This window comes from Bacillus sp. TH17, from assembly GCF_016651125.1.
Lineage (GTDB): Bacteria > Bacillota > Bacilli > Bacillales > Bacillaceae_G > Bacillus_A > Bacillus_A mycoides.
Genome location: NZ_JAEKEN010000001.1, coordinates 57,672 through 115,342 on the forward strand (window position 1 = coordinate 57,672; position 57,671 = coordinate 115,342).

Below are 57,671 nucleotides of genomic sequence, written 5' to 3' on the forward strand. Positions count from 1 at the left end.
ATACCATCAAAGTATTCAACCTCATAAAATTTCAATTGATTTAGTAGATCGTTCGTTTATTACAAATGTGTTCCATGACATCGGTCTGAAAGAAACGCCCCAAGTGATGGATTATGAAAATATGTTATGGAGTAATGATGAAATTAAGAGAATCATTGATTTTCATTTAGCTAAATATCAATCTGGAGAGGTTGATTTAGCTTTAACTAGTATTCACGCTGTCTACGATGAACTTCAAAAAATAGGGATTCCTTCAGAGCGTATGATAGATCCAACGCAATCAATTATACATGGGTTAAAAGATGCAAAAATAAAAGCTGAGTTAGCAAAAAGCCATTCAGCTACTGTTGGTGCTTGTATTATATCCTTTATAGAGTTACAAGAAAGCTCGCTTGAAAAATTAAATGTAATTTCAAAAGAATTACGTGGTTCATTTAAACAAGTTGATGAAATGACTTTTATTTTGTATACAACTCGTGGTGATATTGAATTGAGTATAAAAACAAATACGATAGATCGTTTATTTATGAATATAGAAGGCGCAGTATCTATTGGATTTGGTTACGGAAAAACAGTAAATGAAGCGGAACAAAATGCAAAAATCGCTCGAGGTTTCGCAAAGAATAATCCGATAGAAAGCTGCTTTTATATACTAACAAGTGATAAAGAATTATTTGGTCCGTTCCCGAAAGAACAGAGAGTACAAAGTTTAAAAAACGATAATCCTGAATTAATGAAAATAGCGAAGGAAACGAAGCTTAGTCCTGCAAACTTGTCAAAAATTATTCAGTTTAGTCAATCGCATCCATCATTGAAATTTACAGCGGCGGATCTTTCTGAGTACTTACAAGTGACTCGGCGATCGACGGAAAGGCTGTTAAAGAAATTAGTTGATTACAGATATGCCAATATTTGCGGCGAGGAAATGCCCTATCAACAAGGGCGCCCTCGTGCAATATATGAGCTAAATTTACCGTTGTATTCGTTTCAAAAGTTTTAAGCTTCTAGTTGTGCTTTTTGTTTTTTCAGTAGGTCTGCTTTTTCAATATCAGATAGCTTCGTAATTGTGAAGCCAGTTATACCATAAATGATTGAGATAATAGGTACGATGAAATTCAATATAGCATAAGGAGCATATTCGAATGCACCGACTCCAAGTGTTGCGAGTATAAATACACCACATGTATTCCAAGGTACGAAAACAGAAGTTAATGTTCCACCATCTTCTAATGCTCTGGATAAATTTTTAGAATGTAGTCCTTTTTCTGTGTACGCATTTGCATACATTCTTGAAGGAACAACAATCGAAATATATTGTTCAGAGCAAGTAAGATTCGTTGCAAAGCAAGATGCGATGGTAGAAGCGATAAGTCCTTTTGATGATGTCGCTAATTTTAAAATTTGATTTACAATTGAGCGAAGAATGCCAGTATGTTCTAGTACTCCGCCGAAAGTCATAGCGACAATTGTCATAGAAACTGTATTCATCATAGAGCTTAAGCCACCACGGTTAAATAGTTCATCTACTAGCTTGTTTCCAGTGTCTATGACAAATCCACTTTGGAGTGCACCGACAGCTGATGAGACAGAGCCGCCTTGAATAAAGACTTGTGATAAGAATCCTAAAATAACACCTACGAGAATAGCTGGTATAGCAGGGACTTTTTTAGCGACCAATACCATAACGACTACGGGTATAATTAATAGGAAAGGCGAAATAACAAAGTTTTGTTGCAATACTTGTAACGTTTGATCGATGCTTTTTGCATCGATATTGTTATCGCCGAAGCTTCTTCCTAAGAAAGCATAGACGATAAGAGTAATAATTAAACCTGGAATTGTAGTAAATAACATATGACGAATATGTGTGAATAAATCTGTATTTGTTAATCCCGCTGCTAAGTTTGTCGTGTCTGAAAGCGGTGACATTTTATCGCCAAAATAAGAACCGGAAATTATAGCGCCAGCAACCATTGGAGCTGGGATTCCCATACTTAGGCCAATTCCCATTCCAGCAACACCGATTGTTCCCATTGTAGACCAAGAGCTACCGATTGCTAATGCAACGATAGAACAAATAATTGTAATTGAAACTAAAAATAGTGATGGAGTTAAAAGTTTTAAGCCGTAATAAATCATAGTAGCGACGATTCCGCCGCCAATCCAAGCACCGATCGTTAAACCTACAAGAATAATGATAACGATAGCGGGTAATGCAAGGCGAATTCCTTTATACATCGATTCTTCAATGTCATTCCATTTGTAACCGTATCGCCAAGCGACGATCGAAGCAACGGTTGTACCAATAATAAGTGGGACGTGAGGGCTTTGTTCTAATACAACAATTGTAACCATCATAACTGCAACTGTAATGATAATAGGGATTATTGCTATGCCAAAAGGTATTTCTCTTTTCATAAACTGCCTCCTCATTATGTATGTTTGTATTTTTAGAATTGTCGAAAAATAGACATTATTAAGTTATAATAACTAAAAATAGATGTAAGCGTCAATATAAAAACAGAAAATATCGAATCTTCTATTTGTATGGATATCTTTATAAGATGAGTTGAAATCGGGTATTAGCGGTATTGAAAAATAAACAATTGACTTTTTTCTTAAAATTCAATATGTTCATAAAAACATCTGTTTTTCATAAGTATAATTAATCTGAATGGTTTGTAATTAGGGGAAGGAGAATGAAGCTTTGAAAACATTAGAACTACAAGAGCGTTTAACTGAAATTTTTCAGCATTTACATGAAAACCCTGAAGTAAGCTGGAAGGAATATGAAACGACAGCTTATATTACTAACTTTCTAAAAGAAGAAGGAATTTCATATAAAATATTTGATGATTGCCCTGGCGTGATTGCTGAAGTCGGAAGAGCGAATCCAGTTATAGCGATTCGTGCTGATATGGATGCACTATGGCAAGAAGTAGACGGAGAATTTAAAGCGAATCACTCATGCGGCCACGATGCTCATATGACAATTGTGATGGGCCTTATTTTACAATTGAAAAATATGAGATGGGATAGCGGTACTGTTAGATTTATTTTTCAGCCGGCAGAGGAAAAAGGAAATGGTTCCTTAAAGATGGTAGAGAAGGGCGCCGTGGATGATGCTGATTTCTTATTTGGTGTTCATTTAAGGCCGATTGAAGAACTGCCTTTGAAACAAGCAGCCCCATCTATTCGTCACGGAGCTGCAGCATTTTTAGAAGGGATGATTCATGGAGATGATGCACACGGTGCACGCCCACATCAAGGTATAAATGCAATTGATGTCATTTCGATGATCAATATTGGATTGAAAAATATATGGTTACCGCCGCAGACGTCTTATTCTGTTAAGATGACAAGATGCCAAGCTGGTGGTGATAATCTAAATATTATTCCAGGTAACGGGCACTTTAGTTTAGATGTAAGAGCAGAAAATAACATATTACTAGATGAATTGAAGCGGAAAATAGAGCAAGTAATTCAGTCAGCTGAATCAATGGGATCTAAACTTTCTTATGAGTGGATTGATCTCGCACCAGGAGCTGAAGTGTCAGAAGAAGCTGAGCGTTTCATGCGGAAAGGCATTCTTGAAGTGTACGGGGAAGAGGGATGTACTGGACCACTGTATACGACAGGAAGCGATGATTTCCATTACTATACAGTGAAAAGACCCCATTTAAAAGCTGTCATGCTTGGACTAGGGGCGAACTTACAACCTGGATTACACCATCCGTATATGAAGTTTGATCATAGTTGTATAATGGATGGAGTAGAAATATTGAAACAAACTGTATTGAAAGTATTAGAAGACAGGGGCTAGAAAGCTCCTGTTTTTTTGGTAGGAATTTGTTGTTAAGTCGATATATTTGATTTCGCGATAATATAATTTCACGTACCAATTAATTTGATAAAAATGAGCATTCAGTACGTGGTGTATAATAATAGTAATATTTCTTAATAGGAGCAAACGAATGAACGAACAATATTACGATGCTGTATTAAATATAAAAACTGTCGGCGAGCAAAAAGGATTTAATAAGTCTATGCATTATCACCGTTATGAACCGACGCCATATAGCGGATTAGATGAGTTATTGAATCAATATGAAATAACAAGTAGCGATCGAATTGTAGACTTCGGGTGCGGAAAAGGGAGATTGAATTTTTACATGCACCATAAGTGTGGTGCTTCGGCCGTTGGGATTGAAATGAATGAAGAGTTTTATAAAGAAGCAATGGATAATCGTGATCGTTATGCGCGAAAAGTGAGAAACAGTAAAGATAAAATTCGGTTTGAATGTTGTTTAGCGCAGGAATATGAGATTGATCCACGTGATAACCGGTTTTATTTCTTCAATCCATTTTCTGTTCAAGTGTTTATGAATGTAGTAAATAACATTTTGCTTTCAGTAGAAGCGGTGGAGAGAGAAATTGATATTATTTTATACTACCCTTCTGAAGATTATATTTTCTTCTTGGAGAATCAGACTGCATTTGAATTGAAGAAGGAAATAAGATTACCGGGTGCTTATGAGAAGAATGGGAATGAGAGATTTTTAGTTTATACATTAGGATTATAAAAAAAGCAGGTGCCTTGGCACCTGCTTTTTTAAAACTCACGTTTATATAATTAGTTACGGATTAAGTAATCAAATGCACCTAAAGCTGCATTCGCACCTGAACCCATAGAGATGATGATTTGTTTGTACGGATTATTTGTACAGTCACCTGCACCAAACACTCCTGGTACGTTTGTAGCCCCGTGCTTGTCTGTTACGATTTCACCGCGAACGCGTTCAACTGTTTCGCCTAACCAGTCTGTGTTTGGCACAAGACCGATTTGAACGAATACACCTTGTAATTCAACATGGTGTACTTCTTCAGTTTCACGATCGATGTAAGAAATACCGTTTACTTTGTCAGTACCAGTAATTTCTTTCGTTTGAACGTTTTTCAGAACAGTTACGTTAGGTAAGCTGTTAAGACGTTCTTGTAATACAGCATCAGCTTTTAATTCTGGCATGAATTCAAGAACAGTTACGTGCTTAACAATACCTGCTAAGTCAATAGCTGCTTCAATACCAGAGTTACCACCGCCGATAACCGCTACATCTTTTCCGATGAATAATGGACCGTCACAGTGTGGGCAGTATGCTACACCTTTGTTTTTGAACTCAGCTTCACCCGGTACGCCAACATTACGCCAGCGAGCACCTGTTGAAACGATTACGCTCTTACTTTTCAGAATAGCGCCGTTTTCAAGTTCCACTTCAATAAGTTCTTTTTTCTCTAAACGTTTCGCACGTTGTAGATTCATTACATCGATGTCGTATTCTTTTACGTGCTCTTCAAGGCTTGCTACTAGCTTAGGACCTTCAGTGCGTTTTACGCTGATGAAGTTCTCAATACCCATAGTATCCATTACTTGACCACCGAAGCGCTCAGCAACGATACCAGTGCGGATGCCTTTACGTGCTGCATAAATTGCTGCACTTGCACCAGCTGGGCCGCCACCAACAACAAGAACATCGTATGGATCTTTATCAGAAAGCTCTGATGCATCTGGACCGTTACCCATTTTAGCTAAAATTTCTTCAAGTGTCATACGACCGCTTCCGAAAGATTCACCGTTTAGGTAAACAGTTGGTACTGCCATGATGTCTTTACTTTCTACTTCCTCTTTAAATGCAGCGCCATCAATCATAGTATGTGTAATACCAGAGTTTAGAACGCTCATTACGTTAAGAGCTTGTACAACATCAGGACAGTTATGACAACTTAGGCTGATATAAGATTCAAAATGATATTCGCCTTGAATGTTTTTGATTTGATCGATTAATTTTTGTTCAACTTTTGGAGCACGTCCACTAACTTGTAGTAAAGCTAACACTAATGAAGTAAATTCGTGTCCTAATGGAATACCAGCGAATACGACACCAGTGTCTTCACCAGGGCGATTTACGCTAAAGCTTGGTGTTCTCTCTAGTTCAACTTTTTCTACTGTAATCTTAGATGACATAGTAGCTAATTCATCTACTAGAGATAACATATCTTTAGATACGTTATCGTCTCCTGCGCTCACTTTAAGTAAAATATCGTTCTCCATTAACTGAAGGTATTGGGATAGTTGTGTTTTTATATCTGCATCTAGTATCATTTTGATCGAACTCCTTAGATTTTGCCTACAAGGTCAAGGCTTGGTTTAAGTGTTGCAGAACCCTCTTGCCATTTAGCTGGACAAACTTCACCTGGGTTGTTACGTACGTATTGAGCTGCTTTAATTTTGTTAACAAGAATGCTTGCGTCACGGCCGATACCGTCAGCATTGATTTCCATAGATTGGATAACGCCGTCTGGATCGATGATGAATGTACCACGAGCAGCAAGACCTTCTTCTTCCATTAAAACGTTGAAGTTTGTAGTGATTGTGCGAGTTGGGTCACCAATCATAATGTATTCGATTTTGCCGATAGTTTCTGAGCTATCATGCCATGCTTTGTGAGTGAAGTGAGTGTCTGTAGATACAGAGTATACTTCAACGCCTAAGTCTTTTAGAGTTGCGTATTGGTTTTGTAAGTCTTCAAGTTCAGTTGGACAAACGAATGTGAAGTCTGCTGGATAGAAACAAACTACGCTCCATCTTCCTTTTAAACTTTCGTCAGTAACTTGGATAAATTCTCCATTATGGTAAGCATTAGCTTTAAACGGTTTTACTTCTGTGCCGATTAATAACATATTAAAATTCCTCCTAAAGGTTGGTTTTGAGCATCGGAAATTAGTTTGCTCATAAAATATATTTTTTAATTAACTATAATAATTCTAATTCGATATTAATTATCATATAGAAGTGGTTATTTTGTCAAGAGAATAAACCAACTTTATACCAATTTAATTAATATTTATTCTCAATTAAGGCTGCTAGGGAATTAAAAGGTAATTTTCAAGTCATAAATTTTCAATGAGTGTTTGAAAGAGTAGTGTGTATGTTAGAGACATGGTGTAAGTATAAATTCTTAGGAAGGAAATATTTCTTAGAAGTTGTGGATTTGAAAAGGAACTGCTTACTTCTATTTTACAAAGAATTGTGCAATAAATAAAACAAAATGTATCGGAATCTTTGTGAACAATTATTGTCATCTTAAATATATATAATAAGAAGTATATTGCAATGAGAAATAGAAACATTGACGCTCATTTCTAACAAGATATAATAAAAGCGAGATATGTATTGCAATAGAGAAGATATAGTATAGATTGAAAAAGTTTCAGTCTATTATTTTTTACGGCTTTTAGAAAACGTTTACATTTAGTGTGGAGGGGAAACCATGTCTAAGTTCACGAAGTATTTTTTAATGGAAGCTAAAGATGTGATTGCATATGTGCAAGAGAAATTACCTAAGTTCGAGCATGCAAAGGGGCTAAAGTGTAAAGAAATAGGTGATGGTAATTTAAATTATGTGTTCCGCGTTTGGGATGAACAGAAGAACATGTCTGTCATTGTAAAGCAAGCTGGGGATACAGCGCGTATTTCAGATGAGTTTAAGTTGTCGACGAATCGAATCCGTATAGAATCAGATGTTTTGCGATTAGAAGGAGAGTTAGCATCTGGACTCGTGCCAAATGTATATTTGTTTGATAGTGTGATGAATTGTTGCGTGATGGAAGATTTATCAGATCACACAATATTGCGTACAGCACTCATAAATCATCAAATGTTTCCGAGGCTTGCTGATGATTTAACTACTTTTATGGTAAATACCCTTCTATTAACATCAGATGTTGTAATGAATCATAAAGAGAAGAAGGAACTCGTGAAGAATTATATAAATCCTGAGTTATGTGAGATTACAGAGGACCTCGTATATTCAGAGCCATTCACAAACCATAATAAACGCAACGAATTGTTTCAATTAAATGAAGGATGGATTAGGGAGCATATTTATAGTGATAAAGAGCTTCGTATGGAAGTAGCAAAACTTAAGTTTTCGTTTATGACGAATGCACAAGCGCTACTTCACGGTGATTTACATACTGGTTCTGTTTTTGTAAAAAGTGATTCTACAAAGGTTATTGATCCTGAATTTGCTTTTTATGGACCTATGGGATATGACGTTGGGAATATAATGGCGAATTTAATGTTTGCATGGGTGAATGCAGATGCAGTGATGCAATCTGGTATTGAGAAAGATACATATATGAACTGGATAGAATCTACCATGATAGATGTAATTGATTTATTTAAGAAGAAGTTTTTAGATGCTTGGGATATTCATGTGACAGAGATTATGGCGAAGGAAGAAGGCTTTAACCGAGTTTATTTACAATCTGTATTAGAGGATACAGCTGCAGTGACGGGTCTTGAGTTAATTCGTCGTATTGTTGGTCTAGCGAAGGTAAAGGATATGACTTGTATTGAGAATGAAGAGGCGCGTGCTAGAGCGGAGCGAATTTGTCTTCAGACAGCGAAGAAGTTTATTTTACAAGCGAATCAATATAAAACAGGTAGCAGCTTTGTAGAAACGTTAAAAAAACAGTCAATGCATAGTGCGAAATAAGGGGAAAAGATGATGGCAGAGCAATTAATACCAATTCAGTGGAAAGATGATGCTTTAGTGTTATTGGATCAAACGGTATTACCGAACGAAGTAGTCTATGAATCTTTTAAAACGGCTGAGGGTGTGTGGGATGCGATTCAAGTAATGAAAGTACGAGGAGCGCCGGCAATAGGTGTTTCAGCAGCCTACGGTGTGTATTTAGGAGTAAAGGAAGTTGCGGAAAGTTCGGCGGAAGAATTCATAGCGGAAGTAAAAAAGGTATGTGCATACTTAGCGACATCAAGACCGACGGCAGTAAATTTATTTTGGGCGCTTGAAAGAATGGAAAGTGTCGCGAAAGAGAATGCTCACTTATCAATTGCGCAGTTGAAAGATAGATTATTAGAAGAAGCAAAAGAAATTCATAGAGAAGATGAAGAAATTAACCGTCAAATTGGAGAACATGCATTAACATTATTCCATGATGGCATGGGGGTATTAACGCATTGTAATGCAGGTGCGTTAGCAACGACTAAGTATGGAACTGCGACAGCTCCAATGTACTTAGCGAAAGAAAAAGGATGGGACTTAAAAATCTATTCCGATGAAACACGCCCTAGATTACAAGGTTCAACGTTAACGGCATTAGAACTGCAGCGAGCGGGAATTGATGTAACGGTCATTACAGATAATATGGCGGCAATGGTCATGTCACAAGGGAAAATCGATGCAGTAATCGTTGGATGTGATCGTGTAGCAGCAAACGGGGATGTAGCAAATAAAATTGGAACATTAGGTGTTTCGATTTTGGCTAAATATTATAACATTCCGTTTTATGTAGCAGCACCAACGCCGACAATTGATTTGAAAACACTGACAGGAAAAGAAATTCCAATTGAAGAAAGGGATGCTTCTGAAGTGATCAATCGTTTCGGACAATACTCTGCTCCTCAAGAAAGTAAAGTATACAATCCGGCATTTGATGTCACGCCATATGAAAATATAACAGCGATTATTACGGAAAAAGGAATTGTGAGAGCACCGTTTATGGAGAATTTAAAAAAGCTATTTCAATAAGTAGATAGTTTTTAGAAAAATAGTCATCATAAGTTTCTTACTAGGGGGATGTATATGTTACTGCAAAAAGAAAGAGAAGAAGTTGTAGCGTACGGAAAGAAAATGATTTCTAGTGGTTTAACAAAGGGGACTGGCGGTAATATTAGTATTTTTAACCGTGAACAAGGTCTTGTTGCAATTAGCCCAAGTGGCCTAGATTATTATGAAACGACGCCTGAAGATGTAGTTATATTGAATTTAGATGGTGAAGTGATAGAAGGAGAGAAAAAACCATCAAGCGAATTAGATATGCACCTTATCTATTATAGAAATCGTGAAGATATAAATGCGCTTGTACATACACATTCTCCTTATGCGAAGACAATCGCATCATTAGGATGGGAACTTCCTGCAGTATCGTATTTAATTGCTTTTGCAGGCCCGAATGTACGCTGTGCACCGTATGAAACATTTGGTACGGAGCAATTAGCAGAGGCTGCTTTCGAGGGCATGATTGATCGCCGTGCAGTTTTACTTGCGAACCATGGTTTAATGGCCGGAGCGAATAATATAAAAATGGCGTTTACTATTGCAGAAGAAATAGAGTTTTGTGCTCAAATTTATTATCAAACGAAAAGTGTCGGAGAACCGAAATTACTGCCAGAAGACGAGATGGAGAATTTGGCGAAGAAGTTTGAAGGGTATGGGCAGCAGTAGAATGAAATGAAAACACCCTCAAGAAAAAATCTTGAGGGTGTTTCTCTATGCCTTCTTCAATAACAAATACATAAAGTAAGGAGCACCAATTAAAGCAACGACAATACCTGCGGGGATGCCGCTAGGTTCGACGATATTTCGTCCAATTGTATCCGCTAGTAGTAATAACCATCCGCCGATTAAAACGGCGATAGGGATGAATATTTGATGTCTTGGACCTACTAAAGATTTGGCAATGTGAGGAGCCATAAGTCCGATAAAGCTAATGCCTCCTGTTACGGAAACAGCAGCGGCAGCAAGTGCAACGGCTGCGATTAATAAGTATCTTCGTTCTTTTTCAATTTCAATTCCAACACCGATTGCTACTGGCTCGTTTAATGCTAGTATATTTAATCTATTTGCCTTATAGAAAACAAATGGAATTAATACGATTAGCCAAGGAAGCATTGCTAAAACAAATGTCCAGTCATCTCCCCAAATGTTTCCGGCAATCCATTTAGCGATAAAGTCTACTTTCATACGATCTGCAGATGAAATAAGTACAATCATTACGCCAGATAGTGCAAAGGAAAAACCGATGCCGGTTAATGTTAATCTTATTGGCTGAAGGCCTGTGGATTTGCTATATGAAAATACGTAAATTAGAACAGCTGTTAGAAACGCACCGATAAATCCAACGACTGGTAGTAGGTAAAGGAATGAACCTACGTCTATCGGGAAGTATAGAAAGAAAAAAGCAACTGCAACACCAGCACCAGCGTTAATGCCGAGAATACCAGGTTCAGCTAAATCGTTTCGGGTAATACCTTGTAATACAGCACCTGATAAAGCGAGTGCCATACCAGCTAATAATGTAATGACGATTCTAGGTAGCCTTAAAGAATATAAAACGAATTCTTCTTTAAATGAACCTTGTCCCATAAGTGTTGGGATTAATCTGTCATAGGAGAGAGCGGCAGAACCGAGTCCCATTCCAATTACAATTGTTGTGATGGTAAGTATGAGTAATGCAAGTATGATAAGGCGTTGTTTTTTTAGAATAGATTGCATCATGAGAAAGTTCTTCCTCCTTTACGTACAATAAATAGGAAGAATGGTAATCCTACAATTGCGACGATTGCAGCAACTGGTGTTTCATACGGAGCGTTAATTGTACGTCCGATTGTATCTGCGAGCAGCATAAAGGAAGCACCAGCGATCGCTGACATCGGTATAACAAAACGGTAATCTGGTCCAACGATTGGACGAACCATATGGGGTACCATAAGGCCGATAAATGCCATGTTTCCGACAAGCGCTACAGAAGCACCTGCAAGCAAGATAATAATGATAAATAAAATTGTTTTAATGACGATAATTTTTTGGCCGAGTCCAACAGCAACTTCTTCACTGAAACTAAGAACTGTTAATTTCTTTGCAAGTAAGATAGCGATAAATATACTTATTGAAATAACCGGAATAATAATTTTTAATTGGCTCCAACTCGTTCCAATTACGCCCCCAGCCGTCCACATTGATACATCTTGTGAAATTTTAAAGTAAATGCCAACACCTTCTGAGATTGCAAGTAGAAATGCTGAAACAGCAGCACCAGCTAATACAATTCGAAGAGGGGAAAGTCCGCCCTTTTTCACCATGCCAATTCCAAATACCATAATAGCGCCAATTGCAGCACCGATAAAGCAAGCTAGTGTTAAGTAAAGGTAGCTTATAGAAGGATTGAAGGCAAGTGTTAGTGCAAGTGCAGCATTTGCGCCACCAGTTAGGCCAAGTAATCCAGGATCGGCAAGTGGGTTTCGCGTTAATCCTTGCATAATTGCACCAGAAACAGCGAGTCCAGCTCCTACAAAAATAGCAGCAACTTCACGTGGTAAACGTATTTCACGAAGGATGGATAGCTTATCTCCTTTAGCAGAGGAAGTAAGTGCTAACCATACGTCTTTTATAGAAGTATCTGCAGCGCCTAACACCATTGCAAACATAAAAATAAGAAAGAATGCAATGATACTCAAAATTAATTTGTATGTAAAAGCGTTGGAACGTAGGTTGTCTTGCTCTTTTTTCATTCGTTTCACATCTTTTCTTTTCATAGAATAAAGGAAGAGGAATTCTTAAATTAAGAATTCCTCATGTTTGTATTATTGACCAAGAAAGCTCTTCTTGAAGAAGTCTAGTTGGAAATCTAATGTAAGTGGATCATTGAAATAGAATTCCATCATGTTTGCTTCATATACACGATTATTTTTTACTGCTGGAATGTTTTTATATGATTCTGTCTCTTGGAATGAGTTATCAGTATCTTTGTTTTTACTTACGATTAAGTAATCACCAGCAAACTCAGGTAATACCTCAGTAGATAATGCGTAGTATCCTTCTTTTAAAGCTTTTTCTTTTACTTTTTCAGGCATTTTTAATTTCATTTCTTGGTAAAGAATTTCTGTTCCACGGCCCCAGTTTTCGCCGTATACGTAAAGCTGTTTGTTGAAGTTTTCAACAACAGAAACGGTTGCATCTTCACCAATCTTCGCTTTAATGTCTTTTCCAGCTGTTTGTGCACGTTTCTTGAAATCATCAACCCAAGTTTTTGCTTCTTTTTCTTTATTTAATAATTTACCGATTTCTAAGTGTTGTGTTAAGTAATCAACTTTTCCGTAAGTGTATGTTACAGTAGGAGCGATTTTCTTTAACTTATCAACATTTTTAATATTTGATAAACCAATGATTAAATCTGGATTTAATTCAGCAATCTTTTCAACATTCTCATCTGATACTTCAGCGACATTTTTCAGTTTGCTATCGAAACGTGGGTTTTGTTTAGACCATGAATCTACCCCAACAAGATTTACACCTAATGACATTACGTTACCAGCGAATGATGATAGGACAACAACACGTTGTGGATTTGCTGGAACTTCTACTTTACCATTTTCAGATTGGTATGTAATTGTTTCTGATTTCTTACCTTTTGCGTCGTTCTTCTTGTCTGTTGAACCGTTGCTACAAGCACTCATAACAAGGACGAACAGAACTGTTAGTGAAATAAATAATTTTTTCATCGTCTTTCTCCTTTAGATAGATGATATGTGATATACAATAAATTGTTTAGCTTTGATCTTTTGAAAAGTTAGTGGTAATACAAAAGTCTTATTAACAATCTTGAACTTGAGATTTTACCATATAGTATTCACCATAGTAATAGAAGAAGATGTAATCTCACAGTTGCTAATAATTAACAAATTGATAATGATTATCACTATTGATTCTTTAAATACTATAATTTTATATAGGTGTATTGTCAATAGTGATTTTGATTGTAAAATTTATAAAAACAAGTTATATTTTATTGAGAATGATAATCAATTATTAGTAGCTGAGGAGTGACACGAATGAATCAAGAAGAATTGTTTGATGTAACTGTGATAGGCGGAGGACCTGCAGGGCTTTATTCAGCTTTTTATAGCGGACTAAGAGAGATGAAAACGAAAATAATAGAATTTCAACCACAGTTAGGTGGTAAAATACATGTTTATCCAGAAAAAATGATTTGGGATATCGGCGGATTATTACCGGTTACTGGTGAGAAATTAATTGAGCAACTTGTACAACAAGGATTAACATTTCAGCCTGAAGTTGTATTGAATACAAAAATAGAATCAATTATTCGTAATCAGAATGGCATTTTTACGTTGAAAACAAGCTCTGGGGAAGAACATTTTTCAAAAACAGTGATCGTCGCAACTGGGAGTGGTATATTGAATCCACAAAAGTTATCAATTGAAGGTGCTGAGAGATTCGAAGTCTCAAATTTAAATTATACAGTTAAATCGTTAAAACGTTTCAAAGATAAAACGGTAATTATTTCAGGCGGAGGGAACTCCGCAATTGATTGGGCGAACGAATTAGAACCAATCGCGAAAAAAGTTTATTTAACATATAGAAAAGAAGAATTATCTGGTCATGAAGCACAAGTAAAACAACTTATGAACAGTTCAGCAGAATGTTTCTTTAATACATCGATTACAAAATTAATTGCTGGTGATAACCATGAAGCGATTGAATATGTAGAATTAACAAATCATGAAACTGGAGAAGTTTCTCATTTATCTATCGATGAAGTTATTATTAATCATGGATATGAACGCGATATAACATTATTAGAAAATAGTGAGCTAGATGTTGCTATTGTTGATAATTATTATATTGCAGGGAATGCAAATAGTGAGTCCTCGGTAGACGGATTATATGCCGCTGGAGATATTTTAAAGCATGACGGAAAATTACATTTAATTGCAGGGGCATTCCAAGATGCTGGAAATGCTGTGAATAAAGCGAAACAATTTATTCAACCTGATGCAAGTGAGTACGGAATGGTTTCTTCCCATAATGAAGTATTTAAGAAGAGAAATCGAGAATTGATTAAGCAGATGATGAAATAATAAAGGAACAAGTATACCCCCATTTATATCTCTATTTCTATGGACGAGAGATACAAATGGGGTTTTTCCTGTTTACTATATTTTCAATCATTTTCATGACACCGTTTTCATTAGTTCATGTCATATGAATGTATTTCTATAAAAAGGGAACACAAAGACTTGAACATTTTATTTGTAAATCTTTCTAGGAAACAATGAATCTATAGTTGGTTTGTGCGGACCATTATTAAATTATGCTGTCCCTTTTTCCTGTTCATTAGGAAATGGAATATTTTGTATGGAAACAATATATTGTTTTCCATGTTGTCGAGCTAATGATTCTAATATTTGACGAACGCGTTTTGTAAGATTGCCTTGTTTTTTTATAGCTTCACAATATGCATCATAGAAAACGTATTTAGCCCAAAGGAAATCATCTTGTTGGAATAAGAAATGATTTTTGTACCATTCACCAATTGTATGATAGCAATTGTTTTCATGTACTGCTGCACTTTGTGAAAGAATACGATCGGATAAAGACTTAGATAGATGAGAAATTGTGTTTTCTGTTTCAATTCGTAATGTTTTTTCTAACATTGTAATGATGTGACGAGTAGCCATATGTTAACTCTCCTTTGTGTAAATGGGTAATACCATTCTATATTTAAAAAAATACTTACTATACTATTATACAATATATGGAATGCATCTACCTGCTTTTTAATTTGTATTTACAAAATCTTTTTTATTTGTTTACAAAAATAAAGTAAGATACATTATGTATATGAAAAAATAATAAAGGAATGAACACATTGTATATAACGATAGAAGAGGCTGCGGAGTATTTGAAATTACCAAAATCGTATGTTGAAGACTTAATTCAGCAAAAGAAAGTTCGTGCATTGTTTGATGGAGAGCAATATTTAATAAATAAGGAACAGTTTAATACACATTTAGAACAAATGGAGAAATATAAGCAGTTAGTGGAAGAAATATTAAATGAACCAATTCCAGAAGATATGGATGTTAAAGACGAAGATTAAATTTATAAAAAGCCCCCGTATTAAGATATGCAGAAATGTATCTTAATACGGGGGCTTTTTATATTAAGGGATGAAAAAGTCATCCGAAATCCTAGAGTTACTTTAAGGGAAAGAAGATTTTATGGGGATTAGTATTATTAGTTAAAAGCATATTTTTTCATAGCGGGGACAAACATAGCGAACATAACCTGTACAGATACATATACTATCAGTGCAAAAGCTTATAAATTAATGGAAGGGGTTTTCTCGTGAGTTTATTTCATTGTGATTTTTTGAAAGACTTAATTGGATCTTACGTGAGAGTAAACAGAGGTGGTCCAGAATCTCAAAAAGGAATAATAGTCGCAGTATGTTCGGATTACTTTGTATTAAAGAGTGAAAAAGGAGAGCTTTCTTACTATCAGCTTCGCCATCTAAAAAGTGTTACAAAAAATACGAAAGATTGTGAAGCAGATGATTATGGATGGTTGGAATATGAAGATGACTTTGAAAAGCTACTTCAAAGCTTCAAATATCGCTGGGTGAAAATTAATCGGGGTGGCCCAGAAAAAATTGAAGGTATTTTACAAGATGTTTCTTGTGATTATGTGACATTAATTGTAAAAGAAGAAGTTATATTAATCTCAATAACTCATATTAAGAGTGTTAGTTATAGCCCAGTAGTGTGCGGAGAGAGCGAAGAAAGTAACAGTGAAAGCAACAGTGAAAGCAATAGTGAAAGCAATAATTCAGGTCGAACTCGTGCACAAAGACAATCAAGTAGAGGAAGATAATAAGGAAGGAGGATACGAACTTGGAGAGCGTATTATGCTGTGATCAAATTAAAGGTTTAGTCGGTGAGAATGTAAAAGTAAATCTGCGCGGACCAGAAAGTCGAGTAGGTGTACTGTTATCGTTAGGAAAAGATTACCTTACACTACAATTACCCCATGGAGAAGTAGTGTATTATCAGCTGAAACATGTGAAGAGTCTAGTCAAGAAAGTGAAAGAAACAAAATGTGACGATTACTATGGTTCATGTTTCTATTCTGATGAAGATACTTTTTTTGATGTATTAAAAGACCTGAAGTATAAGTGGATAAAGATTAATCGCGGTGGACCAGAGTGTGTAGAAGGTTTATTAAGTGAAGTGCATGAAGAATGTATTATACTAGTAAACTGTGATGAAGTTATTTATATAATTAATTATCATATTAAGAGTGTGAGTCAAGTAGTGAAATGTAAAAAGAATGAAGATGAATAATGTTTAATAAATAAGAGGGGCATTATGATTGGAAGTAAAGAACGATTTCATAGTTCGCTACAATTATGAACGATATATGAAAAGGATCTCTTACTATTAAAAGACAGAACATTGCCCTGATTATTTTTTTAGAAATGGAAGGCAGGAAAAGTAGTATTTTATAGAAAGGAGGATATAGATGAATGAGTTAAACAAAAATATTGGAGAAAATATATACGTTAAATTAATCGGTGAAAAAAGATTTAAAGGTGTATTAATTGATGTAGGAAATGATATTGTAGTTCTTTACAATGGACAAGACTATGTATATATATCTTTATACCATATCCAGTATTATAAATTTTTAAGAGAGCATGATGAAGAAATATTAAAGCCTGGTGTGGACTCTGTAATTAAGAGGGAATCACCTTCAATTTCTTTGAGAAAAGTATTAATCACATCTAAAGGGATTTTTACAGAAATTTATGTGGCAGGAAATGTTCCGATACACGGTTATGTTACAAGTGTGATGAACGATTATATTGTTTTTTATAGCCCTGTTTACAAAACTGTATATATATCTTTAAAGCATTTGAAGTGGTTAATTCCTTATAAAGAGAACCAAGTGCCTTATTCCCTCAATAAAAATGAACTCCCCGTAAATCCATTAAATATTACTCTAGCTAGAACTTTTGAAGAACAGCTTATTAAAATGTCAGGGAAAATTATGGTGTTTGATTTAGGCGAGGAATCTAATAAAATCGGAAAGATGACGAAAATTGATGAAGGGCATATTGAAATATTAAAAGCACGTGACGCAAAAATGTACGTGAATATTCAACATGTGAAATCTGTCCATTGTCCGTAGGCTAGTTGAAAGGGCTGGCTTTTTCTTTTATATATAGGGAAGAAAAGGTCGAGCCTATTTGTTTAATTCGATTTGGATATGAGGGGGAAATGAATTGAATATCATATAGGTATGTTAGTGTGATCTTTGAAGGGGCAATCTTGTACTAAAGGTGTACGAGCTACCTTTTTGTGTATTCAACTCACTTTTGAGGAAGTGCTGCTCAACTACTTTATTAAAGGGGTTTTGTTTGTGGAGCAGTTTCCAGATTCGTTTTCGATTACATTACTTGGCAGTGCTGGTGGAGCAGCAAAAGCAGTGTTAGCAATTTTGAATCAAGCGGTAGTAAATGAAAAAGATCCAATTTATGAAGTGATAAAGAATGTGAACTTCCATTTGGTGGATATAAAACAAAAAGATAAAAGTTATTATGATGAGTTGTTTCCAAATTTGAAAGAGCAATTTTTTTTATATGAAATAAACCTTCAAGATGTAGTCAAATTTAAACATCATTTAAAGGAAAAAAGAACGAAGGTTGTTATTGATGTTTCAGGTGCAGATACAATTAGGGTACTGAGTTGTTGCAATGACCTTGGCATTTGTTATATTAATTCGGCTTTGGAAAATGAGGCAGTAGATCAAGACGATAGTTTACTTGGTTTTCAGCTTACGGAAAGGTATACGAGGTTTGAGAAGGAGAAAGAAACATTTACAAATACAAGAGCGATTATAGGCTCAGGTATGAATCCTGGTGTTGTTCAATGGATGGTTGTTGAGCTTATGAAAGAACGTCCAAATGAAAAGCCGCGAGCATGCTATATTGTAGAACATGATACTTCATTTTTGAATGATAAAGAGCTTATAAAACCTCATACACTTTATGCATCGTGGGCAGTTGAGCGTTTTCTGGATGAAGCGATATGGAGTTATCCTATGTATATGAGTCATCATCGTCCACTTTACTTTTATGAGGATGTATATGCTTCAGAGTATAAAGTAAAGTTAGGTGAAAAAGAATTTTATGGTTGCTTAATGCCACATGAAGAAGTTTTAATTTTAGGGAAATCTTTTAATATGGAAGTGGGTTTTCTTTATCGGATCAATGAGTATACAACAAACTTAATTAGACAGAACTTAGATAAAGTGGAAGATTTATGGAATTGGAATCGTAAAGTATTTAATCCAGCAGAAGATGATATTATAGGAGAAGATTTAGTCGGTGTGTTGCTCGTTTATGAGCATAATGAGACATACATGTATAATGTAATGAATAGTAGCCAAGTTTTTCAAAAATATAAAACAAATGCGACGTACTTCCAAGTAGGGTGTGGAATTTATGCTGGCTTATGTAGTTTACTGTTAGATACTTTTGGACAAGGCGCTTATTATGTAGAAGAATTATTATTAAATACTGAAAGTAAGTATGGGGAATATTTAAATTTATATATGAAGGATTTTGTAGTAGGACATAATAATTTCACAGATGGATTGCTAAATGATAGGGTAAGATGGATATAAATTGTAACTGAAAAGGAAGGAGCTGTATCTCCTTCCTTTTAGTATTAGAAGGTTACATGTTGCCCTGAAAGCAATTTCATAATTATAATTTAAAGAGATAACACTTGAAATGTTTTTTTGTATTGATCAAGAGGAGTTTTTATATGAACAAATACAAGAGCTTGATTTATGAAGAAAGAGAAGCTTTAAAAGTATTTATATTATTATTCTATATTATATTCTTTTTATATGACGTTATCTATTATTTTGTTTATCCCGCTATGAATATTAATGAAGCAAGGGTAGGGTGGCCAGAAGGTGGTATGGGAATAGGTGTATATATATTAGTAATATCTTTATTTCCTATTTCAATATATCTTCAAAAACAAGGTTATGTATATTTTGTGAAATACTTATTTTTAATTGGGTACATGCTTATTGATCTTATTAATAACTTAATGATTTATTTACACAGTGATCGTGTTTTTGAAAATGGAAATATAGTTGAAATATTTTTAATTTTATTTGCACCGATTTTCGTGAACAGAAAATATTTTTATTTCGTTTCCTGTAGTGTAATTGGAAAATATGTATTTTTTACTTTGATATTACAAGATGTAAAAGTTGTGATTCCGCTTGTATTATGTATATTCTTTTTCATCATTTCGCATTCTTTATTAAAGAGATTTCAATCTTATGTAAGGACAGTTGTTGAGATGATGAACAGTATGAAAGAGACAGAAAATTTAGCGGTTATTGGGACTATGTCTACAACAATCGCTCATGAAATTCGAAATCCATTAACAGCTTTAAAAGGATTTACACAAATTCAAAAAGAAAGAAATCCTGAAGATACGATGAGCTATGAGATTATGCTGCAAGAAATTGAGAGAATTAATGGGTTTGTTAGTGAATTGATGTTATTAGGAAAACCGAAACCAACAAATTATGAATGGTGTAATATAGGGGAAATCCTTTTATATGTTGTACAGTTAATGGAAAGCTATGCGACTCAATATAAAGTGAAATTTAATTTGCAAGTAGATGGAAATTTACCCGTTATAAATGGTGATGATAAGCAATTAAAACAAGTGTTGTTAAACATCATCAAAAATGGAATTGAATCGATGCCAGGAGGCGGAAATATTCAGATTCTGGCATATGAAAAAGCTGGAGAGAACTTGTGTATTTCTGTTGAAGATCAAGGTCTTGGGATAGAAAATGAGAAAATAGAAAAGATCGGAAAAGCTTTTTATACAACAAAAGAGAATGGTACAGGTCTTGGATTAATGATTACATATAAAATTATTGAAGAACATCAAGGGAGTATCGCGATTGAAAGTAGTATGGGGATAGGAACGAAAGTGAAAATTTATTTACCAACAGTGTAGTGCATTAGACGAAATTACTTTTCAGAAAAGTGTTCTTGTTGTGTAAATATAAACATTTTATAAAATGTTTCAAGAAGGGTTTTTTTTATAAAAAACTTCGTTTATAATGGAGGAAAATATCGACATAGAGCTTTTAGCTCATGTAACGGTTCAGTAGTGTTATGAAAAGAAAAGAAGGGGTGCACGCGCATCCTTTTTTCTATGCGGATATGATGAAAGGGGTGGTATGATGGAATTAACATTAAATTCGACTGTATGTTTACACACGATTCAATTTCGAAAAGAGCAAAAGAACTATATTGTAAAAGATACGATTACAGGAGAGACATATGAAATGCCGCCACTTTGGATTGATGCACTAGCAATGATGCGTGACGGTTTTTTATTGGGAGAAATTGAGGAGAAATTAAAAGAAGAATATCCAGCAGAAGAAGTAAATATGGTAGCATTTACGAGGCAACTGTTAGAGCTAGAACTTGTCGAAATGGTAGATGGAGAAGAGATAGCTTGTACAAAGAAGAAAGATAAAGATTATTTAGCGTGGATACGACCAAAGGTGGAGCAATTCTTTTTTAACTTAAATAAAAAATATAAAAGCAAAGGTCAAAAGTGATCTTTGCTTTTTTTGTAGACCATGTTTAAAAAATAACAGCGAATGCCCTTGCGAAAGCACCGTCACTATTTTTAATTTTTAAAGGTGCTGCTGAGAAAAAGAATCGTTTCGCTTTAATGGCATCTAAGTTTGTTAAGTTTTCAATTAAGTAAATATTATTTCCTAACAGTATGTGATGAATCGGTGATGTTTCTGTCGTTACCTCATCAGGAGAAATAAAATCTAAACCGACAGATTTTACTTTTAATTGAACTAGTTCTTCAGCTAATTCTTCGGAAAGATAAAACGCTTCTTTCTCATAAGCTTCGGTATTCCATTTATTAGATAGATTGGAATGGAAAATGACAATATCGCCTTCTTTTATGTCGACAGTATGTAATACTTCCTTAGGTAATTTTCGCTCTTGAACATGAGTCACATCGATAAGAACAGCTTCGCCTACAAATTGATTTAGGGGTAATTGATCAATAGTGGTTGCGCCTGAAATGAAATGAGCAGGCGCATCACAATGCGTACCAACATGAACGACAGAATGAAAATTCGTAACTTGATAACCTGTTTCTTCAACGCTTGTAATGGCTTCTAGTTGGATTTTTGGTGTTCCAGGAAATTGAGACATATTATTTTCAAACGTTTGTGATAGATCAATTACTTTCATTTTACATACCTCCAATATATTTTTTTCAAATAATAAAAAGCCCATCCTTCATAATCAAGAAAGATGAGCTTTACATACTAGTTGAGTTTTATCTTCCAAAATGCAATGCATTTTGCAGGAATTAGCACCTATTCAGTTTGCATAAACTGAGGTTGCTGGGCTTCAAAGGACCGGTCCCTCTGCCTCTCTTGATAAAGGTTTATTCGGTTTTAAATTCGGAATGTTTGTGATATTTAAATTGTAATTCATTTCCTTTTTTCGTGCAATACAAATTAGGTGTTCACCCAAATAAAGTTGCTCGCATATTGTAGCTTATGTAAGTAGACTGTTGCGAAGGAGTGAGTGCAGTGACAGGGAATGTATTGAATTATTATGCTGGTGGCAATACAGCTAGAGGATTTCATAATTTATACGAAGAGAATTTAAAAGGGCTAGATAGGTTGTTTATTTTAAAGGGTGGTCCAGGAACGGGAAAATCTTCTTTAATTAAGGCAATAGGTCGTGAATGGGTTGAAAAAGGATATGATATTGAACTTTTGCATTGTTCTTCTGATAATAAGTCAGTTGATGGAGTGATTATTCCGAAATTAAAAGTAGGAATTGTTGATGGAACATCACCGCATGTTATTGAGCCGAAAATGCCAGGAGTTATTGAAGAGTATATAAATTTAGGAGTTGCTTGGGACTCAGATAAATTAAGAAAGCAGAAGTTAGAAATTGAACGGTTTGTATTAGAAGCGGGCAAGGCTTTCAAATCTGCTTACGGATGTTTTAAAGAGGCGTTAGTTATACATGATGAGTGGGAGAAAATATATATTAATAACATTGATTTTAATAAAGCAAATGAACTAACAGATCAGCTAATTCAGAAATTATTTGCAGATAAAAAGGGAAAACAATCGATTGTGAAACATCGTTTTTTAGGAGCTGCTACACCGAAAGGAGCAGTTGATTTTGTTCCTAATTTAACAGAAGGATTACCACATCGTTATTTTATAAAAGGACGCCCGGGTTCTGGAAAATCAACAATGCTTAAAAAGTTATCGAAGGCAGCAGAAGAAAAAGGTTTTGACGTTGAAGTATATCATTGCGGATTTGACCCGAATAGTCTTGATATGGTTATCGTAAGAGAATTAGGATTTGCAATTTTTGATAGTACCGCACCACATGAATATTTTCCAAGTCGCGAAGGTGATGAGATTATAGATATGTATGCTCTTATTGTTAAACCAGGGACGGATGAGAAGTATGCTACAGAAATTCGTGACGTTTCCATTCAATATAAAGCAAAAATGAATGAGGCGATGTCTTTCTTAGCAAAAGCAAAATCAGTTCGTGATAAATTAGAACGAATTTATATTGCTGCTATGGATTTTTCAAAAGTGGATGCATATAAAGAGGAAATTCAAAAAGAGTTTGAACGAATTACTGCTACTGTAATTGAAAAGAAAAAATAGGTGCTTTATTGAGCTGTCAGAAATTGTCTGACAGCTGTTTTGGTATATAGTAAAATTAGTCGTATATTTGTCGAATTTCCAAGGAAATAATCAAAAAATGGGGATGGTATGAAATGAGAGGGAAAATTGAATTAGAGTTAGAAAGAATTGAAAAAGAGAATGATGTGAAAATTTTATTTGCAGTGGAATCAGGGAGTCGTGCTTGGGGATTTCCATCGAAAGATAGCGATTATGATGTTAGGTTTGTTTATATACACCCTGTAGAATGGTATTTATCAATCCATGATAAGCGTGATGTAATCGAATATCCAATTAGTGATGATTTAGACATAAGTGGTTGGGATATTAAAAAGGCATTGCAACTATTCGCGAAGTCAAATCCAGCTTTACTTGAGTGGATTCGATCACCAATTTTTTATTCGAAAAACTCTAACTTTCCAGAGCAGCTTCAGCAAATGAGTGAAAAGAATTTTGATCCAAAAGCAACGATATATCATTACTTACATATGGCTTCAAAAAATTATCGTGAATTTTTGCAAGGCGAGAATGTAAAGTTGAAAAAGTACTTTTATGTATTACGTCCTATTTTAGCTTGTCAGTGGCTAGAAGAGAAAGGGACATTACCTCCAGTAGAATTTGACCGATTACTTATAGAACTATCTATAGAACGTAGTGTATTGAATGAGATTGAGAAGTTGTTAGTAAAGAAAAAAGCAGGTACGGAATTAGATGTTGGATTGAAAGTTCAGGCGTTAAATCAATTTTTAGAAGAACAAATTGATTATTATCAGCAATACGTGAAAGGGATTGAAAAGGGATTAGGGATTGATATTGAGAGTTTGAATACATTATTTCGAGATATGTTGTTTGAAGTATATGAAAAAGAGCACAAGTGAGTTTGTGCTCTTTTTGTGTTTTAGGAATAAAGAAAACGGTGCTAGTTACGATTATTCTTACAAAAGGGAGTAAATGAAAACTCACGCTGAATTTGTAATTATTCGTTATCAACTCGCTTTAATGGTTGATCTGCTGGACCTTCCATAACATCCCCATCAATTGAAAAACGGGAACCGTGACAAGGGCAATCCCAAGTACAATCACCGCTATTCCATTCAACTTCACAGCCGAGGTGTGTGCAAGTTGTATCGACGATATGTAATTTTCCTTCTTTATCTTTATAAGCACCTGCTCGTTTACCGTTGACATGTACAACAGAACCCTCGCCAACTTCAAGATTTTCTGGCTTACGTAATGCAGTTTCAATTTTTCCTTCAATTAAGTGTTTAGCAACATCAATGTTTTGAGAGAGGAAAGTTTTTATATCCGGATTTGCATGAAAGCGTGATGGTGCAAACAGTTCTTTATATGGGCTGTGGACTTTTAGAATGGAGTCCTTCAGTAAATGAGCTGCTGCAGTTCCAGTCGTCATTCCCCATTTACGATATCCAGTTGCCACAAATATATTTGGATTCCTTTCGTTAATATGTCCGATATAAGGGAGTTTATCTAGCGTGATTAAATCTTGCGCTGACCATCTATAAGGAATTTCATCTACTCCAAAAGTAGATTCAGCAAAGGAATATAGTGCATCATAATGAAGCATCGTATTAATTCCTTGGCCTGTTTTATGGCTCTCTCCGCCAATCAATATCAACTTTTCTCCATTGCTTGTCGTATAACGTATGGAGCGTTTTGGATCATCGATACTTAAATACATGCCCCCTGGATAATCCGTTTTTGCTTTTATTGCGAGGGCATAGGAGCGTTCTGCGTACATTCGCGTAAAGAAAAAACTATTAGCATCATAAAAAGGAAAATGTGAGCAAGAGACAATATATTTACAAGTGATGCGATGGTCACCCTTTGTAATAACTTGTGGATAATCTCCTTTTTCCACATCAATAGCTGTTGTTTGCTCATAAACTTTTCCACCCATTTCCACAAACTTTTCTAAAAGTGTTTTTAAATAAAGGAGGGGATGGAATTGCGCTTGATTTTTCATCACAAGTGCAGATTGTACGGGAATAGGAATCGACAGGGATTGAACATAGTCACAAGGAATATTTAATTTTTGATAGGCTTCATATTCTTTCGTTAAATTTCGCAGGCCATTATTGGTAGTTGTATATAAATACGAATCTTCATTTGTGAAATTACAGTCGATTTTATATGTTTGTACAGTCTCGTTTATGAATTGTAGAGCTTTACTATTTGATTCGTAGTAAAGCCTGGCTTTTTCAACACCAAAATTGTTTATTAATTCATCATAAATAAGATCATGTTGAGCTGTTACTTTTGCGGTTGTATGCCCAGTTGTTCCATTTAAAACAGAACCAGAATCAATTAAAACGACTTTCATTCCTTCTTTAGCGAGTAAATAGGCGGTGGTAATGCCTGTAATACCAGCTCCGATAACAGCAACTTCTGTCTTTATATCTTCGGATAAATGAGAAAAAGTAGGAAATTGAGTAGATTCAATCCAATAGGATGATGGTAACTGCGGAAATGTGTCATCTGTCATTTTGAAAACCTCCAAATTATAACAATTTTCCTTTTAATATTTCCATATTATATGGAATTCATGTATGTTGTTTTCGTAGCGTTCTATTCTTACTAAATGAAAGAAAAAATATTTTAATATAATTATTTTATTGGGGCAGTATGAAGAAGTAGGATTTATATAAAGCTAAATTCAAGTGATTCCATTTGTTGATTACATAGAGAGTTCTTGAATAAGATAGAGTCTATATTGTTTAAGTGGATATGTATATATACCTGATAAAGCCTTATGAAATCTATGCTTTTTCTTTAGTGAAATAAAGTATAATTATAAAAATATAACCAACTTTTATTACTAGGTCATAAAAGTTGTTGACAATATAGAAATTCTATTGTTATGATTCATCATGTGGAAAGGTTGATAGAGAGTAAAAAGAGAAATGTTTTTCATTGATAATAAAAGCGAAAATTAAGTGACGATAGAGTGAGTATATTTTCCTTATGATAAATGCTTTTTGGATCACGTAGTAAAATCAATCTGGAAGCAAGAATTGATATATGCAAGTTGCGCGGGGCGCGGCATAAGAAAGGGGCAAAAGGATGAAGGAGCTTCATACGTTTGGGTGGTATGCAGCACGTGTAGCACCACATTTGCCGAAAAAAGCATTTAAACCAGTTCCTAATCGATTATTTGGTGGACTGGCTTATTTACTTGTGGCATTGGCTGGTTTAATAACGATCGGTGTATTTGAATTGAATGTGTGGGCAAATCTAGGAATTGCAATTGTTCTTGGATTATGTTTTGCTTCACTTGGATTTTTAGGACATGAAATTTTACATGGAACAGTTGTAAGAAAGGCATGGCTTCGTGATTTTTTAGGTGCGATAGCATTTATGCCATTATCAACTGGCCCAAAACTTTGGAGAAAGTGGCATAATGCAACGCATCATGTTCACACACAGCATGAAGAGAATGATCCAGATGCATGGCCGACATTTGAGAAACTGAAAAAGAGTAAGTTTTTGAGTTGGGTATATCGCATGCCTCTTCATGTACGTTCATTCTTTAGTTTCCTGTCACTAACAATTCAATTTACGTTACATTCGACTCGAATGTTCTTTCATTTTATAAAAGAATTTAAGTCATCCAATCAAAAATCTGTATGGCTTCAACTTCTTTTGCCCTGGACAGTTTGGATTAGTTTATTGTTTATTATGGGACCTACAAAGTGGTTCTTTGCATACGTGATTCCGTTGTTAATTGCTAACTTTATTGTAATGGCGTATATCGCAACAAATCACCGCTTAAATCCTATTGTTCCAGTAAATGATCCTTTAGCAAACTGTTTATCAGTAACAGTACCGCGCTGGGTAGACGTTTTACATTTCAATTTCTCATACCATACAGAACATCATCTGTTTCCTGCTATGAGTTCTAAATACTATCCATTAGTAAAAGATAAAATTAAAGAAATGTGGCCGGAACGCTATCACGAAATGCCGATGACAAAAGCTTTGGCAGCACTTTGGAATACACCACGTGTGTATTATCACGGAAGTGAATTAGTTGATCCGCATAGGGAGCATTTCTATGGTTCTTTAGGAAATGGATTGGATCCTCATAATATTTCATATCGTGAGGAACATATAGAGGAAAAAGAGACTATAAAAAAAGTAAATCAATAATAGACATATTTTACGATGAAAAAGCAAGCTCTCTTAGAGCTTGCTTTTTGTTATAAAGAGACTTCTTTCTTGTTCTTTGTCTTGACCTGGACAGAGTTATTTTCTTTTCGTTGTAGTCGTTTTTCTAGAAGACTAACAAGATAAGTAAATAGAAGAACTAGTGCGAGATAGTATACACCAACAATGATATATGTATCTAATTGCTGGAAGTTACCTGCGGCAATTGATAAACCGGATCCCCATAATTCGGACATTCCTACATAAGCGACAAGTGAAGAATCCTTTAATCCAATAATAAATTGGTTCCCTAGAGGGGGAAGAGACAGACGAAATGCTTGTGGTAATATAATCCGGCGCATCGCTAAAGGGTAAGGCATCCCTAAAGAGCGAGCAGCTTCCAATTGTCCCCGGTCGACGGATTGAATTGATCCGCGGAAAATTTCAGTAATATATGCACCGTTATGAATTGCTAAAGCAATTGCTCCAGCCCAAAAAGGGGTGAAAACAACAACAGATGTAATCCCAAAATAGAGAATAGCAATTTGAACAATTAAAGGTGTACCACGAATAATGGCGATGTATACATGAGCAATACTATTTAAAATTTTATTGTTAGAGATTCGAAAGAACGCGAATAATAATCCAATTAATGAACCGAATACTAGGGAGGTTAATGTTAATTGTAATGTGACAATAGTAGCCTTTAAGAGTGTCGGATAGGTAGAGATAAAGATTTCAAACATGTGTGTCACCTCATATTGGATGGATTTTAGTAGAGAATGAAATGCCCCACATGCAGTGAAACTTTAATCAGTGGGGCATGATTTATGAAATCTCTAAATGGCTAACTTACTTTGTTTTTGCCTCGTCTCCAAGAATATTACGCCCAAACCATTTTTTACTGATCTTTTCATACGTACCATCTTTAATGATTTCATCTAAAGCTTTATTTACTTTCTCAACCATTTCTTTATCATCTTTACGAATAGCAATTCCCATTTCATCAAGATTTAATGGTTTTCCAGCATCTTTTATATTTGATTTACCTTCTTTGATCATACGTAAACCGACCATTTGATCAGTGATTACTGCATCAATACGTCCAGGCTCTAAGTCCATAAGTGCAGTAATATCACTATCATATTCTGTAATTTGATCTGTATGTTTTGCAACAAGGTCTTTAAAGGTACTAGCTTTTACAACCCCAATTTTCTTACCTTTCAAATCTTCTGGAGAAGAGATAGATGTATTCTTTTTAGCCACAAAAATTTGGGCACCAGAGCGATAATAAGGATTGGAGAAACTAACAGCTTTTAAGCGTTCTTCTGTAATTGCCATACTGCCCAATATAGCATCATATTTTTTCGATTGTAGACCTTGAATTAGCGTTTCCCATGGATTTGTAATAGGAGTGGGTTTCATATTCATTTTTTTCGCAAGTGCCTCACCAATTTCCACATCAAAACCGGCAAGCTTTCCGTCATTTTCTTTATAGTTAAAAGGTTTATATAATCCACTCATCGCATAACGAAATTCTTTTTCACCATTAGATGAAGTAGTAGCACTTTCCTTACTACAGGCTCCTAGTATGAAGGATGTACATAATGTAATACTCGCAACAATGGTTAATAGTTTTCTTTTCATAAAACCCCTCCTATATATTGATCATACGGATGGTTTTAAGTATGTTACTGAGATATTTTATTTGGACAAGTAGTTGTGCACCGTATGGATGTATTTCTTTTCATTTGAAACAGAAGTTACATTATAAAACGTTGCGTAAAAATTGTTTTGCTCGTTCATGTGATGGAGCTGAAAAGAATTGTGCTGGCGAAGCGTCCTCTACAATCTTTCCGTCATCCATAAATATGACGCGATCAGCTACATCTCTTGCGAAATTCATTTCATGAGTAACAATAATCATGGTCATTCCTTCTTCAGCAAGTTCTTTCATAACTTGCAATACTTCTCCAACAAGTTCAGGGTCTAAGGCTGAGGTAGGTTCATCAAATAGCATAATTTTAGGGTTCATAGCAAGAGCTCGTGCAATCGCAACGCGTTGTTTTTGACCACCTGAAAGTAGGTGAGGAGTTACATCCGCCTTATCTTGTAGGCCGACTTTTTGTAGGAGTTGATTCCCAACATCCTTCGCGTCTGCTGTCTCCAATTTTTTTACGTGAATAGGTGCTTCTATGATGTTTTCTAGTGAGGTCATATGAGGAAAGAGGTTAAAGTGTTGAAAAACCATACCGACATTTTCACGGACTTTGTTTAAATTTGAATGCTTTGGATCAATTCGTTCACCTTGTAAGTGAATTTCACCTTCATCGTACATTTCTAAAAAGTTAAGACAGCGAAGTAATGTACTTTTGCCGGAACCACTGGCACCGATTAAAACAACAACTTCTTTTTCTTTTACTTCTAAATCAATTCCTTTTAAAACATCAAGTGAGCCAAATGATTTTACTAGATTTCGAACTTGAATCATACAAAACCCCCAGTCAAAAATATATTTTACAAATGTTGCCCCTTATTTCTGTTATTAGTCATAAATTGTCAGAATCCTTTATTTTTTTCAGGGGATTTAATATTCAAAGAAATAATGATTTTTAAAATCCCTATATCTTTCTATAACGAAAATATGGATAATAATATATAGGTAGTACTTATATTGCTTATAAGAAGGGGGAAAGAAGAGATGGGAAAAGAAAGAAAAACATTTTCCTTTGGCTTGCGTATACAGCTTATGTTATTTACTACAGTTTTAGCTTTCATTACATATTCAACAAGTTTAATTTTCATTTACGTTATATATGATTACTTTCAAGGTTATGTAAGTCAAACTGTTTATAATATTATCGTTATGTTATTAGGTGTAGTATGGTCTGGAATTTTAGCGTATGGGGCAGCAATATTTTTAATTAAACCACTTCGAAAGTTGGAAGAAGCAGCAAGGAAAGCGGCTGAAGGTGATATTCGTGAAGATGTCCCATTGCCAAAGACCGATGATGAGATTAATTCTTTAAGTGTTGCATTTAATATGATGCTAGGGAACTTAAGGGGCATGGTAAAAAATATTGATACTACATTTTCGTATACAAATAATCAAGTTCAGCAAATTAGAAAACAAACAGGTGAAGCGACAAAGCAAGCACAAGGTGTGTCTGAAACTCTTGCGGAGATTTCTTCCGGTGCCGAGCAATCAGCAGCATCGATTCAAGCGATCGTTTCTACTGTTGATACAACGACTTCTATTGCAAATGAAGTAGAAGGAAAAGCAAAACAGTCTGACGAGTTGTCTTCAGAAATGGTTCAAGCTTTAGGACAAAGTACACGTGTCTTTACGTCTTTAATTCAAGGTATTCAAACATTGGCGAGAGAAAATGAAGATTCGATGGAAAATGTACAGAAATTAGAAGAGCGAATGAAACAAGTTGAACACATTGTTTCTGTTGTGAGTGAGATTGCTAGCCAAACAAATTTATTAGCACTCAACGCTTCTATTGAGGCAGCTCGTGCAGGAGAGCATGGAAGGGGCTTTGCGGTTGTAGCAGAAGAAGTACGTAAACTTGCTGATGAAAGTGATCATTCCGCAAGAAACATATCGCAGTTATTACGGAATATGCAAGATGAAGTACAGCAAGTCGCATTGAAAATGACAGAGCAGGTGAAGACAGCTAAAGAAGAGGCGAAACGCGGAGAAGCTACAGAATTAATTTTAAAAGAAATGTCATCAAGTGTTATGGAAGTAGCCGATACAACCAAGCAAATTAGTAGTTATATGAATGAACAAGTGAGTCATATTCATCAAACAGGAGCACAAACAAAGGCTGTAGCAGCAATTGCGGAAGAAACGTCAGCTGGTTCACAAGAAGTGGCACGTGTGACATTGCAACAGTCTAAAAATATGATAGCAATCGATCAATTATTAAAAGACTTAGAGATGCAATCAGCGGATTTGAAACAAACGATTGAACGATTTTCAATGTAAAAGAGAAGAACAGAATGCTGTTCTTCTCTTTTTTTAGCTAGATTTAATATCTACAGTTAAAAAGTATAAACTATGAACGTTTCCGCAACATTCTTTTCTGTCCCTTTCGGATGAAAATTATAGCGAGCTATAATATTAAAAGGGGTGTCTTTTATGAAAAAAGAAAAAAGACAACGATTAATTAAACAATTTGTAAAGGAGTATGAAATAGAGAAGCAAGAAAGATTAGTAGAATTGTTAGCAAAAAAAGATGTATTAGTAACACAAGCTACAGTTTCTCGAGATATTCGTGAGTTAAACTTAACGAAGGTACCTTCTCAAGAAGGATTAATGATATATAAATTTTTCTCAGAAGAGCATTTACAAACTGATATAAAGTTAAAGAAAAAATTACGAGAGGTTGTTGTGAAAATTGATTGTGTAGATCAATTAATGGTTATTAAAACATTACCCGGTAATGCACATGTTATTGGTGCTTTGTTTGATGAGTTAGATTGGAAAGAAAAAATAGGATGTATATGTGGAAATGATACATGCCTTATAATTTCTCAGTCGAAATCAGATAGGGAGATTTTAGAAGAAAGGTTAAATTTAATTATTTAGATGCAAAATCCTGTTTTTAATAAAAATTAAAAACAGGATTTTTTTAAAAATACGGAAGTTAAATATTCAGCATATATGCGTAATATATGTATTTTTTTATTGAAAAAGCGGGATGGAATGTTATAAAAATACAAATTTATATGATTTTAAAAAAATAACTTGTTTAATATTTCACAATGATAATGTGGATGTTTTCACAAATATGAAAGCGCGTAGCATTTATTATGTACTTGTAAGACATCAAACATATTTAAAAGGAGGTACAACAAATGAAGCATCCGATACATGTTACTTCAGAAATTGGGGAATTACAAACAGTTTTATTAAAACGACCTGGTAAAGAAGTGGAAAACTTAACGCCAGATTATTTGCAACAATTATTATTTGACGATATTCCATACTTACCAATTATTCAAAAAGAGCATGATTATTTTGCACAAACATTACGCAATCGGGGTGTTGAAGTTCTTTATTTAGAAAAACTAGCTGCTGAGGCATTAGTAGATAAAAAACTTCGAGAAGAATTTGTTGATCGTATTTTAGAAGAAGGACAGGCTGACGTAAATGTTGCACATCAAACTTTAAAAGAATATTTACTTTCCTTTTCAAATGAAGAATTAATTCAAAAAATTATGGGTGGTGTACGGAAAAACGAAATTGAAACAAGTAAGAAGAAACATTTATACGAATTAATGGAAGATCATTATCCGTTTTACTTAGACCCAATGCCTAATTTATATTTTACTCGTGATCCAGCAGCTAGCGTGGGCGATGGTTTAACGATAAATAAGATGAGAGAACCGGCGCGTAGACGTGAATCATTATTCATGGAGTACATCATTAAGTATCATCCAAGATTTGCAAATCACAATGTGCCAATTTGGCTAGATCGTGATTATAAGTTTCCAATTGAAGGTGGCGATGAGCTAATTTTAAATGAAGAAACAATTGCAATTGGAGTATCTGCCCGTACGTCAGCTAAAGCAATTGAACGTTTAGCTAAAAATCTTTTTAGCCGACAAAATAAAATTAAGAAAGTGTTAGCAATAGAAATTCCAAAATGCCGAGCATTTATGCATTTAGATACAGTGTTTACAATGGTTGATTATGACAAGTTTACAATTCACCCAGCCATTCAAGGGCCAAAAGGAAATATGAATATTTATATTTTAGAAAAAGGTCCAGATGCGGAAAATCTTAAAATTACACATCGTACTTCTTTAATGGAAGCATTAAAAGAGGTATTAGGTTTAAGTGAATTAGTTCTTATTCCTTGTGGAGGAGGAGATGCAATTGCTTCCGCCCGTGAACAATGGAATGACGGTTCTAATACATTAGCAATTGCGCCAGGTGTAGTTGTTACATATGATCGCAACTATGTATCCAATACTTTATTAAGGGAGCATGGTATAGAAGTCATTGAGGTGCTAAGTTCGGAATTATCTCGTGGTCGTGGGGGTCCACGTTGCATGAGTATGCCAATTGTTCGTAAAGATATTTAGTATAAATAACGGAGAAAGTAGGGATGAAGTATGTTAATGACTAGACCAAATTTAAAAGGAAGAAGTTTTCTAGCTGAAAAAGATTTTACACAAGAAGAATTATTATATTTTCTAGATTTAGCAGCAGAATTAAAAGAGAAAAAGAAAAACGGTGTCCCACATCATTATTTAGAAGGTAAAAATGTAGCGCTATTATTTGAAAAAACCTCTACTCGTACGCGATGTGCATTTACAGTAGCATGTACGGATTTGGGGGCGAACCCTGAATATTTAGGGAAAGGTGATATTCAGCTTGGGAAAAAAGAATCCGTAGAGGATACAGCAAAAGTGTTAGGACGCATGTTTGACGGAATTGAGTTTCGTGGATTTAATCATGAAACTGTAGAATCTTTAGCACAAAATTCTGGTGTGCCGGTTTGGAATGGATTAACAGATATGTGGCATCCAACACAAACACTTGCAGATTTATTAACAATTAGAGAACATGTAGGGAAATTAGAAAATGTGAAGCTCGTTTACGTTGGAGATGGACGAAATAATGTTGCTAATAGCTTACTAGTTGGTGGAGCGATCGTTGGAATGGATGTACGTATTTGTACACCGGAATCTTTATGGCCAGAGCAAGAAGTAATTGATTTAGCAAAAAAATATAATGAACAGGTAATGATAACAAGTAATGTGGAAGAAGCTGTTGCGAATGCAGATGTAATTTATACAGATGTATGGGTGTCTATGGGTGAGGAAGAAAAATTTGCTGAACGTGTCGAGTTATTGAAACCTTATCAAGTAAATATGAAAATGATTAAAGAAACAGGAAATGAAAATGTGATTTTCTTACATTGTTTACCCGCATTCCATGATGTTGAAACGATGTATGGTGAGGAAGTTTATGAGAAATATGGGTTGAGGGAAATGGAGGTAACTGACGAAGTATTCCGCAGTAAACATTCAAAAGTATTTGATCAGGCTGAAAATAGAATGCATACAATTAAAGCGGTTATGGCAGCTACTTTAGGAAACATGGAGTAAAGAAGAAAGGGAGTCTTCCTTTCTTCTTTCTCCTCCTTTAGACACTATCATTCACTATGGCTTTCGTATTGTTATTGCAATTAAAGAGAGGTGAGTGGAATGGATGAAGATAAGAAATTAGGGTTGTTTACATTAACGGCGCTTGTAGTGGGGTCTATGATTGGCGGTGGAGCATTTAATTTAGCAAGTGATATGGCAAAAGGTGCTGGTGCTGGAGCCATTATTATTGGTTGGGTTATAACAGGAATTGGGATGATTGCGCTTGGATTATCTTTTCAAAATCTAACTGTAAAACGGCCAGATTTAGATGGCGGTATTTTTAGCTATGCAAAAGCAGGATTTGGTAATTTCATGGGATTTAATAGTGCGTGGGGATATTGGCTATCTGCCTGGCTTGGTAATGTAGCTTACGGTACATTATTGTTTTCTTCATTAGGGTATTTCTTCCCCAGCTTTGAAGGCGGTCAAAATGTAGCATCCATTATTGGTGCAAGCGTATTATTATGGTGTGTTCACATGTTAATTTTACGTGGAGTTCAATCAGCAGCACTTGTGAATTTAGTAACTACAATCGCAAAATTAGTACCTGTATTTGTATTTATTGTTATAGGAATCTTCGCGTTTCATATTGATACGTTTCTAGATGGATTTTGGGGACAAACTGGTTCTTTTTCATGGGGAGCGGTTGGCAGCCAAGTTAAAAGTACAATGCTTGTAACTTTATGGGTGTTTATTGGGGTAGAAGGGGCTGTTGTTTTATCTAGTCGAGCAAAAAATAGAAGTGATGTAGGGAAAGCAACGGTTATTGGCTTAATTGGTACACTCATCATTTACATTTTAATTACATTACTGTCTCTTGGACTTATGCAGCAAGCAGATATTGCTAATTTGAAAAATCCGTCTATGGCTTATTTATTTGAAAGTGTTGTTGGAAAATGGGGGGCTATCTTTATTAATTTAGGTTTAGTCATCTCTGTATTAGGTGCTTGGTTAGGCTGGACTTTACTCGCATCTGAAATTCCATATTTGGCGGCTAAAGACGGAGTATTTCCAAAATGGTTTGCAAAAGAAAATAAAAATAAGGCTCCAATAAATTCATTATGGATAACAAATGGCTTAATTCAAATGTTCTTATTAACATTCGTCGTTTCCGATCAGGCGTATAACTTTGCATTCTCTTTAGCATCTTCAGCTATTTTAATCCCATATGCTTTTTCAGCATTTTATCAACTGAAGCATAGCTTAAGGTCTGAAGAAGTGGATCGAAATAAAAATATAATAATTGGTTTGATAGCAAGTATTTATGGTGTGTGGTTAGTTTATGCAGCTGGTTTAGAGTATTTATTATTAACAATGACTTTATATGCGCCAGGTATTTTTATCTTTTACAATGTTCAAAAGCAAAAGAGTTCGAAGCAAATATTTACTCGAGTGGAATTAGCATCATCGGTAGCAATTGGTGCTTTAGCATTCTTTGCGATTTATGGATTAATTACAGGCAGTATTACTTTATAAAGCGCTGTGAAAGCGAAATTAACTGGAGGGCTGAAATATGGTACGAAGAAAAATTGTAGTTGCACTAGGGGGAAATGCGATACAGTCTGGAAAAGCTACTGCAGGGGCACAGCAAGAAGCATTAGAAAAAACAGCGGAACAACTTGTGAAAATAATGGAAAATGATGTAGATATAGTAATTGCGCACGGAAATGGCCCGCAAGTGGGGAATATTTTATTACAGCAAAAAGCTGCAGAAACGGAAAAGACACCTGCAATGCCATTAGATACTTGTGGTGCAATGAGCCAAGGGATGATTGGATATTGGATGGAAAATGCGATTGAAAAGGCATTGAAAAAACGGAATATAAAAAAAGACGTAGCAACGGTTATAACACGCGTTGTCGTGGATGAAAAAGATGAGGCATTTAAAAATCCAACTAAACCAATTGGTCCTTTTTATACGGAAGAAGAAGCAAGAAGATTAATGGAAGAAACAAAAGCAGTGTTTAAAGAGGATGCTGGCAGAGGGTGGAGACGTGTTGTTCCATCACCGAAGCCTGTAAGTATTCATGAGCATAAAGTAATTAATTCTTTAGTTGAGGATGGAAATATAGTGATAGCTGTTGGTGGTGGTGGAATTCCAGTAATTGATTCCGAAGAAGGGTTAAAAGGAACTGAAGCGGTTATCGATAAAGATTTCGCTGCGCAGAAATTAGCTGAATTAGTAGATGCTGATACGCTCGTAATTTTAACTGCAGTTGATCATGTGTATGTAAATTATAATCAACTGAATCAAAAGAAATTAGAGCATGTCACAGTGAATCAATTAGAAGAATACATTGAGGAAAAACAATTTGCTGCGGGAAGTATGCTTCCAAAAATTGAAGCTGCTATTAATTTTGTTAATACAAATCCAAAAAGAAAAACAATTATTACGTCTTTAGAAAAAGTATATGAAGCACTAGAAGAAAAAGTTGGTACTATTATTTCTAAACAGAATTTATGCATGTATGTTTAAATAATTGTGTGCGCTATTTATTAATAAAAAAAGAATGAAGTTAGTAACTTCATTCTTTTTATTTATTAATATTTTTTGTACTCATTGTTCATAAAGTTTTCATGATGAAATCCGAATATATAAGTTAATTATGATAAAATTTAATTTGAATACGCTTTCTTAATTTTTCGCTCCAACATACAGCAAGAGAGAGGGAATTTTATGAATAGACGGAACGTAGTTAAAGACTTAAAACAATTTGAATTATTTGCTCATTTAACAGAAAAGAAATTGAAAGGTTTGGCGGAGTTTGTCTATTGGCGAACTTATAAAAAGGGTCAATTTTTATTTTTAGAAGGGGATTCAAGAGAAAGAATTTACTTCATGTTAGATGGTTTTGTAAAGTTAGAGCGGGTAAATCAAAGTGGAAATTTATTATATGATGACTATGTAAAGCGGTATTCTATTTTTCCTTATGGTGGTATGTTTACAGACAGAGGATATAACTATACGGCAGAAGCGATGACAGATGTAGAGGTATATTATATTCCGACAGTAATTTTCGAAGATATGGTGAAATCTAGTAGGACGCAATTAATGTACGTTGTTCAGCAATTATCATCAATATTAAAACTAAACGAAAATCGAGTGCAAAATATTACAATTCCTAATGCACAAGATCGAGTCATTCAAACATTAAATTATTTAATGCAAGATTTAGGAGAACAGAGTGGCGAAACGATTGTAATTTCATGCCCACTTACAACAATTGAAATATCAAAAATATCTGGGACGTCCCGAGAGACGGTTAGCGGCGTATTAAAACAATTAAAAAACGATAGTATTGTTACAATTCTGGATAAAAAAATTACAATACATAATCCAACATATTTTGAGGAGGTCTCTATGTGAAAATTGCATATTGATTTTCTAATTCATATTGTATATTAATAAAGTTCTTTGTATGTTTATAAGGGGCTTTTTTACGTTATCCTCTATAAAATGATTGTATATTATGGTAATAATAGCTAAAATCGATAATAAAAAAGCAAAAGGAAGGGGAGAAGGAATGGTTCGAATTGAGTATGATCGATTAGTAGCTATTTGTTACAGTATAGGGGTTTTGTTATTATTAAAAATTCCAAACGATAATGAATTAATTGGGGAAAAACTATTCAATTTCTATAAGGTTCCGGTATATACATATATTTATATGGGTTATAAAGTTTCAAATATATTAATTGTTTCTTTCGTACTACATATAATCGCATTTATATTATTTGTAAAATGGCTAGTAAAAAAGAAATCTAGTACATTTAGAACAATGAATAAGATAAAAGTAGTAGGCATTAGTATTTTGATTTTAATGATGCCGTTTATTTTAAATAACATTCTCCATACATTGAATAAAACATGGTACTACGCAGGAAAAACAGGGGTAGAGGCGATAGAATATAAAAAAGAAGATAGCCAGTGTAGAATGGAGAAAAATGGAGAGGGTATCGAACAAAAATGCATTGTGACTTTAAAAAATTATCGTAATCATTCACAGGCATTAAAAGTTGTTTTATATGATAATGCAAACGAGAATTCAAAAGGTTATCCAGTACCGAAACCAGTCTATTTACAAAAACATGAGACAAAACAATTCGAATTTCAAATTCCTGTTGCTTATAATAGCGGTATTGAAAAAGATAAAGTACCAAATATTAAATTACATTCATTGCATAAAAATGATGAGAAATACAATTAATCCGTAATTGAAAGTTTATGAGTAGGAGCAATAATTTGAAAAGATATAGAAAATCAACTTGAATCATCCAACATGCTGTGAGGTAACGGCATATTGGATGGTTTTTTATTTTATCCCCTTTTTTACGTATGAAAGGGTGGGATACTTTGTTGAAAACGAAAAACATTACAAGGGTCATATGCTGTCTTCACTTTACGCAACCTTTGAAAATTAGAGCCATAATAACTAGTTTGCCAATTTTTTATGTCGATATCGGGCCAATTGACATAGTCTCCTAGTGTGTAAGGATCTAAGCTTTCCCGTAAATCTTTAACCCAGCGTATATTTCGATTTTCTTCATCGTTGCATTTCCAAGAAGTAATATATTCTTGAGCAATAATTGCCTTGCGGTGGAAATAAGCTGTTTCATTAGGCGAAATGTTTTCTACAGCACCTACGAGTGATTGGTGCCAAATACTCGCATCTTTATTTGGTGCATGAGAAAGAAAATATTGTAAGATTTGAATACCTTTAAGAGGGATAGGTTTATATACGTAGGAACCAGAGCGTTTGAATTTTTCAGGAATATTGCCGCTATTAAAGAATTGAACAGCCTTTATATACGGGACTTCATCTATAAAGAGAGAAGGATTACCAGTTTCAAGAAGAGGAGATAATAGAGGATAAAGTTCAGAAGGAGAGCCGACAAATTCACCTTTCACCTCGATTTTATTTCGTTGTTTAGAGAATAATTCAATTGATGAAGTGAGACGTTCATCTATATAAGGTGCCCAGTTTTGCCAAGCTTGAAATGCAGCAATAAAGTCTTTCCATTCCCATGTAAGTGAGAAAATTGATACGTTTTTAATAGGGTGGACTCGAAAGGTTAAGGAAGTAATAATCCCGAAATTTCCACCGCCACCGCCACGGCATGCCCAAAATAGGTTAGGGTTTTCTTGTTCATTTGCACGAATGATTTTTGCACCAAATTTCCCGCACGCTTGTACCATTTCGACTTCTACTAATTGATCACATGTTAGTCCAAATAAGCGTGAAAGCATGCCAATGCCACCGCCGAGTGTTAACCCCACAATTCCGACACTTGCACTTGTGCCAGCTGGTATTGTAACACCATATTTCCAAAGTTCTTTATACACAGTGCCAAGATTTGCACCCGCTTCAATTGTTGCTGTTAATTTTCCTGTACTAACCGTAATTTGCTTCATTTCACTCACATCAATAATAAGCCCGCCATTTAAAAGAGAGAAATTTTCGTAGCTATGTCGTCCACTTCTTAAGCGAAATGGTATATGACGCTCACGTGCCCATTTTAAGGCGTTACACACATCATTTTTATTTTGACAAAAAACAATAATACAAGGGAATTTTGGAATGCTTAAATTTAAATTTATTCGGGCTATGTCATACCCAGGATCCGAGGGAACGACGATACGACCAGTTAATTTTGTTTGTTTCAATTTATATCTCCTTTCTGAAATAATATGAGCTTGTATTAGTATATGAAGAGTGTATTTAACACGCATGGACGAGAAGAAGAGAAGGGTTAGATTTATCCCGTTATTTGCAAGCAGTAAGACAATCCGGCTGAAACAAAGAAGATAGGGCTGCTCGTAAAAGCTCGATTGGTAAGGGCTAATAATCAGCGGGGAATGGACATCTCCTTAACGATTAAAGTTTCACTTTATCTTTGTAAGAAATAAATAAGGCATAAGAATAAGGAAACTACATAGAGTTCAATGAAAACAGTTGCAAACTATTCATATTTTGTTATGATAGTGTTACGAAAACGTTTGCATAAAAAATCCGATGGGATGCAAAAGGAGAGAATTAGTATGAATAAGACATGGTGGAAAGAAGCTGTCGCTTATCAAATTTATCCACGTAGCTTTATGGATTCAAATGGTGATGGTATTGGAGATTTACAGGGGATTATTGCAAAGCTGGATTATTTAAAAGATTTAGGTATAGATGTAATTTGGATTTGTCCAATGTATAAATCACCTAATGACGATAATGGTTATGATATTAGTGACTATCAAGATATTATGGATGAATTTGGTACGATGGAAGATTTTGATATGCTACTAGATGAAGTTCATAAGCGTGACATGAAGCTTATTATTGATTTAGTTATTAATCATACAAGTGATGAACATCCATGGTTTATTGAATCAAGTTCTTCTAAAGACAATCCGAAGCGTGATTGGTATATTTGGCAGGATGGTAAAGACGGCGCGGAACCAAACAATTGGGAAAGTATCTTTAATGGTTCTGCATGGGAATATGATGAAGTGACAGAGCAATATTATTTACATTTATTCTCGCGTAAACAACCAGATTTGAACTGGGAGAATAAAGAAGTTCGTGAAGTTTTATATGATACTGTTAATTGGTGGCTTGATAAAGGTATTGATGGTTTCCGCGTCGATGCGATTAGTCATATAAAAAAAGAAGATGGCCTCAAGGATATGCCAAACCCAAAAGGGTTAAAGTATGTGCCTTCTTTTGACAAACATATGAATGTAAATGGTATTCAGCCATTACTAGAAGAATTAAAAGAAAACACATTTGCTAAATACGATATTATGACTGTTGGAGAAGCAAATGGTGTGAAAGTTGAAGATGCTGATCTTTGGGTTGGAGAAGAGAATGGTAAATTCAATATGGTATTCCAATTTGAGCATTTAAGCTTATGGGATGCAGAAAAGAAGAAAGATCTTGATGTTGTTGAGTTGAAAAAAGTATTAACAAAGTGGCAAAAAGGTTTAGAAAATAAGGGATGGAATGCTTTATATATTGAAAATCATGATAAGCCACGTATTGTGTCTACTTGGGGAAATGATAAAGAATATTGGCGTGAAAGTGCAACGGCTTTAGGAGCGATGTATTTCTTTATGCACGGCACACCGTTTATTTATCAAGGACAAGAAATTGGTATGACAAATGTTCAGTTCCCAAATATTGAAGATTACGATGATGTAGCAATTAAAAATTTATATCGTGAGAAAATTGCAGAGGGCGTATCACATCAAGATATGATGGAAATTATATGGGCTTCTTGCCGCGATAATTCACGTACACCTATGCAGTGGAACGATGAAATGAATGCTGGCTTCACAACAAGTACACCTTGGTTTAGCATGAATCCAAATTACAAAGAAATTAATGTTGAAAAGCAAAAAAATGAAGAAAAGTCTATTTTCAATTTCTATAAGAAAATGATTGCCTTGAAAAAAGAGCACGATGTACTGAACTACGGTACGTACGATTTACTATTAGAAGACGATCCACAAATTTATGCATATACACGTACGCTACAGGATGAAAAAGTCATTGTAATTAGTAATATCTCAAAAGAGGAATCTGTGTATAATGAGAGTTTATTTGCATTAGAACGCAAACGTTTGCTTTTAAATAACTATGAAGTTGCGGAACATGAACAAATAACTACAATCACGTTGAAACCTTATGAAACAAGGGTTTATCGCATTTTATAATGAAAAAGGATGCTCTTTGAGCATCTTTTTTTATGAAAAAAATAAATTTCTATTGCAATGTGAAAACGCTTTTATTAAAATAGATTTATGAAAACGGTTGCGTAAAGAGAAAAAGAAACATAAGGAATCGTTTTCATAAGAGAAACAGAAATTATAATTTAAATCATTATGTTGTTATAAATAAAGGGGAGGAAAAACAGATGAAAATTACGTCTTTTGATTTTTGGCAAAAGTTCGGGAAAGCGTTACTAGTTGTTGTAGCTGTAATGCCAGCAGCTGGTTTAATGATTTCCATCGGTAAGTTAATTGGGATGTCTGCTGGGGATGTTAACGCAGTTCATACCATTGCTCGAGTAATGGAAGACATCGGTTGGGCAATTATTACAAATCTACACATCTTATTCGCAGTAGCAATTGGGGGATCTTGGGCGAAGGATCGAGCAGGTGGTGCATTTGCAGCACTATTAGCATTCGTTTTAACAAACAGAATTACAGGAGCTATATTTGGCGTAAACGCTCAAATGTTAACGGATTCAAAAGCGACAGTTTCTTCATTTTTAGCAGGAGATTTACTTGTAAAAGATTACTTTACTTCTGTACTTGGTGCACCAGCATTAAACATGGGAGTTTTCGTAGGGATTATCACAGGTTTCTTAGGAGCTACTTTATATAACAAATACTACAATTATAATAAACTGCCACAGGCATTAGCATTCTTTAATGGAAAACGATTCGTACCATTCGTTGTAATTGTTTGGTCTACAGTCACTGCGATTGTATTATCACTTGTATGGCCATTTATCCAAAGTGGATTAAATGAATTTGGTCGCTGGATTGCAGCATCTAAAGATAGTGCACCAGTTATTGCACCGTTTGTATATGGAACGTTAGAACGTTTATTATTACCATTTGGATTACATCATATGTTAACAATTCCGATGAACTACACAGAGCTAGGCGGAACATATACGATGTTAACTGGCTCAAAGGTTGGACAAATTGTAGCGGGACAAGATCCGTTATGGCTTGCATGGATTACAGATTTAAATAACTTATTAGCAAATGGAGATACGAAAGCATATAACGATTTATTAAATAACGTTGTACCAGCTCGTTTCAAAGCTGGACAAGTTATCGGCTCAACGGCAGCGTTAATGGGGATTGCGTTTGCGATGTTCCGTAATGTTGATAAAGAAAAACGTGCAAAATATAAACCAATGTTCTTATCAGCTGCATTAGCAGTATTCTTAACAGGTGTAACAGAACCAATTGAATTCATGTTCATGTTTATTGCACCAGTATTATATGTTGTGTATGCAATTACAACAGGACTTGCATTCGCATTAGCGGATTTAATTAATTTACGTGTTCATGCATTTGGATTTATTGAGTTAATTACACGTACACCAATGATGATCAATGCAGGTTTAACGAGAGATTTAATCAACTTTGTCATTGTTTCATTAGTGTTCTTCGGCCTTAACTTTACGTTATTCAACTTCTTAATTAAAAAATTCAATTTACCAACGCCAGGGCGTGCAGGTAACTATATTGATAATGAAGATGAGTCAACAGAAGGAACAGGAAATGTACAAGATGGTTCATTAGCAACAAAAGTTATTGATTTATTGGGCGGAAAAGATAATATTGCTGACGTAGATGCTTGTATGACACGTTTACGTATAACAGTAAAAGATTTAGATGTTGTTGCACCAGAAGCACAATGGAAACAAAATGGTGCTTTAGGACTTATTGTTAAAGATAAAGGTGTACAAGCCGTATATGGCCCGAAAGCTGACGTATTAAAGTCAGACATTCAAGATATGTTAGGTGCGTAATAATATGAAATTGCTAACTTTAAATTGTCACTCTTGGCAAGAAGAGAATCAAATTGAAAAAATAAAGTATCTTGCTAAAGCAATTCAAGAAGAAGATTATGATGTGATCGCATTGCAAGAAGTAAGTCAGTCTATACAAGCTGAAAATGTATGCGGTAACAAGAAAAAAGATAATTTTGGGCTTTTACTGCTAGAAGAGTTAAGAGCATTAAATGTAAAAGAATACAATATTATTTGGGATTTCTCTCATATTGGATATGATGTGTACGAAGAAGGATTAGCAATTATAACAAAGCACAACATTGTAAAGGAAGATACGTTCTTTGTCTCAGAAAATAAGGATACAACGTATTGGAAAACACGCAAAATTGTAAGTGCAACAATTGCTTATAATGATAAGAATATAACGTTTTATTCTTGCCATCTCGGTTGGTGGAATGATGAAGAAGAATCATTCAAAGACCAAGTTGATCGTTTAATGGAGCGTGTAAATAGCAATGAACTTTCCTTCTTAATGGGTGATTTTAATAACAATGCTCGTTTGGAAGGAGAGGGTTATGAGTATACGATGCAAAAAGGTTTATATGACACATATGAACTAGCGATAGAGAAGGATGAAGGAACAACTGTCCAAGGAGAGATTGCTGGTTGGGATGAAAATAAACAAAACTTACGAATCGACCTAATATTAAGCAATCGAAGTAAAACAGTTAATTCTTCAAAAGTCATTTTTAATGGAACAAATCGAAATGTAATTTCTGATCATTTCGGTGTAGAAGTACAATTAGATATATAATAGAAGAAACCCTCACAGATAATGAAAAGCTGGGAGGTTTTTTTGATAAATACAAGTATTCCCAAGAGAAAATACTTGTATTTTTTATGACATTTCCTATATATTTGTTATTATTGAATGTAAAACTAATTTGGTCATTTTGTATGCATACTTTTTTTACTTCGTTATATAATGAAGTAAGTGAAATATTTAATGGGAAAAATAGTATGTTTTCGTTTAATCCACGATGTAGAAAGTGATATAATTGCAAAATGTATGTATCATTTTCCAAAGAAAGAAAAATATATAATTAGGTGATTGCTTATATGAAACAGATTTGGCGTATTTATAAGACAGATTTACGGAATGTAGCCAAACATTGGGCTGCAATTGTTATTGTTTTAGGGTTAATGATTTTACCATCGTTATATGCATGGTTTAACATTAAAGCTTCTTGGGATCCTTACGGAAATACGAAAGGAATCCAGATTGCAGTTTCTAACCAAGATGTTGGATCAAATTTAAGAGGGAAAGATATTAACATCGGGAAAGAAATTGTAGATTCACTTAAGAAGGACAAAAATTTCGGGTGGAAGTTTGTTGATGAAAAGCAAGCAATTTATGGAGTAGAGCGTGGAGATTATTCCGCAAGTATTACTATTCCAAAAGATTTTTCTGAAAAGATTGCAACGGTCTTGAATGAAAATCCACAGAAACCAGAACTTGATTACTATGTAAATGAAAAAGTAAATGCGATTGCACCGAAAATTACAGCTAAAGGTGCATCGGGTCTTACAGAAGAGGTTAGTAAAAACTTTGTTAAAACAGCAAACGGTGAGATTTTTGAAATCTTCAATGACCTTGGAATCGATTTAGAAACTAACTTACCAAGCATCGAGAAAGTAAAAGATCTTGTATTTAAATTAGAAGCGCAGTTCCCAGAAATGAATACACTTATGGATAAGGCGTTAGATGATGCGACTCGAGCAGAAGATATCGTGAAAGTAGCACAAAAAGATCTACCTGTTGTAGAGAGTGTAATAAATGATGGGCAAGAAGCGTTGGCAAATTTAGATAAGTTCTTTGCAAGACAAGATCAAACATTAAAGAATGCTCCAGGAACGATAAGAAATGATTTAGTAGCAGCCAAAGGTGTTATGGATAGTGCAGCTGCATTTACTGACTTTTTAATGAATCCGGGTGTGGATCTAGCTATTCCTGATTTGTCTGGAATGAATGGATTGCCTGAATTCCCAGCGAGACCGGACCTTTCTAAGTTGAATAGTGATGGTTATAAAAATATAGCGCAAAATATTAATCAAACAGTCAATAATGTTTTAAGTTCATCCCGTGCAGGAACAGCTTATGCACAAAGTGTTATGGATGGATTGCAAAATGGGAGCGTTGACCCAGAGATAGCTAAGAAAAATATTTCAACTATATCTAATAATCTTCAAACGCATATTGACAATCTCTCTTATGTAATTGATGTTATGGCTCGTTTAGAGCAAGGAGCTCAAACTGAGTTTGGGCAAAATTTCTTTAAAACAAGAAAAGAGCATTTAACAGCTATTAAAGATGGACAACAAGATTTAAATAATCGATTTAAACGTTTAAATGATTTGATTAGCACAGGTCAAGAAGTAAAACAAGATGTGCGAGATGGAATCAATCAGAAACTAAATGAAACAAATGCTTTAATCGATCGAGCTGAAAAAGATTATAATGAAACATTTGTAGCAGATTATCAAAAAGCAGTTAGTACAGTAGATCAAGCTAAAGTTGATGCAAATGCAGCATATGATAATGCAAAAGCAGATTACGATAAAGCGAAAAATGGCCTTGAAGGTGCTAAAGCAGATTTACAAAAAGCAAAAGAAGATATACAAAATAAAGGTGTTAACGGTTTAGATTCAACAAAAGTAGCTTTAAATAGCTTAAATGGTCAATTCCAATCTGGAATCGGTTTAATTGATGATATGATTCCAGTTCTAGAAAGCACAAATAAGGTTTTAGCAGATGTAAATAGTGATAAAAACCTTAATAATGGAATTACAAAGTTAAATAAAGCGAAAAGTAGTTTACAAAAAGGTGTAGAGGCAACGAATAAGGGTATTACACTTCTTAACAATGGCCAGAAACCGACAAAAGATGTAATTGAAAGTATTAACAATGCTGCGAAAGGCGGATCAGCTCAATTAGCAGATGTATTATCGACGTATGATGCAGAAATTGTACCAGGCTTCAACACAGCAATTGCTCGTACAAAAGAGATGTCGAAAAATACAACTCAAATTTTAAATGATGCAGACAAAAAGCTTCCAGATGTTAAAAAATTACTAGAAGATTCATCCAAAGGCTTAGTAGACGGTAGAAAGAAATTAGCAGACATTAAAGCTGAAATGCCGGAGACTGAGAAAAAGATTAAAGAATTAGCAGATAAAATTCGTGATTTTGAATCTGAAGAGGATATAAAAGACATCATACGCTTATTAAAGAATGATGTTGAAAAGCAAAGTGACTACTTTGCAAATCCAGTAAATTTAAAAGAGAATAAATTATTTGCAATGCCGAACTACGGTTCAGCAATGTCACCATTCTATACAGTGCTTGCATTATGGGTAGGCGCATTATTAATGGTTTCATTATTAACGGTAGAAGTACACGAAGAGGGCGCGAATTATAAGAGCCATGAAGTTTACTTCGGACGTTTATTAACATTCTTAACGATAGGTCTTTCACAAGCGTTTATCGTATCAATGGGAGATATATTCTTACTCGGTACGTACGTAGTCGATAAGTTCTGGTTTGTGTTATTTAGTTTATTTATTGGGGGAGTCTTTGTTTGTATCGTATACTCACTCGTTTCTATTTTCGGAAACGTTGGGAAATCGATGGCGATCATTTTACTTGTACTGCAAGTAGCGGGATCAGGCGGAACATTCCCAATTCAAATGACACCACCGTTCTTCCAAGCAATTTATCCGTTCTTACCATTCACATATGCAATTAGTGCAATTCGTGAAACAGTTGGCGGAATGCTTTGGGATATAGTAACTAGAGATTTACTTGTGTTAAGTGTTTTCGTAGTAGTTATGATTGTGGCTGCGTTATTACTGAAAACACCAATTAACAAATCAAGTGAAAAGTTTGTTGAGAACGCAAAAGGAAGTAAAATTATTCATTAAAAATAAAAGGTTCCTACCGATAGTGGTAGGAACCTTTTTGTTTAATCAAATTTTAATTTCTTTAATGCTTCTGCGAATGGATTGTTTAATGGTTCTTCTTCTTTGTTCTGCTGTTTCATATATTTTTGAACGTCGCGTTTATCAGCTTTGCTGCCGGATTCTTTTTTACGTCTCTCTTGGAATGTAGAAAGTTTCTCACGATAGCCACATTTACATGCGAAAATTTGGCCTGCTCCTTCACCACGAAGTTCTAGTTTCTTTTTACACTGAGGACAGCGTGCATTTGTAGTGCGGGATACATTTTTACGGTGACCACATTCGCGATCTTGGCATACAAGCATTTTACCTTTTTTACCGTTTACTTCTAACATTGGTTTACCACAGTCTGGACAAGACTTCGTTGAAACGTTGTCGTGTTTATATTTCTTATCACTCGATTTAATTTCAGCAACAATTTCTTTCGTATAGTTCTTCATTTCTGAAATGAATACTTCTTTCTTTAATTTTCCTTTAGCGATAGCTTCTAACTTTTGCTCCCATTCACCAGTTAGTGTAGGAGATTTCAGTTCTTCTGGCACTAAATCAAGTAACTGACGGCCTTTTGAAGTAATGTGAATATCTTTACCACGTTTTTCAAGCAAGAACGAATTGAATAACTTGTCGATAATATCAGCTCGTGTAGCTACAGTACCTAATCCACCAGTTGACTTTAACGTGTCAGCAAGTTGTTTGTTTTGCGTATCCATGTATTTTGTTGGGTTTTCCATCGCTGAAAGTAATGTTGCTTCATTAAAACGTGCAGGTGCTTTCGTTTGACCTGATGTTTGGACAATTAGTTTTATGTTTAATGTATCGCCTTTTTCGATGCGAGGTAAGATTTGTTCTTTTACATCATCGCTTGCATCATCATCTTCAAATCGATTTTCATAAACCTCTTTCCAACCAGCATGTAAAATCGTTTTTCCGCGTGCGATGAACGTTTCGTCACCAATTTTCGTGCGCAATGTTAGTTGTTCATATTCAAAGGCCGGGAATAAAACAGCTAAGAAACGTTTTACAACTAAGTCATAAATTTTACGTTCTTTATCTGTGAAAGCTGAGAAGTTTACATAGCTCTCTGTTGGAATAATTGCGTGATGATCACTTACTTTACTATCATCAACAAATGATTTATTAGATTTTACAGGTTTCTGCAATACTTTATGTGCTAAAGGACGGTATTCTCCAACTCCGCAAGCCTTCAGACGCTCTGGAAGTGTTCCGACAATATCAGATGAAATATAGCGTGAATCTGTACGAGGGTACGTTAAAACTTTATGCTGTTCATATAATTTTTGCATAATGTTTAATGTTTCTTTCGCAGAGTAACCAAATATTTTATTCGCATCACGTTGTAGCTCAGTTAAATCGTAAAGACCAGGAGCGAACGATTTCTTTTGTTTTTTATCAATGTCTACAACAGTAGCATTTTGTTTACTAATTTTGTTCACGATTGCATCAGTTTTTTCTTTATTAAAGCTACGGCTATTTCCTTTTGTATCTTGCCAAGTTAGCTTTAATCTCTCAGCTGTTTGAGCTTCGATACCATAGTAAGTTTGAGCTTTGAAATGTTTGATTTCATCTTCACGGCTTGCAATCATGGCTACAGTAGGTGTTTGAACACGACCACAATTTAGTTGGGCATTAAAGCGAGTAGTTAATGCTCGAGTTGCATTAAGTCCGATATACCAGTCAGCCTCTGAACGTGCGACAGCTGAAGCGTATAGATTGTCATATGCTTTTCCTGGTTTTAAATTTGCGAAGCCATCTTTAATTGCTTTATCGGTAACAGATGAAATCCATAGACGTTTAATCGGTTTCTGCATTTTAACTTTATCGATAATCCAGCGTGCGACCAACTCGCCCTCACGACCGGCGTCAGTAGCTATAATGATTTCATTTACATCTTTTCTAAGAAGCTGACTTTTTACAGCGTTAAACTGTTTCCCTGTTTGTTTAATAACGGTTAGTTTTAAACGCTCCGGTAGCATTGGTAAATCTTCTAAATTCCACTGTTTATATTTCACATCATAGCTTTCTGGATCAGCTAATGTAACGAGATGACCTAAAGCCCAAGTAACAATATATTTACTACCTTCAAGATAGCCGTTCCCTTTTTTATCACATTTCAGTACACGTGCGATATCACGTGCAACAGAAGGTTTTTCAGCAATTACAATACTTTTTGCCATATTTAAAAACATCCTTTCAAATTTCCATACGTTAAATATAGCATACATCTTTGTTCGATTCAGTCTTGCTGACGGTTTGAGTTATTTGTGGTGAAATATACGTGTGAGAGTTTTACTTATATAAAGGCGAAGAATGGTTGAACCAGGAGAGTTATGATCTCTATCATTCTATAAAAGTAAAGAACTTGTTATTTTACTAGAATAAGAGTAGACTTTGAAGTAGATGAATAATAAACACATGGGAGTTTGTGGATGCAAACTGAGAGTATGACTAGTCCGTCATTGACCATTTGAACCTGTTGGATAATGCCAGCGTAGGGAGAGTGTAAAAGCACATGTTCAGGCACTTTGCGTACGCGCAAAGTGCCTTTTTGTGTATCTCCCATCACTATAGTTAGGAGATGAAGAGGATGAATATGAAAGAAATTAGTAAAGTAGTGGATTTGGTGAGAGAGTCTAATCCACTCGTGCATAATATTACAAATGTTGTTGTAACAAATTTTACAGCAAACGGTTTGTTAGCATTAGGAGCATCACCTGTAATGGCGTATGCAAAAGAAGAAGTAGCAGAAATGGCTAGCATTGCGGGAGCCCTTGTTTTAAATATGGGTACACTTCGTCCTGAAGAGGTAGAAGCGATGTTACTTGCTGGTAAATCAGCAAATAAGAAGGATGTCCCAGTATTGTTTGATCCAGTTGGGGCAGGAGCAACTTCTTATCGAACAGAAGTTGCGAGATATATTCCAGCTGAAATCGATTTAGCTGTTATCCGCGGAAATGCAGCTGAAATAGCTAACGTTATTAATGAGCAATGGGAAATTAAAGGTGTAGATGCTGGTACTGGAAACGGTAATGTTGTAAATATTGCAAAACAGGCAGCGGATGAATTAAATACAGTTGCGATAATTACTGGACAAGAAGATGTTGTTACAGATGGAGTGCGAACTATTCTTATTCGAAATGGCCATCCTATTTTAACGAAAGTTACTGGAACAGGTTGTTTACTAACTTCTGTAATAGGAGCATTTGTAGCGGTAGAAAAGGATTATGTAAAGGCAGCAGTAGCCGCATTAACATTCTATGGAGTAGCAGCAGAAATAGCGGCTTCGAAAACAGTAGAGAGTGGACCAGGAAGCTTTCAAATTGAATTTTTAAATCAGTTAGCGAATACAACTTCAGATGATATTGAGAAGTATGGAAAGATTGAGGTTATACAGTAAGGAGGGGAACTAGATGTCGCGCATTACAATGGATGAAATGTCTAGGGTATTACCAGTATATTTTATTATGGGAAGTAACAATTGTACGAAGGAGCCACTACAAGTATTGAGAGATGCACTAGAAGGTGGTATAACAATTTTTCAACTTCGTGAAAAGGGAGAAGGGGCTTTAACGGGAGAGAAACGTATTGATTTTGCGAAAGAACTACAAGCGCTTTGCAAGGAGTACGGTGTACCATTCATCGTAAATGATGATGTGGAACTAGCCCTCGAGTTAGATGCAGATGGCGTGCATGTTGGACAAGATGATGAAGGAATTACATCTGTTCGTAAAAAAATGGGAGATAAAATTATTGGAGTATCTACACATACAATTGAAGAAGCACGCTGGGCGATTGAAAATGGAGCCGATTATTTAGGAGTTGGTCCAATTTTTCCGACGAGTACGAAAAAAGATACAAAAGCGGTTCAAGGAACGAAAGGTCTAAAGTATTTTAGGGAACAAGAGATTACAATACCGATCGTTGGGATTGGTGGGATTACAATTGAAAATACAGCTTCTGTTATAGAAGCGGGTGCGGATGGTGTTTCAGTTATTTCAGCGATTAGCTTAGCGGAATCTGCGTATGAAAGTACGAAGAAATTAGTTGAGGAAGTAAATAAGAGTTTGTAGAGTCGCAAAATGAGTTGTTTCGTTTATCCTGCTATTTGTGGGAGTCTTACGCTGGTAAAAGCCCGATTGGTACGGGCTAATAAGCAGTGGGGAGATGAACAAAATCCACTGATTAAGGTTTCAATTTATTTAAACAAACGTTTGATTAAAAAAGCACAAACCCTTTAAAATTGTAGGTTTGTGCTTTTATCCCGCTATTCGCCGGGCAGTAAAACTCCCACCTCAAAATTCGGCTTTAGCAAAGAGGTTAGGTGGGAGATCAACTGCCCGTAAAAGCCCGATTGGTGCGGGCTAATAATCAGTGGGGGATGAACAAAACCCCCCACTGATTAAAGTTTCACTTTATTTAAAACATAATTGAAATTAAGAGCATTCCAATTCCAATAGAAGTAAAGGTTGCGATCAGGCCCGGAATCATAAAGCTATGATTTAAAACATATTTACCAATTCCTGTTGTACCAGTACGGTCAAAGTTAATTGCAGCAACGATTGTCCCGTAGTTTGGAATGAAGAAATATCCATTTACTGCAGGGAACATCGCAATAAGTAATGCCGGCGGAATACCAAGTGATAGTCCAAGTGGCACTAAAGCACGAACTGTTGCTGCTTGGCTATACAGTAAAATAGATAGAATGAATAGTGCAATAGCAAATAGCCATGGTGCACTTGTCACTAAGTGTTGAATTGATCCTTGAATTATATTTAAGTTTCCGTTGAAGAAAGTATCTCCCATCCAAGCGATACCAAAAATAGCAACAACTGCTGTTGCGCCTGCTTTAAAGACGTTACCAGTTACAATGCTTTCCACATTTGGTTTACAGAAAATAATAATAAGAGCAGCAATGGTTAACATGACCATTTCAATTGTGTTTGGCATGGAAAGACGAGCTAACTTCCCGTCAACCATCCATCCCGGACGAAGGGCTTCAAATGAACCAAGAAGTACGACAAGGAAAGTTCCTACTAGGAAAAGGATAACTGATAATTTAGCGCCTTTTACACCCGCAAATTCTTTTTTCTCTTCAAGTTTAGGGATCATTCCCTCTTTTAATCGCTTCAAGTATTCAGGGTCTTCATTTAATTCTTTTCCCATTTTACTAGCAACGAATGCAGCTACCATACAAGCAATAAAAGTAGAAGGGATACTGACTTTTAAAATATCTAACAAGGTGATTTTATAGTCGGCTAACATTGCTAAAAGTGCAACTGTTGCAGCCGATATTGGACTAGCTGTAATTGCCTGCTGGGAAGCGATAACGGCAATTGACATTGGTCGTTCAGGTCTAATTCCTGATTCACGAGATACTTCGGCGATAACGGGAAGTACAGAATAAGCGACATGACCAGTTCCCGCGCATAGCGTGAATAAATAAGTAACAATAGGAGCAAAAAATGTAATGCGCTTTGGATTTTTTCGTAATGCTTTCTCAGCAAGGTAGACAAGGTAATCCATTCCTCCAGCAGCTTGCAAAGCACCGGCAGCTGTAATTACTGCTAAAATCATAAGCATTACATCAATAGGAGGGGCTGTAGGTTGTAAGTGGAAGACGAAAACAAGTATTGCCATACCAACGCCACCCATTACTCCTAGACCAACTCCGCCTAGGCGTGCGCCAATAAAAATGCAGAGTAGTAACGTAAGAAATTGTAGCCAAAACATGATAAACTACCTCCGAAATTCGTAAGTTAAGATATATTCGAATAATTTAATTTGAATGAAAATTAAATAAATATCCGTGATAATCCTTATTTTATATACATTTTTTATTATATAACACAAGAAATGTAACATTCACGTACTTTGTTAAATTATTTCGAAAAAATAATCCGTTAAAACTTTATATTTATATGTACAAATGGGTGGACATTTTAATTTTTATGTTGTAATCTTTGAAAGAGAATATTGTAATTCTCATAGAACTCCCATATCGTTCAACTCGTTCAGCGAGAAAGGCAAACTGATGGAAACATGAGGACGCAAAACTACAGGAGCTAAGGTCGAAAGGCTATGCTAGCCAGTTACCGGACGGATAGGGTTGGTCTTGGCCAATGCTTTTACATTGGTCTTTTTTTATTCTCGAACATATTGAGAATCATTTCTAAACAAAATATTCGTATATTTTGTTTTTTTTGTTTTTAATTTTGATAATTAAGGAAGGTGAATATTAGTGAAAAAGTATTGGCATAAGTTATCATTTCTTCAAAAGAACGTCTTATTAACTGTCTTAGTTATTTTGACGCTTGTTGGAAGTATGGGTGCATTAAGCTTCAACATGTTTCAAAATAGTATGATGTCTTTATTTGAAAGACAGTCTATTGAAACGGGAGAGATAGTGCTAAAAAAACTGGATGTAGAATTAGTTAGAGACATGACGAAAGATCCTACAGCCGAAAGAGTGAAAAAAGAAAAGTTAACAGGGCAATTAGATGAAGTGTCAAAAGAATTGAAAAGTGTTGGACAAACGTATGTTACAGGAGCAAAAGCGAATGAAAAGCGAGAGTTACAAATCGTTGGTTTGACTACAGAGTTAACAAATGCAGTCCCTGTAAAGCCGGGAGATTATTATGAACAACCCGCTCATTGGATGAATGCATACGATAAAGTGATGGATACGAAAAAGGCTCAGATGACAGAAGTATATGAAGATGAATTAGGTTCGTGGGTGACAATATTAGAGCCAATTACAGATGGAGAAAACAATATTGTTGCAATTGTTGCGGCTGACTTAGATGCTTCTATCGTTCCTAGTACAAAGAAGAATTTTGTGATACAGGGTATACTCTTTATTATTATTTCATTAGCAATGGCAACTATTACTCAATTCTTTATCGTACGTCACTCGTTAGCTCCATTAAAAGATTTACGAGAGGGATTACGTAAGATTGGTGAAGGTGATTTAAGTATTAAATTAAAAGAAAGACCAGATGATATTGGAATTATTAATATATATTTCAATAACACGATTGATAAATTTAAAGGGATTATAGATAAAGTAAGACAGACTGCTGAGCAAGTTTCTTCTTCTTCACAAGAATTGTCGGCAAGTACAGAGGAAAACAGTATGGCAGTTCAAGAGATTGCAAGTTCTATTGAAGGTTTAAGAGTAGGAGCGCAATCTCAAGAAACTTCAGTACAACAATGCCTAGGAATTGTACATGGAATGGAAAATAAGGTAGAAGAGATAACTGGGGCTGCGAAACAAGTTGCAGTTGCTTCAGAAGGTATGGAGCAACATTCAATTGAAGGTAATGAAGTCATTGGACAAATCATTAATCAAATGAGTTTAATCCAAAATGCAGTACAAGATTTATCTTCTATCATCTATTCGTTAGAAACAAGGTCAAAAGAAATTAGTGATATTGTAACTGTAATTACAGGTATTTCAAATCAAACAAATTTATTAGCCTTAAACGCTTCTATTGAAGCTTCACGTGCTGGAGCAGCTGGAAGAGGGTTTGCAGTTGTTGCTGATGAAGTGCGCAAATTGGCAGAACAAACTGAAACGTCAGCGAAAGATATAGCGAAATTAATTAGTGAAACGCAGACTGAAACAGAAGAGGCCGTAGTTTCAATGCAGAAAGGTTCAAAAGAAGTAGACTCTGGAATTACTCTTGTTCAAAGTAGTGGTGCGTTCTTCGAGAAAATTTCAAAGTCAGCACAGTCTGTTACAGATCAAGTTAGGGCTGTTTCTAGCAACTCAGGTGATATTTTACAAAATAGCCAGAATATCGTTCAAGTCGTAAATGAATTATCACATATCGCGAATACTTATGCGAATAGCAGTAGTAATGTTGAAGAAAGTATGAAGGAGCAAGAAATATCAGTACAAGATATTGCAGAATTAGCTACATCTTTAAGTTGGCTTTCACAGGAGTTACAAGAGTTGATTGGAGAATTTAAAAGTTAATAAAAAATATAAGGTGTAGATATAATCTGCACCTTTATTTCTTTAATTAATAGTCTAATATCTAAATTTAAGGATGTTAGAAGTAAAACTTTAATCAGTGGGGGATGAACACCCCTACTGATTAAAGTTTTACTTTATTTTATGGAGAGCGAGAGGATTCAGTATGAGTATTTTCTTAAAACGTTCATATGTGGAGAGATATGAACAATTTTTGCAACAAAATTATGAACCACTTATGATACCGAAGGATTTTCAAGTAAACGAATATAAGCAGATGAAAATTGAGGATATACAAGCGATCGAACATAGTAAGTTAGATATCATAGTCGCTACTTTTGTATGGTTGCATCATGTTAGTAATGAAAAATGTATAGTGATTCCTCATTATATGGAACAGAGTAGTTATCCGTTATGTATTACGATTTCAGAGGAACTTTCTTATGAAGAGCTAAAAGTAGAAATTAATAATCAAATTGTGCAGTTAGAAAACATGGAAGAAGTACAAAAGGTATTATTACAATATGATGAGGGAAAATGGGGGGAACCTGCAGTTACAGTAGGAAAAGAGAATAGAAATAGTCAGTTGAACTTTATTGAATTAAAGAATAATTACTTTGAGGTTTCTTATAATAAAATGCAATTGGAAGAAAAAACAGCGACTCGTTATATAGAGCAAATTGAGTATGTATTACAGCAAGGAATTACAAACGAGAAGCAATGTATTGTAGCTATGGATATTATTCCAGAAGAAGAGTTAGCAATATATAAAGAGATAAATCATACAGAAGTACCATATCCGAATAAGAGTATTTCCGATATGTTTTATGAAACAGTAAGGAAGTTTTCAAATCGTATAGCTTTATCTTCGTTAGAAGGAACATTAACATATGAACAACTAAATAAAAAAAGTAACCAAATCGCTCATATGTTATTACATAATGGAGTGAAACAAGGCGATTATGTTGGTATCTTTATGAAGCGAAGTATTGATACGGTAGTAAGTTTATTAGCGGTTTTAAAAGCAGGCGCTGCGTATATTCCAATCGATCCAGATTATCCTGCCAATCGGGTGCAGTATATTATTGAGGATAGCCAATCGAAATTAGTGCTAACAAAAGAAACAAAAATTCCGTATGAAGGCATTCGAGAGTTGTCTCTTTATAATCTTGAAAAATTTTCAGATGCAGATGTGAAATTGTCAATTCATCTTGATGATATTGCATATATGATTTACACATCAGGTTCTACAGGAAACCCGAAAGGAACAATGCTTGCGCACCGCGGGGTAGTTAATTTATGTACATGGATGCAAAGACATTATGAATTAACTG

General features: G+C 35.0%; 48 protein-coding genes, 1 pseudogene and 3 riboswitches (2 of these 52 cut by a window edge). Of the genes and pseudogenes, 34 read left to right on the plus strand and 15 right to left on the minus strand.

All coding sequences use genetic code 11. The features are described 5' to 3' along the window. A protein-coding gene (locus tag JFT95_RS00260; RefSeq protein ID WP_063217665.1) for a hypothetical protein crosses the window boundary here: on the plus strand, window positions 1–1,000 show its 3' portion. It extends 278 nt beyond the left edge of the window; 1,000 of the gene's 1,278 nt are visible here — the last part of the coding sequence; its start codon lies beyond the left edge, outside the window; it ends in the stop codon at window positions 998–1,000. Here the strand turns inward: JFT95_RS00260 and nhaC are convergent. Beyond that, window positions 997–2,418 carry a Na+/H+ antiporter NhaC gene (gene nhaC / locus JFT95_RS00265; RefSeq protein ID WP_002010164.1) on the minus strand — a complete coding sequence of 474 codons (1,422 nt, stop codon included), beginning with the start codon at window positions 2,416–2,418 and terminating at the stop codon, window positions 997–999. The genes JFT95_RS00260 and nhaC overlap by 4 nt on opposite strands. Before the next feature lie 289 nt (window positions 2,419–2,707). Here nhaC and JFT95_RS00270 point away from each other — a divergent pair, with 289 nt between their 5' ends. After that, complete coding sequence (locus tag JFT95_RS00270; protein ID WP_201051081.1) at window positions 2,708–3,823, plus strand: M20 peptidase aminoacylase family protein; 1,116 nt, start codon at window positions 2,708–2,710, stop codon at window positions 3,821–3,823. Between the two features lie 151 nt (window positions 3,824–3,974). Continuing rightward, window positions 3,975–4,583 carry an SAM-dependent methyltransferase gene (locus tag JFT95_RS00275; protein ID WP_016103219.1) on the plus strand — a complete coding sequence of 203 codons (609 nt, stop codon included), beginning with the start codon at window positions 3,975–3,977 and terminating at the stop codon, window positions 4,581–4,583. A gap of 50 nt (window positions 4,584–4,633) precedes the next feature. On the opposite strand, the gene ahpF is transcribed toward JFT95_RS00275, so the two are convergent. Together ahpF and ahpC are read right to left on the minus strand one after the other, a co-directional pair. Next, window positions 4,634–6,160 carry an alkyl hydroperoxide reductase subunit F gene (gene ahpF / locus JFT95_RS00280; protein WP_002124933.1) on the minus strand — a complete coding sequence of 509 codons (1,527 nt, stop codon included), beginning with the start codon at window positions 6,158–6,160 and terminating at the stop codon, window positions 4,634–4,636. A 14-nt stretch (window positions 6,161–6,174) separates the two neighbouring features. After that, window positions 6,175–6,738: an alkyl hydroperoxide reductase subunit C gene (gene ahpC / locus JFT95_RS00285; protein ID WP_201051083.1), complete on the minus strand. Its 564-nt coding sequence runs from the start codon at window positions 6,736–6,738 to the stop codon at window positions 6,175–6,177. Window positions 6,739–7,328: 590 nt separating this feature from the next. On the opposite strand from ahpC, the gene mtnK reads away from it, so the two are divergent. Genes mtnK through JFT95_RS00300 form a run of 3 tightly spaced genes read left to right on the plus strand, consistent with a single transcriptional unit; the run spans window position 7,329 to window position 10,310 of the window. Further along, entirely contained in the window at window positions 7,329–8,558 is a 1,230-nt protein-coding gene (mtnK, locus tag JFT95_RS00290) for an S-methyl-5-thioribose kinase (protein WP_098167872.1), read from the plus strand. A gap of 12 nt (window positions 8,559–8,570) precedes the next feature. Then, entirely contained in the window at window positions 8,571–9,614 is a 1,044-nt protein-coding gene (gene mtnA, locus JFT95_RS00295; RefSeq protein WP_201051085.1) for an S-methyl-5-thioribose-1-phosphate isomerase, read from the plus strand. 54 nt (window positions 9,615–9,668) lie between these two features. Beyond that, window positions 9,669–10,310 carry an L-fuculose-phosphate aldolase gene (locus tag JFT95_RS00300; protein WP_201051086.1) on the plus strand — a complete coding sequence of 214 codons (642 nt, stop codon included), beginning with the start codon at window positions 9,669–9,671 and terminating at the stop codon, window positions 10,308–10,310. A 45-nt stretch (window positions 10,311–10,355) separates the two neighbouring features. On the opposite strand, the gene JFT95_RS00305 is transcribed toward JFT95_RS00300, so the two are convergent. From JFT95_RS00305 to JFT95_RS00315, 3 genes are read right to left on the minus strand one after another with little or no spacing between them, the layout of a single operon-like run. Continuing rightward, the gene (locus tag JFT95_RS00305) at window positions 10,356–11,363 is read right to left on the minus strand and encodes a FecCD family ABC transporter permease (protein WP_201051088.1); all 1,008 of its coding nucleotides are present in this window, start codon (window positions 11,361–11,363) and stop codon (window positions 10,356–10,358) included. Beyond that, window positions 11,360–12,400 (minus strand): FecCD family ABC transporter permease, encoded by a 1,041-nt coding sequence (locus JFT95_RS00310; protein WP_002091286.1) that lies wholly within the window; start codon window positions 12,398–12,400, stop codon window positions 11,360–11,362. The genes JFT95_RS00305 and JFT95_RS00310 overlap by 4 nt, the downstream gene beginning before the upstream one ends. A gap of 48 nt (window positions 12,401–12,448) precedes the next feature. Beyond that, window positions 12,449–13,366, minus strand: a complete 918-nt coding sequence (locus JFT95_RS00315) for an iron-hydroxamate ABC transporter substrate-binding protein (protein ID WP_000732562.1) — start codon at window positions 13,364–13,366, stop codon at window positions 12,449–12,451. A 330-nt stretch (window positions 13,367–13,696) separates the two neighbouring features. Between JFT95_RS00315 and JFT95_RS00320 the strand changes: the two genes are divergently transcribed. Then, complete coding sequence (locus JFT95_RS00320) at window positions 13,697–14,746, plus strand: NAD(P)/FAD-dependent oxidoreductase (protein ID WP_201051090.1); 1,050 nt, start codon at window positions 13,697–13,699, stop codon at window positions 14,744–14,746. A 231-nt stretch (window positions 14,747–14,977) separates the two neighbouring features. Here the strand turns inward: JFT95_RS00320 and JFT95_RS00325 are convergent, their stop codons facing one another. Further along, window positions 14,978–15,346, minus strand: a complete 369-nt coding sequence (locus JFT95_RS00325) for a hypothetical protein (protein ID WP_201051092.1) — start codon at window positions 15,344–15,346, stop codon at window positions 14,978–14,980. 182 nt (window positions 15,347–15,528) lie between these two features. Between JFT95_RS00325 and JFT95_RS00330 the strand changes: the two genes are divergently transcribed. The 7 genes from JFT95_RS00330 (at window position 15,529) to JFT95_RS00360 (ending at window position 21,338) form a co-directional block, all read left to right on the plus strand. Beyond that, window positions 15,529–15,768: a helix-turn-helix domain-containing protein gene (locus JFT95_RS00330; protein ID WP_002010190.1), complete on the plus strand. Its 240-nt coding sequence runs from the start codon at window positions 15,529–15,531 to the stop codon at window positions 15,766–15,768. A gap of 248 nt (window positions 15,769–16,016) precedes the next feature. Beyond that, window positions 16,017–16,541, plus strand: a complete 525-nt coding sequence (locus JFT95_RS00335) for a spore coat protein (protein ID WP_088293265.1) — start codon at window positions 16,017–16,019, stop codon at window positions 16,539–16,541. Window positions 16,542–16,561: 20 nt separating this feature from the next. Then, window positions 16,562–17,011: a hypothetical protein gene (locus tag JFT95_RS00340; protein ID WP_002016711.1), complete on the plus strand. Its 450-nt coding sequence runs from the start codon at window positions 16,562–16,564 to the stop codon at window positions 17,009–17,011. A 178-nt stretch (window positions 17,012–17,189) separates the two neighbouring features. Next, window positions 17,190–17,858: an LSm family protein gene (locus tag JFT95_RS00345; RefSeq protein ID WP_002016710.1), complete on the plus strand. Its 669-nt coding sequence runs from the start codon at window positions 17,190–17,192 to the stop codon at window positions 17,856–17,858. 231 nt (window positions 17,859–18,089) lie between these two features. Then, window positions 18,090–19,355 carry an S-adenosylmethionine decarboxylase related protein gene (locus JFT95_RS00350; RefSeq protein ID WP_044444296.1) on the plus strand — a complete coding sequence of 422 codons (1,266 nt, stop codon included), beginning with the start codon at window positions 18,090–18,092 and terminating at the stop codon, window positions 19,353–19,355. 143 nt (window positions 19,356–19,498) lie between these two features. Then, a complete protein-coding gene (locus tag JFT95_RS00355; RefSeq protein ID WP_201051094.1) occupies window positions 19,499–20,725 on the plus strand; it encodes an ATP-binding protein in 1,227 nt (408 codons plus the stop codon). 229 nt (window positions 20,726–20,954) lie between these two features. Continuing rightward, window positions 20,955–21,338 (plus strand): hypothetical protein, encoded by a 384-nt coding sequence (locus JFT95_RS00360; protein ID WP_033715352.1) that lies wholly within the window; start codon window positions 20,955–20,957, stop codon window positions 21,336–21,338. 25 nt (window positions 21,339–21,363) lie between these two features. Here the strand turns inward: JFT95_RS00360 and JFT95_RS00365 are convergent, their stop codons facing one another. Next, window positions 21,364–21,996, minus strand: coding sequence for a cyclase family protein (locus JFT95_RS00365; protein ID WP_002091277.1), 633 nt, complete (start codon window positions 21,994–21,996; stop codon window positions 21,364–21,366). An 85-nt stretch (window positions 21,997–22,081) separates the two neighbouring features. After that, a riboswitch (SAM riboswitch) is annotated at window positions 22,082–22,194 on the minus strand. A 149-nt stretch (window positions 22,195–22,343) separates the two neighbouring features. Between JFT95_RS00365 and JFT95_RS00370 the strand changes: the two genes are divergently transcribed. Beyond that, window positions 22,344–23,453: a PRK06851 family protein gene (locus tag JFT95_RS00370; protein WP_201051096.1), complete on the plus strand. Its 1,110-nt coding sequence runs from the start codon at window positions 22,344–22,346 to the stop codon at window positions 23,451–23,453. Window positions 23,454–23,566: 113 nt separating this feature from the next. Further along, a complete protein-coding gene (locus tag JFT95_RS00375) occupies window positions 23,567–24,349 on the plus strand; it encodes a nucleotidyltransferase domain-containing protein (RefSeq protein WP_201051097.1) in 783 nt (260 codons plus the stop codon). A gap of 98 nt (window positions 24,350–24,447) precedes the next feature. On the opposite strand, the gene JFT95_RS00380 is transcribed toward JFT95_RS00375, so the two are convergent. Further along, complete coding sequence (locus tag JFT95_RS00380; protein ID WP_201051098.1) at window positions 24,448–25,974, minus strand: FAD-dependent oxidoreductase; 1,527 nt, start codon at window positions 25,972–25,974, stop codon at window positions 24,448–24,450. A gap of 578 nt (window positions 25,975–26,552) precedes the next feature. Here JFT95_RS00380 and desB point away from each other — a divergent pair. Next, window positions 26,553–27,638, plus strand: coding sequence for a Delta(10) desaturase DesB (gene desB / locus JFT95_RS00385; protein ID WP_002091268.1), 1,086 nt, complete (start codon window positions 26,553–26,555; stop codon window positions 27,636–27,638). A 50-nt stretch (window positions 27,639–27,688) separates the two neighbouring features. Here the strand turns inward: desB and JFT95_RS00390 are convergent, their stop codons facing one another. The 3 genes from JFT95_RS00390 to JFT95_RS00400 form a co-directional block, all read right to left on the minus strand. Beyond that, complete coding sequence (locus tag JFT95_RS00390; RefSeq protein WP_002186825.1) at window positions 27,689–28,381, minus strand: amino acid ABC transporter permease; 693 nt, start codon at window positions 28,379–28,381, stop codon at window positions 27,689–27,691. Between the two features lie 106 nt (window positions 28,382–28,487). After that, the gene (locus JFT95_RS00395; protein ID WP_201051099.1) at window positions 28,488–29,282 is read right to left on the minus strand and encodes an ABC transporter substrate-binding protein; all 795 of its coding nucleotides are present in this window, start codon (window positions 29,280–29,282) and stop codon (window positions 28,488–28,490) included. Between the two features lie 121 nt (window positions 29,283–29,403). Next, complete coding sequence (locus tag JFT95_RS00400; protein ID WP_088293259.1) at window positions 29,404–30,126, minus strand: amino acid ABC transporter ATP-binding protein; 723 nt, start codon at window positions 30,124–30,126, stop codon at window positions 29,404–29,406. A gap of 375 nt (window positions 30,127–30,501) precedes the next feature. Here JFT95_RS00400 and JFT95_RS30205 point away from each other — a divergent pair. The 9 genes and pseudogenes from JFT95_RS30205 to JFT95_RS00440 form a co-directional block, all read left to right on the plus strand. After that, window positions 30,502–30,687: pseudogene (locus JFT95_RS30205) on the plus strand (HAMP domain-containing protein); the annotation flags it as partial. 15 nt (window positions 30,688–30,702) lie between these two features. Next, the gene (locus JFT95_RS00405; RefSeq protein ID WP_483862090.1) at window positions 30,703–31,629 is read left to right on the plus strand and encodes a methyl-accepting chemotaxis protein; all 927 of its coding nucleotides are present in this window, start codon (window positions 30,703–30,705) and stop codon (window positions 31,627–31,629) included. A gap of 153 nt (window positions 31,630–31,782) precedes the next feature. Next, a complete protein-coding gene (gene argR, locus JFT95_RS00410) occupies window positions 31,783–32,232 on the plus strand; it encodes an arginine repressor (RefSeq protein ID WP_033708744.1) in 450 nt (149 codons plus the stop codon). 269 nt (window positions 32,233–32,501) lie between these two features. Further along, complete coding sequence (gene arcA, locus JFT95_RS00415; RefSeq protein WP_201051101.1) at window positions 32,502–33,734, plus strand: arginine deiminase; 1,233 nt, start codon at window positions 32,502–32,504, stop codon at window positions 33,732–33,734. Window positions 33,735–33,764: 30 nt separating this feature from the next. Continuing rightward, complete coding sequence (argF, locus tag JFT95_RS00420) at window positions 33,765–34,763, plus strand: ornithine carbamoyltransferase (RefSeq protein WP_002029543.1); 999 nt, start codon at window positions 33,765–33,767, stop codon at window positions 34,761–34,763. 99 nt (window positions 34,764–34,862) lie between these two features. Continuing rightward, window positions 34,863–36,278: an arginine-ornithine antiporter gene (gene arcD, locus JFT95_RS00425; RefSeq protein WP_201051103.1), complete on the plus strand. Its 1,416-nt coding sequence runs from the start codon at window positions 34,863–34,865 to the stop codon at window positions 36,276–36,278. A gap of 37 nt (window positions 36,279–36,315) precedes the next feature. Next, window positions 36,316–37,278 carry a carbamate kinase gene (gene arcC / locus JFT95_RS00430; RefSeq protein WP_201051105.1) on the plus strand — a complete coding sequence of 321 codons (963 nt, stop codon included), beginning with the start codon at window positions 36,316–36,318 and terminating at the stop codon, window positions 37,276–37,278. 201 nt (window positions 37,279–37,479) lie between these two features. After that, a complete protein-coding gene (locus JFT95_RS00435; protein WP_088038295.1) occupies window positions 37,480–38,169 on the plus strand; it encodes a Crp/Fnr family transcriptional regulator in 690 nt (229 codons plus the stop codon). A 157-nt stretch (window positions 38,170–38,326) separates the two neighbouring features. After that, window positions 38,327–39,010: a hypothetical protein gene (locus JFT95_RS00440; protein WP_060751225.1), complete on the plus strand. Its 684-nt coding sequence runs from the start codon at window positions 38,327–38,329 to the stop codon at window positions 39,008–39,010. Between the two features lie 122 nt (window positions 39,011–39,132). On the opposite strand, the gene JFT95_RS00445 is transcribed toward JFT95_RS00440, so the two are convergent. Beyond that, window positions 39,133–40,467, minus strand: a complete 1,335-nt coding sequence (locus tag JFT95_RS00445; protein WP_201051107.1) for an FAD-binding oxidoreductase — start codon at window positions 40,465–40,467, stop codon at window positions 39,133–39,135. 375 nt (window positions 40,468–40,842) lie between these two features. Between JFT95_RS00445 and JFT95_RS00450 the strand changes: the two genes are divergently transcribed. From JFT95_RS00450 to JFT95_RS00465, 4 genes are all read left to right on the plus strand, one after another. Then, window positions 40,843–42,507 carry a glycoside hydrolase family 13 protein gene (locus JFT95_RS00450; RefSeq protein ID WP_002167020.1) on the plus strand — a complete coding sequence of 555 codons (1,665 nt, stop codon included), beginning with the start codon at window positions 40,843–40,845 and terminating at the stop codon, window positions 42,505–42,507. A gap of 200 nt (window positions 42,508–42,707) precedes the next feature. Further along, window positions 42,708–44,345, plus strand: coding sequence for a PTS transporter subunit IIBC (locus JFT95_RS00455; protein ID WP_002029549.1), 1,638 nt, complete (start codon window positions 42,708–42,710; stop codon window positions 44,343–44,345). Between the two features lie 4 nt (window positions 44,346–44,349). Then, complete coding sequence (locus JFT95_RS00460; protein ID WP_002029550.1) at window positions 44,350–45,141, plus strand: endonuclease/exonuclease/phosphatase family protein; 792 nt, start codon at window positions 44,350–44,352, stop codon at window positions 45,139–45,141. A 305-nt stretch (window positions 45,142–45,446) separates the two neighbouring features. Then, the gene (locus tag JFT95_RS00465; protein WP_201051109.1) at window positions 45,447–48,308 is read left to right on the plus strand and encodes a YhgE/Pip domain-containing protein; all 2,862 of its coding nucleotides are present in this window, start codon (window positions 45,447–45,449) and stop codon (window positions 48,306–48,308) included. A 41-nt stretch (window positions 48,309–48,349) separates the two neighbouring features. Here JFT95_RS00465 and topB read toward each other — a convergent pair whose 3' ends face one another. Continuing rightward, window positions 48,350–50,539, minus strand: coding sequence for a DNA topoisomerase III (topB, locus tag JFT95_RS00470; protein ID WP_201051111.1), 2,190 nt, complete (start codon window positions 50,537–50,539; stop codon window positions 48,350–48,352). Between the two features lie 228 nt (window positions 50,540–50,767). Next, window positions 50,768–50,877, plus strand: a riboswitch (TPP riboswitch). 72 nt (window positions 50,878–50,949) lie between these two features. Here topB and thiM point away from each other — a divergent pair. Both thiM and thiE read left to right on the plus strand, forming a co-directional pair. Then, on the plus strand, window positions 50,950–51,759 hold the full coding sequence (gene thiM, locus JFT95_RS00475; RefSeq protein ID WP_201051112.1) for a hydroxyethylthiazole kinase: 810 nt from the start codon (window positions 50,950–50,952) through the stop codon (window positions 51,757–51,759). 13 nt (window positions 51,760–51,772) lie between these two features. Next, complete coding sequence (gene thiE / locus JFT95_RS00480) at window positions 51,773–52,432, plus strand: thiamine phosphate synthase (RefSeq protein ID WP_201051113.1); 660 nt, start codon at window positions 51,773–51,775, stop codon at window positions 52,430–52,432. Window positions 52,433–52,778: 346 nt separating this feature from the next. Here thiE and JFT95_RS00485 read toward each other — a convergent pair whose 3' ends face one another. Continuing rightward, a complete protein-coding gene (locus tag JFT95_RS00485; RefSeq protein ID WP_002029556.1) occupies window positions 52,779–54,092 on the minus strand; it encodes an anaerobic C4-dicarboxylate transporter family protein in 1,314 nt (437 codons plus the stop codon). A 282-nt stretch (window positions 54,093–54,374) separates the two neighbouring features. Then, window positions 54,375–54,459, plus strand: a riboswitch (cyclic di-GMP riboswitch). A gap of 141 nt (window positions 54,460–54,600) precedes the next feature. On the opposite strand from JFT95_RS00485, the gene JFT95_RS00490 reads away from it, so the two are divergent. Both JFT95_RS00490 and JFT95_RS00495 read left to right on the plus strand, forming a co-directional pair. After that, complete coding sequence (locus JFT95_RS00490; RefSeq protein WP_201051114.1) at window positions 54,601–56,340, plus strand: methyl-accepting chemotaxis protein; 1,740 nt, start codon at window positions 54,601–54,603, stop codon at window positions 56,338–56,340. A 163-nt stretch (window positions 56,341–56,503) separates the two neighbouring features. Continuing rightward, window positions 56,504–57,671 carry the 5' portion of a non-ribosomal peptide synthetase family protein gene (locus tag JFT95_RS00495; protein ID WP_207192321.1) on the plus strand. 2,405 nt of this gene lie beyond the right edge of the window, so only the first 1,168 of its 3,573 coding nucleotides appear in the window; its start codon is at window positions 56,504–56,506; its stop codon lies off the right edge, out of view.

Bases quoted from the DNA above. Each gene is read 5' to 3' on its own strand.
- nhaC (WP_002010164.1), bottom strand. From the start codon at position 2,418: ATGAAAAGAGAAATACCTTTTGGCATAGCAATAATCCCTATTATCATT.
- JFT95_RS00275 (WP_016103219.1), top strand. From the start codon at position 3,975: ATGAACGAACAATATTACGATGCTGTATTAAATATAAAAACTGTCGGC.
- ahpF (WP_002124933.1), bottom strand. From the start codon at position 6,160: ATGATACTAGATGCAGATATAAAAACACAACTATCCCAATACCTTCAG.
- ahpC (WP_201051083.1), bottom strand. From the start codon at position 6,738: ATGTTATTAATCGGCACAGAAGTAAAACCGTTTAAAGCTAATGCTTAC.
- mtnK (WP_098167872.1), top strand. From the start codon at position 7,329: ATGTCTAAGTTCACGAAGTATTTTTTAATGGAAGCTAAAGATGTGATT.
- mtnA (WP_201051085.1), top strand. From the start codon at position 8,571: ATGGCAGAGCAATTAATACCAATTCAGTGGAAAGATGATGCTTTAGTG.
- JFT95_RS00300 (WP_201051086.1), top strand. From the start codon at position 9,669: ATGTTACTGCAAAAAGAAAGAGAAGAAGTTGTAGCGTACGGAAAGAAA.
- JFT95_RS00305 (WP_201051088.1), bottom strand. From the start codon at position 11,363: ATGATGCAATCTATTCTAAAAAAACAACGCCTTATCATACTTGCATTA.
- JFT95_RS00310 (WP_002091286.1), bottom strand. From the start codon at position 12,400: ATGAAAAGAAAAGATGTGAAACGAATGAAAAAAGAGCAAGACAACCTA.
- JFT95_RS00315 (WP_000732562.1), bottom strand. From the start codon at position 13,366: ATGAAAAAATTATTTATTTCACTAACAGTTCTGTTCGTCCTTGTTATG.
- JFT95_RS00320 (WP_201051090.1), top strand. From the start codon at position 13,697: ATGAATCAAGAAGAATTGTTTGATGTAACTGTGATAGGCGGAGGACCT.
- JFT95_RS00325 (WP_201051092.1), bottom strand. From the start codon at position 15,346: ATGGCTACTCGTCACATCATTACAATGTTAGAAAAAACATTACGAATT.
- JFT95_RS00330 (WP_002010190.1), top strand. From the start codon at position 15,529: ATGAACACATTGTATATAACGATAGAAGAGGCTGCGGAGTATTTGAAA.
- JFT95_RS00345 (WP_002016710.1), top strand. From the start codon at position 17,190: ATGAATGAGTTAAACAAAAATATTGGAGAAAATATATACGTTAAATTA.
- JFT95_RS00355 (WP_201051094.1), top strand. From the start codon at position 19,499: ATGAACAAATACAAGAGCTTGATTTATGAAGAAAGAGAAGCTTTAAAA.
- JFT95_RS00360 (WP_033715352.1), top strand. From the start codon at position 20,955: ATGGAATTAACATTAAATTCGACTGTATGTTTACACACGATTCAATTT.
- JFT95_RS00365 (WP_002091277.1), bottom strand. From the start codon at position 21,996: ATGAAAGTAATTGATCTATCACAAACGTTTGAAAATAATATGTCTCAA.
- JFT95_RS00375 (WP_201051097.1), top strand. From the start codon at position 23,567: ATGAGAGGGAAAATTGAATTAGAGTTAGAAAGAATTGAAAAAGAGAAT.
- JFT95_RS00380 (WP_201051098.1), bottom strand. From the start codon at position 25,974: ATGACAGATGACACATTTCCGCAGTTACCATCATCCTATTGGATTGAA.
- desB (WP_002091268.1), top strand. From the start codon at position 26,553: ATGAAGGAGCTTCATACGTTTGGGTGGTATGCAGCACGTGTAGCACCA.
- JFT95_RS00390 (WP_002186825.1), bottom strand. From the start codon at position 28,381: ATGTTTGAAATCTTTATCTCTACCTATCCGACACTCTTAAAGGCTACT.
- JFT95_RS00395 (WP_201051099.1), bottom strand. From the start codon at position 29,282: ATGAAAAGAAAACTATTAACCATTGTTGCGAGTATTACATTATGTACA.
- JFT95_RS00400 (WP_088293259.1), bottom strand. From the start codon at position 30,126: ATGATTCAAGTTCGAAATCTAGTAAAATCATTTGGCTCACTTGATGTT.
- JFT95_RS00405 (WP_483862090.1), top strand. From the start codon at position 30,703: ATGGTAAAAAATATTGATACTACATTTTCGTATACAAATAATCAAGTT.
- argR (WP_033708744.1), top strand. From the start codon at position 31,783: ATGAAAAAAGAAAAAAGACAACGATTAATTAAACAATTTGTAAAGGAG.
- arcA (WP_201051101.1), top strand. From the start codon at position 32,502: ATGAAGCATCCGATACATGTTACTTCAGAAATTGGGGAATTACAAACA.
- argF (WP_002029543.1), top strand. From the start codon at position 33,765: ATGTTAATGACTAGACCAAATTTAAAAGGAAGAAGTTTTCTAGCTGAA.
- arcD (WP_201051103.1), top strand. From the start codon at position 34,863: ATGGATGAAGATAAGAAATTAGGGTTGTTTACATTAACGGCGCTTGTA.
- arcC (WP_201051105.1), top strand. From the start codon at position 36,316: ATGGTACGAAGAAAAATTGTAGTTGCACTAGGGGGAAATGCGATACAG.
- JFT95_RS00435 (WP_088038295.1), top strand. From the start codon at position 37,480: ATGAATAGACGGAACGTAGTTAAAGACTTAAAACAATTTGAATTATTT.
- JFT95_RS00440 (WP_060751225.1), top strand. From the start codon at position 38,327: ATGGTTCGAATTGAGTATGATCGATTAGTAGCTATTTGTTACAGTATA.
- JFT95_RS00450 (WP_002167020.1), top strand. From the start codon at position 40,843: ATGAATAAGACATGGTGGAAAGAAGCTGTCGCTTATCAAATTTATCCA.
- JFT95_RS00455 (WP_002029549.1), top strand. From the start codon at position 42,708: ATGAAAATTACGTCTTTTGATTTTTGGCAAAAGTTCGGGAAAGCGTTA.
- JFT95_RS00460 (WP_002029550.1), top strand. From the start codon at position 44,350: ATGAAATTGCTAACTTTAAATTGTCACTCTTGGCAAGAAGAGAATCAA.
- JFT95_RS00465 (WP_201051109.1), top strand. From the start codon at position 45,447: ATGAAACAGATTTGGCGTATTTATAAGACAGATTTACGGAATGTAGCC.
- topB (WP_201051111.1), bottom strand. From the start codon at position 50,539: ATGGCAAAAAGTATTGTAATTGCTGAAAAACCTTCTGTTGCACGTGAT.
- thiM (WP_201051112.1), top strand. From the start codon at position 50,950: ATGAATATGAAAGAAATTAGTAAAGTAGTGGATTTGGTGAGAGAGTCT.
- thiE (WP_201051113.1), top strand. From the start codon at position 51,773: ATGTCGCGCATTACAATGGATGAAATGTCTAGGGTATTACCAGTATAT.
- JFT95_RS00485 (WP_002029556.1), bottom strand. From the start codon at position 54,092: ATGTTTTGGCTACAATTTCTTACGTTACTACTCTGCATTTTTATTGGC.